A 55800-nucleotide genomic window follows, 5' to 3' on the forward strand; every position below is an offset into this window, starting at 1 on the left:
ATCCGCCTCGTTCTCGACAAAGGGCGGCCGAAAGGCGTGCGGTATGGTTCGCAGGTGAATGTGGTCATCTACACCGGGGACCATCCGGTCACCAACGCGCTCGGCAGCATCTGGATCCGAATTCTGTCGGTCCTCACCTATGTCAGCTGACGCACACCTTACGCACGAGGACGACATTAATGTAAAGCGCAAGGGTCTGCGCATAGCGCTTGCCGTTGCGGTCGGCTTTACCTGGTTGGTCTATTCGGGGGCTGTCATCCCGTTCCTTGGGCCATTGTTTGCGGCACAGTTTCTGATCTCCAGTTCCCGCCCCCTGCCGGTGCAAAAGGCGTTGGCAATAACTGTGCTAATTCTTGTCGTTGGAGCGCTTCTGCAATTCGTAACGGTATTGACTGGCGACCGGCCGCCGGTTCTGTTGCTGCTGCTCGGGTTGATTTACTTTGGATGTTTCTACCAGCAGGCGAACGGCAAGGGCGGCCCCACAATCTTTCTTGTCCTGGTCATTGCGGTTATGGTGCCGCTCCTCACAATCCTGAACGAGGATCTCGGCGACACCATTCTTATGATCCTGGTTCAAAGTGTGGTCACCGGAATGCTTTTGATGTGGGCGGCCCATGCCCTGATCCCAGACAGAGGTAGCCCCGCTCTTAAAGCCGCGACGGCGACGACGTATCCGCGTGCGGCAAGCTACGCTGCCGCCAACACCGCCATACTCCTGATCGCGGTCGTTGCCTGTCTGACACGTGAAGGGCTGGCCACAGCGATTGTTATTCCGATAACAGTCGTGTCGTTGCTCTCGCAATTCGACGTTGCAGCTAGCACGCGCGCGGCCATGGGGATCGTGATAACCAATATCACGGGAGGCGTGGCCGCGTCCGTCGCGTTCGGGCTGCTTCATGTACGGCCGTCGCTCAGTTTCCTCTTTCTATTGGTGCTGCTGGCCGGCCTGGTATTTGGCGGTCGTGCTGCCATGCATGCGCCGGCCGCCAAACTTTATGCAGGCGCCTTGACGATCTTCCTCCTCGTATTCGGAACAGGCGTGTCACCGCTTCCGGGGTCTGCCGCCGATTCCTTTTCCACCCGGGTGACTTACATCCTGGTGGCCGTCGCCTATGCGATCTTCATGACAACGTTGCTTTGGCCCCGACAGGAACGTGGCCTCGATTGAACGCTTCATCGCCTTGGCGCAGCGCTGAGAAAGGATGGCCACTTGTGGCGCGCTTTGCCGAGATTGCTCGTCGGCAGCGGTGCACACAGTCGGCGCATTGGCGATATAATACAAGGCTCCGTATCGTTAGCGGACACGTCCTGTTCCCCATCGAGGATTCAAGCCGACTGAGAAAGATGCTTTATCGAAAGTCCACGATCGACGAAATAACATCGCAATGCGTCCGGATCCTGCTGGTAGGCAGCAAGCGCAACATAGGTGTCGGGCCGCAGCAAATACATGGCGTTGCGGGCGAGGCCGGTTCCCAGGTAATCCTGTCGCCACGGGAAAATATTTAGCAAAAGACCATGTCGCATGCACCAGTTGCGAAGGTCTGCGCTGGCTGCACCATACACATGGACTTGCCAGCGGATCGCCTGCAAAGTCGCGAAATTATCGTCGCCCGGCATCGCTGCCCATGGAAGGCGATCGCCGCCGGTGACGTCACCGGCCCGACCCTGGCTGAGGGCACTGTCGTGGTAGGCGACGACGATCTGGGACACAGCACCGAACATGTAGTCGCGGGCCGCCTCAAATTTGAAGAGCGTTGGAACAACCAGAGGAACAATGCGGGTGCGGATAAAGTCCGCCACCCGTCCTTGAGCGGTTGCGAGGGTGAAACCTTTGTCGGTGGTCGCCACGAGCTTTCGGGCAAAGGTCCGGCGCTCGGTCTCGTAAGTATCGAGAAGGGCAGGTGACGCCTGATCCATCAGCACCGCCTTCAATTTCCACGCCAGATTAATGGCGTCCCCGATGCCGGTGTTCATGCCCTGGCCGCCGGCTGGACTGTGAATGTGCGCGGCGTCGCCCAGGAGAAAGATGCGGCCTTTGCGAAAACGTTCAGTGACGCGGTGATGAACGTGATACGTCGAGAACCAGTTGACCTTCCGGATTTGCACTTTCATGTGCTGGATGGCGCGATCGCTGATATCTTCAAACTTCAGGCTTTCGGAACGTGCCGCCCGTTCGTCACGGACGGTTCCTATCAGTCGTGCGCGACCTTTGCCTTTCAATGGGAAGACCGCAACGAAATCTGCCTCGTCGAGGTCAACGTGCAGTTCGCCGTCCAAAGTGGGACCGGCGGCATCGACGTCGGCGACGTAAAATACTTGTTGGTAGGTGCCGCCAGGAAACCCAGTGCCCAGTATCTGCCTTACAACCGAACGCGCGCCGTCGCAGCCGGCAAGGTAGCTTGCTTCGCACCGCGCTTGATTGCCGCCGGAAAGGCGCAGAGTTGCCGCAACCTGATCACCGGTGTCAATGAAATTGAGAAGCTCAGTGTTTCGCTCGACCTGCACCCCGAGCGCTTCGAGACGCATGATGAGCAAGCGCTCGTGTTGATCCTGCGGGTAGATAAACGGCCCGTAAGGGGTTAGTCCTTCAGCAATGGTTTCAAGGGCGACGCGCGTTGCCTTCCTGCCTTTGACCCATAAATTGATGCCAGCGACCCTGTGACCTGTCTTGAGAATTTCGCCGGTGAGGTCGAGCTGGCAATAAAGCTCGAGCGTGCGTGCTTGGACGGCGAGGGCCCGGGACGCCGTTCCCGGTCCATTCGCCTTGTCGATGATACGAACCCTCACGCCTTGTTTTGTCAGCCAGAGGGCAAGCACGAGACCTGTCGGACCAGCGCCGACGATCAGGACATCGCTGCGCTTCATTTCCATCCTCCATCAAGAGGGCTGCGGTGTTTCAGACATGGCAATTCAGTTCTTCTTGAGAAGTTTTCGAAAGTGGGCGGCTACTGACAGTCCACCAGCCGAACCTTTTCGGCCACGGATATGATGGCCTTAAATATTTCAGCTTTCCCGTCTGCATCAAAGGATTCTCCCGATGCAGCGGGTGGATTGAGTACGCTGCGTAGTGCCAGATGTCGGGCAGCAACTCGACAAAATAGTAGTTCGCGCCTGCTTCTCCAAGTGGCATTCATTGAGTGTGTTCCGGTCGCGCTCGCGAACCAACCATCTCGGCGAAACGCTGCGCGAGAAAGTCGACAAACAACCTCGCCCGTATCGGCACTTGCTGACCGAATGCATGCAGGCGGCTCACCTGCATGCTAGGCATCGGCAATTCCGGGAGCACGACGACCAGACGTTCCGCACTGATGTCGTCCTCCAATGCGATGCGCTGAAGATGGACTATTTACGCCAATTCGGCGCTGCGGCAATCGAACTTCGACCTCGAACTCACCAAGCGATCAATTGATACAGCCAAGCAAATGGAGCATGACCTGGGCGCACGCGTCTGGCTACACCACGATCTCGACAGTCAGCGGGAAATCGCTACAGCACCGCATTATTATGAGTAGAGGGCGCGTGATAATTCTCCGGAGTTGAGCTGTCGTTTGGGGTTGGTCGGGGTTTTTCAGTCCTTCAGGTCGGTTCGTGATAAATGCCTTTCCAGGGCACCGCTGAACACGGTAACTGCTGTTGTAAGTACGAGATAGAGCGTCGCTATCGTGACAAAAACGGGAATAGGACGGAAGCTCTCAGCCTGGACGCGGTTGCCGACGAGCGAAAGTTCGACCACGCCGATGACATAGGCGAGACTGGAATCCTTGAGCAGAGCCACCATGTTGTTGACTAAAGGTGGCAGGGAAATCCGCGTCGCTTGCGGCAGGATCACTTTGTACAACGTTGGCAACGGGCGCAAACCGAGTGCGCGCGACGCTTCCCACTGCCCGGACGGGATGGCCTGAATGCCAGCGCGGATAACTTCCGAATTATACACCCCGACATTGACGGTCAATGCCACCACTGCCGACCAAAAATCCGAAAGCTCGAGGCCCGGCAGAAGTGAAGGCAGAGCGAATAGACAAAAAGGATTTGCACAAGCAGCGGGGTGCCGCGAATGATCCACACAAACCCCAATGCTCCAGTCGTAAGCGTTCTTGATTTCGACATGCGGGCAAGGGCGATGAGAACCCCGAGAACGATGCCCGCAGATCCTGATGCCGTCGTAAGCAGCACTGTCATGCGCGCGCCTTCGCCGAATTGGACTGCCGCGGAACCGATCGGCGAAGGCAACGGCGATAACAGCAACGGCATTACCGACAATGTGACCCAAAGCCCAACGACGCAAAAGGCCATAATCATCGTGTCGGCATTTCGCCGTTGGCCGCCGTCAATCGTTGGGAAGCGCATCGCAAGTCCAACAAACAGTGACATTGACCCGTTCCTCGGAGCTGATTGTCAGTGGCAGCGTACATCTCTTTCGAAGTAGCTTTTGGAGATTTTGGCGTAGGTGCCATCGGTCAGCAGGGCCGAGAAAGCCTCATTCACCGCAGCGAGCAGCTCGCCATTGCCCTTGGCGATCGCCATGCCATACTGTTCGACGAACAGCATGTCGCCGATCTGAAGATTGGCAGCCTGGTTCTTGTTGGCGGCATCCAATGCGGTGATCTTGTCCGAAACCCAAGCATCGGTCCGCTTGTTGATGAGATTCTGCAAAGCGTCCGTGTCTTTGGGAAATGTCTTGATCTCACCCACGCCGTCCACTTTCCGAATGGCCGTCAGATAGGTCGTGCCCGTTTGTACGCCTACGGTCTTGTCCCTTAACTCGGCCTCAGTCGTCGGACCACCAGCGCGGGCGACGATCACCGCTCCGCTGCACAAGTAGGGTGTGCTGAAGTCGACGGCGGCGCTGCGTTCAGGCGTAATGCCGTGGCCGGCGATGACGAGGTCGAAACGGTCTTGTCCCAAGCCGACCAGCAGCGTGTCGAAGGACAATGCCTTCCATTCGGCCTTCACACCCATTTTTCCCGCCAGGGCCGTTCCGAGGTCGACGTCGAACCCCGTGAGTTTACCGTCCTTGAAGTAGTTGAACGGGGGAGTGGCTCCCTCGGTCGCGATCCTGATCGAGCCGTCTTTTCGAATGGAAGCCAGATCGCGGGCTTCGGCGGCGTGCGACAACGCAGCCATCCCAATGAAAATGCCGATGATCATTTTCATATGATGTTCCCTTTTCGTTTGTTCCGGCCAATTCGATCCAGGTGGCCTTCAGCCCGGTATATTCGTGCAGCGCGTGCAGCGACTTGTCCCGGCCGTTGCCCGATTGCTTGAAACCGCCCGACGGTACTGTGTAGTCAGCACCGTCATAATTGTTGATCCAGACCTGTCCGGCGTGCAGCACCCTGGCTGCGAGCAGGGCCCGATCTTTGTTCTTGCTTCCACACGGCTGCTCCCGAACGCTAGATCGTGTCGTCGGCATTCCGCACCGCGTCGTCAGGCTCCCTGCACGACATGACCGAAAGAGGAGACGGTCCTTCCCATCCTGATTGCGCTGATGCGTATTGTCGGTCGATAAAGCCTGGGTCCGCCGCACCGATGGCGCTGGATGAGAGGTGTTTGGGCGTCAAAATTCCTGATGTTTCGACCACTTCGTCAATGATTGTGCCGCACCTGTCGAGCTGCCTGGCAGCCGAAGGGGGCGTGAGATACGGCCGCCCATCGTGGCGCGCCGTTGCCAAGACGCGCGTCGTCACGGGCCAAACTGGCGATAGGGGCCAATCCTCGCTCATGCGACATCTCCGACGGCTTGCCTGTAACCGAGAAGCGGACGATCAATGCGGAATGGTTGAAGGCCGCCATCAAGCGTATCGCCTACGCACATTTCGGCCACGGCGCTCCCCAGCAACGGTCCGAACTTGAAGCCGTGTCCGGAGCAGGGTGAGGCAATCAGGATTTGCCGATGGCAAGGATGCCGGTCGATGACGAAATTGCTGTCGGGAGTCATTGTGTAGCGACAGGTCTCGGCACGCGACATGACCGCCAGATCGGGAAGGATCTGCTTGATCCGGCTTTGCAGTGCCCAAAGGTGCTCGAAGTCGAGCGACAGGTCGTCGGTTGTCGAGGGTGTGCGCGATTCGATCATGACCTTGACCCCCGCATCGCGAACGAGCGGGAAGCCTGAACCCAGCCGACCATTTCCGAAATGCATGATGAAGACCGGCAGGCGATCAGGACCGAAGAGTTGCGGCCTTGCCGGTTGGAAAAATGCGACATGTTCCTTTGAGACAGCCAGCCGCAACTCCAGATCAAGCTTCTTGAGCAGTTTCGGCATTTGCGGTCCGGCCGCCAGGACTGCATTTTGCGCCCGGTACACCTCACTGTCCGTGGCAATCGTCACGCCATTCGGCGTTGGCGTTATGCCCTTGACCTCCTGCCATTCGACGATATCGACGCCGCTGCGCCTCGCGAGCTTGACCATCGCCTCAAGGCAAAGATCGGCGTGCAGGATCGCCGTGTCCGGCTGATAGAAAGACACGGTGCCCTCGGGCACGTCGAATTGGGGCCAAGCGCGTTCGAGTTCCTGCCTGGACAGAACCTCACAGCTGACACCGCTCTTTTGCATAGCATCGAGGCTTTTTTGCCAGGAACCGACAGATTCAAAGGCGAGGTCGAGACCACCGACCTTACGCATCAGGTCCATTTCCACATCGGCTTCGACATCTTTCCAAACCTGAAAAGCGGCTCTTGCGAGCTTGATGTACTCGTCACTGTCATAGGCCAGTCTGATGATGCGGGATCGCCCGTGCGAACTCGCTGCGGCGTTTCCTATCGCGCTCCCTTCTATGAGAAGAGTTCTCACACCCTTGACGGCCAGGGCATATGCGCTCGAGCAGCCGATTATTCCACCGCCAACGACGATGACATCGTAAAGGCCGGTGGTCCTCATTTGTCGAATGCCTCGTAGTGTTCGGCATGCGGCACAAGCTCGACGAGAAAGTCCGGGTCGAAGTTGTAATACTTGGCCACGGCGGCATCCTCACCGGCAAAGGCCTTGATGGCATCGAGCGAACGCCAGAACGTCAGAGTGGTGAAGTGCGCCATTCCGCCTTCGTCGCGCCGCAGCACGAAGGCGCTTATGTTGCCTTCCGTCGCCAAATAGTCTGGAATCGCAATCTCGCGCATCAGCCGCTGGTATTCGTCGGCTTTATGAAGGGGGGTGGTGCCGTGCCACATGCGAGCGATCATGAGTTGTCCTCCCTACGAATTCCAGCACCCATTCCATTGCAAAGTTGCCGGATTTACAAACGGCGATTACTTATCGGCCGACATAAGCTATTCTTATGTTGGCCGATCGGGATCATGATGCATGTCCAGGAAAATACCTCCTTTGCAAACGCTGAGAGCCTTCGACGAAGCGTCGAAACGGTCGAGTTTCACGGCCGCCGGCGAGGCGTTGAGCATCAGCCAATCCGCCGTCAGCCAGCAGGTCGGGTTGCTTGAACACACGCTCGGAGTAAAGCTCTTCAAGCGGCGTCCTCATCCGCTCGTTCTGACCGAAGCAGGTTCGAAATTTGCGGCCGCTATAGGCCGTGCATTGGACTTGGTTGAGCAGGCAACGCTCGAATTGCAACAAGCCTCCCAGCGTTCACTGGTTCTGGCGGCCACGCCTTCGCTAGCCACAAGGTGGTTGACCCCGCGGCTATCGCGCTTTGGCAAACTTCACAATGACGTTGAAGTTACGCTCTACCCAGCATTCGAGCCCTCGCAGATGAGGCGGGCGGGCGCGGAAATCGGTATCCTTTACGGGACAGGCAATTGGCGCGGCTGGAACTCGGAGCTGTTAGCGCGGGAGAGTGTCTATCCCGTCTGCAGCCCCGGATTCATCGTTAATTACGGGCGTCCCACCCTGGAGAGTCTGTTCTCATATACATTATTGAGGGACGCTGACATCAGGCACGAATACTGGCCGACATGGCTCAGGGTCGCCGGTTCAAAAAGGCAGATCGTCGACCGGGGACCGAGATACGATAGCTTGACCGACATGATCGCAGCCGCTCTGGACGGACAAGGTATTGCTTTGACGCGCGGCCTTCTGGTTCTCGATGATCTAGCCACAGGACGGCTCGTGCGCTTGTTCGACGTCGAGGCGCGCTCACGCTACGCCTATTATCTCGTTTGGTCGGATCGAGCCGATCTCACACTGTACCAGATAATGCGAACCTGGCTTCGCGGCGAGTTCGCATTTCCGGATAACACCGCGAGGTAGAAGTGAGGCGCTGCTTTCGAAGCAGATCGTCTCCTATTGTGGTCGCGCAGACGCGTCCGATCTTTGATTTGCTTGGGTTGGCGCTTCTTCATTTGAGCGTGGTCCCGCATGCCAACGTGATTGGGAATCGATCCTCGGTTACCAAGGGTTGAATGCGCGACACCTGATCATGCGCCTGCACAGGTATCCCGGCGTGGAAAATGAGGTCCGGTGTTACCAACTAACAGCAACCTCGGGTCGAAGGTGGTGGTCGCTCGACGCGCTACTCTTTGCTGCACCGCAACAACTCTGCCAACAGTATTTCATCGCGGTCGCCAGGAGGGATTCAAGACGTTTACCATTCGTTCTATTGCCTTCGGCGTCAGAAAGCTCATCCTTTCAAATTGAACATTGGAGGAAATCGAATGCCGAATAATTTTCGAGAGGGAATCTATCGTGCCGAGTTTGATACACTCACGATGCAAGGCATTGGCTTGGTCGTTCTGCGCGACGGCCGCGTTTATGGCGGAGATACATTGATTTACTACGTCGGAACGTACTCGGTGTCAGAAAATGTCATGACTGCTCGCGTTAGGGCTCACCCTTATAAAGGAGCTCCTTCTGAGACTATTGGATCGGCGTTTGGACATGAAAGGAATACCCTTGAACTCGAGGGCAAGGTTAATGGTGATCACGTTCATCTCACAGCCAGAGCAAAAGAGGCGGCGGGCATCGGTATAAATATCAAACTCGACTTTCTTCACGAATGACCCACGTGCCCCATTCACAGCCAGTACGTGAAAGTTTTGCGGCGGCTGTTCCCGGTGATCCAGACGATTGAAAAGCCTTGTCCCTATGGTGGGTTGCGTCGGTTAAGCAAGTCATGGAACTGCTGGATTTAGTGGCGAACTCATGGGAAAGTTTCTAAACATGCGTCCTTGCTGAGGCAAAAGATCCGTGGTGAAGAGGAACGCTGAAGGCGATTGCCTTCGGCGTTCTCGGGTGTTCACTCGCTGCGACCAGTGAAGTATCGACGTTTGGCCAAATACGCTTTTGGGCGCTTCTTTCTTCTGCACCTCGATCCTGATTTCCTTATGGCCTTATGTCGCCAAATTCGCTTACAAACATGTGAAATACATCCAAGGGATCAATTCGATGCGGATCACGCCCGTCATTGTATCATTGTCGCTCCTGCCGACCATGCTAATTCCCTTTGCCGCCGGCGCAGACAAGCAGTTCGCAGATGCGGCCGAAACGAACGAAAAGCTAATGAAACTTTACGACGAAGCCGGCGAACTATGCCTCCATAACCCAAGTCGCGATGTTCAAGTCATTGTCGCTTGCAAGTCGATGACTATCTACGGCCTGGCGCTCAACGAACGAGGCTGGTGTTATGGCAAGCAGAACGAAGCGAATGCTTTCAAGGAGTGGCACGCGTGCCAGAAAAATTCTGTCCGATTTTCCAAAAACACCTTAACTCAGTTTTAGGGGAGGATCACCGTGGCCAAGAAAATCATCATTTTGATTATCTCGTTGGTCCTTCTCGTCCCGGTCTGCGTCTTGTCGGGATACCTTATAGGATATTTGATCGCGCCGTTTACATTCTCCGATCGACTGCATCCTGATTTCTATAAACATGACCGGGAGCTGTACGCAGGCATATACGGGATAATGTTTCTAGGCGGGTCGCTCTACCTGGTATCCTCGGCCGTGGTCATTTTCCGGTTCGTAAAGTCGGTGCGCGATTCATGACCTTGCCCTTACCCGGCGGGTTTTTGCGGGGCCAAACGAGATGGCCAACTCCACCCCGCATGGAACAAAAATTGATCGGCACAGTTTGCACGACAGTTAAACAATCAAGGAGCGCTCAAATGTCGGACGACAAGTCAAAGACAGACTATCGCGACCGCTCAAAGGCCTCGGTCAGCGAGGACTACGAAGTCCAATACATCATGTCGAGATACGATCTGACCCGAAACCGTGCGCTGGAGCTTATTGCCAAACACGGTGGTAACCGAAAGAAAATTGAACAAGAACTAGACGCGGTCAACATCTAGATCTTTGTGAGCCGACTCCTGTGGCGGGAATGCCCTTCCCACGCGCTGGCAAGTGCTCCCGTTGAGTGTCCGGGGCACCGCCGTTGTAGGGGATTCAGTTTGCGAGCCCTTCAGTTCTTGCGACAATTCTCTCATAGGCCTCCTGGATAGGATCGCGCATCTGAACAAACGGAGAAACCCCAAGGCGCAGTAGAGCCTTTAGGTTCGCCCTGCCACCCTCATAACCGACGATCGGCGCGAAAGGCGCCATGGTCAGAGTCTGTTCGGACGGATAAAGGCGGTTGTATTCGGCGAAGTTGGTGAAACATTCGTGGTTGCTTCCGCGCAGTAGAAGCGTCTCGGTAGGCGCCCCCTCCGCAAGAATCACATTATGGGTATCGAGTAGGACTTGGTAGTAATCTAGCTGCGCGCATCCCGCAAAATCAGCAGGGGCAATCGAAACGCCATTCACCAGCTCCTTCACGCGGACGAGAACGCCATCAATCAAGAGAGCGTGATTGGGAGAAAGATATAGGTCGCGATGCGGAGTCCACTCATCAAGGGCATAGCGACAAACGCGTATCGGCATTACACTTTCATGCCAAGCGGGGGCATTCTTCTTAAAGCGCTGGTGGCCAATCCATTTTACCGGCGCCGTTCTGCCGTGCATTGTCTCGACAAGATCACCAATCTTAAGGTCTTCGATGCGAGCCTCCCCCGTCGGGGTCATGATGGAGGTGCCGCGGAGAAAACAATTGCCACCGTCGCCTTTGGGGCCACGAACCGGCCCACCATCGCTGCCGTGCTTATCCCACCAATTGCTTCCCTTCGCCCGTGCTGGCAATGAGGCAAGCGTAACGGCTGCGGTTGCCGCCGCGACGATGCCGAGAAAATGACGGCGTGCCCTGTTGCGCGGCGTGTTCGGCCTTGTAGTTGATGACATTGGACTCTCCTCGTGCTTGTGCACATTGTTCTTTGTTTTTATATCGAGGATTACGGGGCCATTTTACCTCAACTTCTAACTGCAGAACCTTTGTATTTGTGCTTGCGCGATCCGCAAATGGGAGTAGGCGTCGCTTCAGATGAACGATGCCTCTACTCCTTTTGGTTGGGGAATGGGCGCTTCCATTGCAAGTCCCGTAAACGTCGGCACGAGCACGTTGGTTAGCCGCTTGGCGACGACGTCGAGAACAAGAAAACCTCTGCCTTGATTGGCTAAATTGGAATGGAACGCGGAACCGGTAGTGGCAGAGGTGATCGGCGATCTCTTACAGCGGCGTATCCCAGTTATTGGCAAGCGGATAGAAGGACCCCTCATGCCTGGGATTGATTGACTCAGGTTCGGCGTCGGATTAAATATGACTATTAGTATCAAGTTTAAATTGGACGGCATCGGGTTATTCCCTGTGCCGGCCAACAGGAGGCCCCACCATGTCGCGCCGCCAGATTCTCGACCTTCAGGTTCGGCTTCCCAATCGTGTTTCGCGGCCTGCCGCTCCTGCCCAGCTTTCGGCGCCGGGCTTTCGTGTCCTTGGCAGTGATGCCCTGTTCGATGGCAGCAAGGAGGTTGGGATCGAACATGCCGGTTCCCTGTATCGGCTGAAGATTACCCGGCAAGGCAAACTCATTCTCAACAAGTAGTGCATGAGCGCCGGAGCCGTTCCGGTGCGCTGTCCGGATTGAAGTCTTCATGCCATTGCGACACTTTATGCCGCGATCAGAGCCGACTTGTTGACATAAAGATATCTTTATGTGACTTTAACACCTCCTTAAAAGCATGGTTGTGAGGCATTTCGGGTCATGGATACTGCTATCGGAACAATTGGCGAGGCGCTGCTTGGCCCCGAAAATGCCCCCCGCGACGGTTCGGACGTGCTTGCGGCGCTCACGAAGGCGGCAAACGAGCGGATTCTCATCCTGGACGGCGCCATGGGAACGCAGATCCAGGGTCTCGGGTTGAAGGAGGAGAACTTTCGCGGTCAACGGTTCGCCGATTGTTCCTGCCATCTTCAGGGCAACAATGATCTTCTGATTCTCACCGAGCCCCAGGCGATTGAGGATATCCACTACGCCTATGCCATGGCAGGGGCAGACATTCTTGAGACCAATACCTTCTCCTCGACCGCCATTGCCCAAGCTGACTACGGGATGGAGCACGTCGTCTATGAGCTTAATCGCGATGGTGCACGGCTGGCGCGCCGCGCCGCGTTGAAAGCCGAACAGAAGGATGGCAAGCGCCGCTTCGTTGCCGGAGCGCTCGGCCCGACGAACCGCACAGCCTCGATCTCGCCTGACGTCAACAATCCGGGCTATCGCGCCGTGACTTTCGATGATCTTCGTGCGGCATATGCCGAACAGCTGCGTGGATTGATCGACGGCGGCGCCGACATCATCCTGATCGAGACGATCTTCGATACACTGAACGCAAAGGCTGCCATCTTTGCGACGCAGGAGATGTTTGCACAAAAGGCAATCACCCTGCCGGTCATGATCTCCGGCACCATTACCGACCTTTCCGGACGCACTTTGTCGGGACAGACGCCAACAGCCTTCTGGTACTCCGTACGCCACGCCAGGCCATTCACCATCGGTCTCAATTGCGCGCTTGGCGCCAATGCCATGCGTGACCACCTGGCCGAAATCGCCGCGGTCGCCGATACTTTCGTGTGCGCTTATCCGAACGCCGGACTTCCCAACGCGTTCGGGCAATATGACGAGAGCCCCGAAGCAATGGCAGCACAACTCGAAGCGTTCGCCAAGGAAGGCCTGCTCAACATCGTCGGTGGCTGTTGCGGCTCGACACCGGAACATATCAGAGCCATTGCCGAGGCCGTCGGAAAATACAGGCCGCGCACGGTTCCCGAGACCGAAACCCATATGCGGCTGTCCGGGCTCGAGCCATTCACGCTCACCAGGGACATCGCCTTCGTCAATGTCGGTGAGCGGACCAACATCACCGGCTCGGCGAAGTTTCGCAAACTCATCACGGCCGGCGATCTTCCCGCTGCTCTCGACGTGGCGCGCGACCAGGTCGCCAACGGCGCGCAGATCATCGACGTCAACATGGATGAGGGGTTGATCGACAGCGAAAGGGCCATGGTCGATTTCCTCAATCTGATCGCAGCCGAGCCCGATATCGCCCGTGTGCCGGTGATGATCGACTCGTCCAAATGGGATGTGATCGAGGCCGGCCTCAAATGCGTTCAGGGCAAGGCGCTGGTCAATTCGATCTCCATGAAAGAAGGCGAGGACGCCTTCGTGGCGCATGCCCGCAAGGTTCGCGCCTATGGTGCGGCCGTCGTGGTCATGGCGTTCGATACCGAGGGCCAGGCCGACACGCTCAAGCGCAAGGTCGAGATTTGCAAAAGAGCCTACGAACTCCTGACAAGTGAGGCGGGCTTCGCGCCTGAAGATATTGTCTTCGACCCGAACATATTCGCGGTCGCCACCGGCATCGAAGAGCATAATGGCTACGGGGTTGCCTTCATCGAGGCAACGCGGCAGATCACGCAGAGCCTGCCCCACGTACACATCTCCGGCGGCGTCTCCAATCTCTCATTTTCCTTCCGTGGCAACGAACCGGTACGTGAGGCGATGCACGCCGTTTTCCTCTACCACGCCATTCAGGCCGGCATGGACATGGGCATCGTCAATGCCGGACAGCTTGTGGTCTACGAATCGATCGATCCAGAATTGCGGCAAGCCTGCGAGGACGTGGTCCTCAACCGACGCGATGATGCGACCGAACGACTGCTTGACCTTGCCGAACGCTATAAGGGTTCGGCCGGCAGGGAGGCGCGCGAGCGCGATCTTGCCTGGCGCGAATGGAGCGTCGATAAGCGGCTCGAACATGCGCTCGTCAACGGCATAACGGAGTTCATCGAAGCAGACACCGAAGAGGCCCGCACCAGGGCCGAGCGACCACTCCACGTCATCGAGGGACCGCTGATGGCCGGCATGAATGTCGTTGGCGATCTCTTCGGTTCCGGCAAGATGTTCCTGCCGCAGGTGGTGAAATCCGCCCGGGTGATGAAGCAGGCTGTTGCTGTGCTCTTGCCCTATATGGAGGCGGAAAAGCGCGCCAATGGCGGGACAGGAAATCGGGAAAGCGCCGGCAAGGTGCTGATGGCGACAGTCAAGGGGGATGTTCACGATATCGGCAAGAACATTGTCGGCGTCGTGCTTGCCTGCAACAATTACGAAATCATCGATCTCGGTGTCATGGTGCCTGCGACGAAGATTCTGCAAACGGCGCGCGAGGAGAAGGTGGACATAATTGGCCTGTCCGGCCTCATTACGCCTTCACTTGACGAGATGGTGCATGTTGCTTCCGAACTCGAGCGCGAGGGCTTTGACGTTCCACTGCTTATCGGGGGCGCGACGACGAGCCGTGTCCACACCGCGGTCAAGATTAATCCACGGTATAGTAATGGCCAGACGGTCTACGTAACCGACGCAAGCCGTGCGGTCGGCGTTGTTTCCAACCTCCTGTCTGCGGATGCCAAGCCCGGCTATGTGGAGACCGTTCGGGCCGAATATGAGAAGGTTGCGGAGGCCCATGCGCGCAACGAGGCCGACAAGCAAAGGTTGAGCCTCGAGAAGGCGCGCGCCAACGCCCAGAAAATTGACTGGTCGTCCTATGTGCCGCCCAGACCGCAATTCACCGGCACGCGCGTTTTCGAGAACTACGACCTTGCAAAGATCGCGCGCTACATCGACTGGACGCCTTTCTTCCAGACCTGGGAATTGAAAGGCCGCTATCCGGCCATCCTGAAAGACGAAGCGCAAGGCGAAGCTGCGCGCCAGCTTTTTGCCGATGCGCAGGCGATGCTGACAAAGATCATCGACGAGAAATGGTTTAATCCAAAGGCAATCATAGGGTTTTGGCCCGCTGGTTCGGTAGGCGATGACATTCACCTGTTTACCGACGATGCACGCAAGCAACATCAGGCGACCTTCTTTACGCTACGCCAGCAATTGTCGAAACGCGACGGCAGGCCAAATGTCGCCCTGGCCGATTTCGTAGCACCTGCGACGAGCGGCGCGGCCGATTATGTCGGCGGTTTCGTCGTTACGGCAGGGATCGAGGAAATCGCCATAGCCGAGCGGTTCGAGCGTGCGAACGACGATTATTCCTCCATTCTGGTGAAAGCGCTTGCGGACCGTTTTGCCGAGGCGTTTGCCGAACTTATGCATGAACAGGTCCGTAAGGAGTTCTGGGGCTATGCTCCAGACGAAGCATTCGCCGCTGATGAGCTGATCAGCGAGCCCTATCGGGGTATCCGCCCGGCGCCCGGCTATCCGGCTCAGCCTGATCACACGGAGAAGGATACGCTTTTCCGCTTGCTCGATGCTGAAGCCAGGATCGGCGTGCGGCTGACCGAGAGCTATGCCATGTGGCCGGGCTCGTCGGTCTCGGGCCTCTACATTGCGCACCCCGACGCTTATTATTTCGGCGTCGCCAAGGTCGAGCGCGATCAGGTGGCGGACTATGCCGGCCGCAAGTCCATGCCCGTCGAAGAGGTGGAGCGGTGGCTCGGCCCGATCCTCAATTATGTGGCGGGGCCGCGGGTTCAGGCGGCTGAGTGAAGGTAGTTGCGCGGCGGTGCGCCGAGCATTCGTTTGAACATGGTTGTGAAAGCGGGCACGCTGTAGCCGAGATCGAGCGCAACGCTGGTCACCGGTTCACCCTCTGTCAGTCGTGGCAAGGCGGCGAGAAGACATGCCTGCTGGCGCCACGTCGAAAGACTCAATCCGGTTTCGCGGCGAAACATGCGGGTGAATGTTCGCCGGCTCATGCCAAGCCGGTTGGCCCAATTGTCGATATTGGTGTGGGGCGAGGGGTCTTTCAGGAAGCCGCGGCATAGGCTGGCAAGCCGCCTGTCTTGCGGAAACGGCAGACCGAGCGGACGTTCCTTAAGGTTGGGGATTTCGTGCAGCAAAAGGCCCATGACGAACATCGTGCGCTGATCCGGCTGCCTGTCGCCAGGAACGGCAACGGCTTCGCGAATGAGGTTGTCGACGAGCGGCGTCAGACCGACGACGTGAAGATGACCCTTCAAACCGTCGACGGCCTCAGGACGCACATAGATCGAATGCATCGAGACGTCGCCGAGCATGTCCACAGCATGTTCGATGCCGGCCGGCAGCCACAACGCATGGTGTGGCGGCACCATCCAGCGGCCGAATTTCGTCGTCACCATGGCAACGCCGGTGATTGCATGCAGCAATTGCGATTGGATGTGATGGTGATCAGGGATGTGGTAGCCCGACGGATAGAGCGTGGCGAGCGCGAAAACATCGCCCTCGGCTTGCTCCAGCCATTGCAGCCGCAGCCGGTGCAGTTGTTCGAGTTCCAGTCCGGCGGCGCTCGGGGCCGCAAAGGTCTGGTAGCGCATGTTTTGGCCCACTTGCGAAAGAATTGGACCAAACCACGAAAGCGGGTTGACTGCAACCGATATATCAGTTGATGAAAGAGGCGGCGCAATTTTTGCGACGACGCCTTTGTTTTCGATGGAACGCCTTGATGACCGATACCACCATGCCCGCACAGCGGACCTCCGCTGACACCACCGTCTTTGCCATCATATTTGCTGTCAGCTTCTGCCATTTTCTTAACGACACCATGCAGTCGCTGCTTGCCGCTATCTATCCGATGCTGAAGCAGAACTATGGTCTTGATTTCAAGCAGATCGGTTTTCTTACGCTCACGTTCCAGGTGACCGCATCGCTACTGCAGCCTGTCATCGGCACCTATACCGACAAACGGCCCATGCCCTATTCGCTTCCCGTCGGCATGGCGTTTTCGCTCGTCGGGCTTGGCCTCCTGTCGATTGCGACGCATTATGTGATGCTTCTTGCAGGCGCTGCCTTTATCGGCATCGGCTCATCGATCTTCCATCCTGAATCGTCACGCGTGGCGCGCCTCGCATCGGGCGGACGTCATGGCCTTGCCCAGTCCTTCTTTCAGGTGGGCGGAAATTTTGGCACGGCGATGGGGCCGCTGCTGGCCGCCTTTATCGTGTTGCCGCGCGGCCAACAGAGCATCGCCTGGTTTTCCGCTGCAGCGCTTTTGGGCATGATCGTCCTTTATCAGGTCGGCAACTGGTACCAGCGCTACCGCAAGGCAAATGCCAACAAGCCCGCGGCAAGCAAGCAATTGAAACTGCCGCGCGGCAAGGTTGCCATGTCGTTGCTGATCCTGGCCCTTCTTGTCTTCAGCAAGAACATTTATCTTGCAAGTATTTCCAGCTATTACACCTTCTACGTCATCCATAAGTTCGGCATCTCAGTGCAGCAATCGCAGATGATGCTCTTCCTGTTCCTCGGCGCCGCCGCAGTAGGAACCATTGTCGGCGGGCCGATCGGCGACAAGATCGGCACGAAGGCCGTGATCTGGTTTTCGATCCTCGGCGTCCTTCCGTTCACGCTGATCATGCCCTATGCCGACCTGTTCTGGACGGGCGTGCTCACGGTCCTCATCGGTCTCATCCTGTCGTCGGCTTTCCCAGCGATTGTCGTCTTCGCCCAGGAACTGGTGCCGGGCCGTGTCGGCATGATTGCCGGCATCTTTTTCGGCTTCGCCTTCGGCATGGCCGGAATTGCCGCTGCGGTGCTTGGCTTCGTCGCCGACAACAAGGGCATCGACTACGTTTATACGATCTGTTCGTTCCTGCCGTTCCTGGGGCTCCTAACCATCTTCCTGCCAAGCATGAAAGAGGTGCGCGGCGAGCAAGCGTAGAAAAGGCCCGGTTCGCCGGGCCTTTTGCTTGATCGGCCAAGTCTTGGAATCTGCTGACGCCAATTGTCAGGACGGGCGGTTTGAAAAACCCGGGCCAACCCCATATAAGGAACACCATTGCCCATCGCGTCCGACGCTAAAGGGTTTCGTTTCGCTCGCCGCATCCAAACCCAAGTTCCTCCCGGGTAGCTTCATGTCCTCAGCCATTTCCGTCTCCAGCCTGTACAAGACCTATGAATCCGGTTTTGAAGCGCTGAAGAATATCAATCTCGATATTCGCCACGGCGAAATTTTCGCCCTGCTCGGGCCAAATGGGGCAGGCAAGACAACGTTGATCAGCACCATCTGCGGTATCGTCAATCCGACATCGGGTTCGGTTCTTGCCGACGGCCACGACATCATCAAAGAATATCGGGCGGCGCGCTCCAAGATCGGCCTGGTACCGCAGGAATTGACCACGGACGCATTCGAGACCGTTTGGGCAACGGTCAGTTTCAGCCGGGGACTTTTTGGCAAGCCAGCCAATCCTGCCCACATCGAGAAGATCCTCAAGGAACTCTCGCTCTGGGAGAAGAAAGACAACAAGATCATGACGTTGTCGGGCGGCATGAAACGGCGCGTCATGATCGCCAAGGCACTGTCGCATGAGCCGGAAATTCTCTTCCTCGACGAGCCCACGGCGGGCGTTGACGTCGAATTGCGGCGCGACATGTGGAACGTCGTGCGCGCGCTGCGTGCATCGGGCGTCACCATTATTCTTACGACGCACTATATCGAGGAGGCCGAACAGATGGCCGATCGCATCGGCGTCATCAGCCACGGCGAGATCATTCTTGTCGAAGAGAAGGACGCATTGATGCGTTCGCTCGGCAAGAAAGAGCTGCGTCTTATCCTGCAAGAAAAGCGTGAAGACGTTCCCGAAGCTCTCGCGCCGTACGGGATCGAACTGTCGCCCGATGGCTGCGAACTGGTCTATCACTACGATACGCGCAAGGACCGCACAGGCATTACGGCGCTCCTGAAGGATCTCGACAAGGCAGGTGTGCGCTTCAGCGATATCCAGACGAAGGAAAGTTCCCTTGAGGAAATCTTTGTCAATCTTGTGAGGGAACGCAAATGAACCTTTACGCGATCAAGGCGATCTACCTGTTTGAGATGCACCGCACCTGGCGCACGCTCATGCAGAGCGTCATTTCGCCGGTGCTTTCGACCAGTCTCTACTTCGTCGTCTTCGGATCGGCGATCGGCGGCCGCATTCCCGAAATCAGCGGTGTCAGCTATGGCGCATTCATCGTACCCGGTCTCATTATGCTGTCGCTCCTGACGCAGAGCATCTCCAACGCATCCTTCGGCATCTATTTCCCGAAGTTCGTCGGTACTATCTACGAACTGCTTTCAGCGCCGGTATCCTACGTGGAAATCGTCATTGCCTATGTCGGGGCCGCGGCGACCAAGTCGATTATTCTAGGGGTGATTATACTTGCAACGGCCTCGCTGTTCGTGCCGCTGCGGATCGAACATCCTTTCGTGATGCTGCTCTTCCTCGTACTGACCGCGGTAACCTTCAGCATGTTCGGTTTCATCATCGGCATATGGGCTGACGGATTTGAGAAGCTGCAACTCGTGCCATTGATGATCATCACACCGCTTACATTTTTGGGCGGCAGTTTCTACTCAATCGACATGCTGCCTTCGTTCTGGCAGACGGTAACGCTGTTCAACCCGGTGGTCTATCTCATCAGTGGATTTCGCTGGAGCTTTTTTGGCCTGTCGGATGTCCATATCGGGACAAGCCTTGTCATGACAGCTGTATTTCTCGTTGCATGCATCCTGGTCCTGCGCTGGATATTCAAGACAGGCTATCGGCTGAAGAGCTAGAGTTTGCCTCCAATGACATGCAAACTCATGCGGCCGTTCTTCACTGCGTCCGTTACGAGGCGCCGGTCGAATGTTGCCAATTGTCCTTCATGCGCCTGCGCAAGGGCCAGAAGATAAGTATCCGTGACCTGACCCGCGCTCAATAGCCGTGATGTATCGATTGAAGCGTGCATCAAACTAATGTCATCAGGCCAGAAGACGTGGCCTGAAAGATTGCGCAATCCTGCCAAGAGCCCGACCACGGCTCCCGGCGTCCCCGGCGAGTTCGGGTAACGGGCGTTGCTGATAATTCGGATCACGCCATTCTCGGTCATTGGGCAAGTGGCCCATCGGGACGGACGAATATCGGTGAACCACTCATGCGCGGGATCGTGATGGACATGCACGGGATCAAACAAGGCGATCAGTAGGTTGACGTCCAGAAGAAATGTCGTCACGGCAATTCATCGCGCAGCTGGTTTACCAACTCCATAGTGACCGGCTTTGACTTGTCGGTCACGGCAAGCAATGGCACGCCATTGCGCTCGGCCCTGTTTGCGACCGAGGTCTGAAGCGATTTTCGAGCTAGCATTGAAATAATTTCTCCGACCGTCTTGTGGTGGCGCTCAGCCAATCCCTTTGCCGCTATCAGGACGTCGTCATCAATAGCCAGGGTCGTTCGCATCATCCGCTCCAATCATCATGCATCAATCATCATGCATCATATAACTCGCTTGTACGAGATCAAGATTACAGTGCTGCGCAATACCCCTCCAGTGCCGCGAGCCCCACCTTTAGCGCCGCCTCGTTGCTTGGCCCCAACTTCGCCAGCAGTTCGGCCTCGAAATCATGGGCGACTTTCACGAGCTCGATATAGGCTCTTCGCCCGGCCGCCGTGAGCGCGAGGTTCTCGACACGCCGGTCCGCGCCATCGCGCTTGCGCAGCAGCCAGCGCCGCATCTCTAATGCCAGTACCGCTCGCGACACCTTTGTCTTGTGCATTGATGAATGGGCCCCGATCGCCGTTGCGGTCATAGTGCCGAACTGGCCAAGCGTTGCCAGCGTGCGCCACTCCGGGCGCGTCAGTCCGTACTGATCGCGGTAAAGTCGGCCGAAACGCTGGCTCACGGTTTCTGCTACCTTATTGAGACGGTAGGGGATAAATGTCTCGAGCAGCAGGGACGGGTTGACCTCGATGTCGTTTTCCATTGTCGAAAATCCCGATTGCCGTTGATAGTCACAATATAAATCGGCCGAGTTGACAGGAGGTGCCAAGAAGCGACAGTAGGTGCTAAGTATCGGAAATTGTTGAGTATTCAACTGGGTCAGAAGGTGCTACAAAGGGTCAGAGGGCGACAAATCGACTTGCCCATGAGTTGCCCACGGCCAAAAAGGACCCCGAATCTTGACGAAGCCGACACCCGAAATTCTCCGCAACATCCCGATCCCCAACGAGGGCCATTATCCAGAGTTCCGCGACGACGACGAACCCGGCCTCGTCTTTCGCGTCACGCCTAAGGGGGCGAAGTCGTGGTCCGTGCGCTACGTCAATGCGGCAGACGAGCATCGCCGCAAGTCGCTCGGCGCATTTCCGTCCATCGGCCTTGAAGGCGAGGGAACTGGCGCGCAAGGTGAAGGGCGAGGTCGCCACCCGTATCGATCCGGTCGGGGCCGACAAGGCGGCTCGCAAGGAGGCGCGGCTGGCCCGTTTGAATACGCTCGACGGACTTGCGGCCGAATACTGGGAGGATGCGGCACGCGGCCTGCACCGCGCCAGCGGCAGGGCGAAGCGCGACAGCACCATTGCGATGCAGAAGTACGCCTACAACCGGCTGGTCAAGCCCACGCTGGGCGACATGCCGGTGGCCTCGATCACCCGCAGGGACATCCTCGATCTGGTCTCGCGGACCAGTCGCAAGGCGAAGTCCAACGGCCATTACATCAAGGCCGTGCTCGGCGGCTTGCTGGCCTATGCCGAACGCGAGGTGATCACGGTGTCGCCGGTCAGAAACATCCCCGTGGTCGGGATCAAGGCCGGGACGCGGCTCTTGTCCGATGCCGAGATCCGCGCGATCTGGAATGCGGCCGGGAAGGAGCGCTACGCCTCGACGCGGCTGTGCCTCCGGATGATGGCCGTGACCCTGCAGCGCGGCGGCGAGGTCGGTGGCATGCGCTGGTCCGAGATCGACCGCGAATCCAAGACGTGGACTATCCCTGCGGAACGGATGAAGAACGGCAGGGTGCATGTCGTGCCGCTGTCGGACATGGCCCTCGAACTGCTCGATGCCTCCGAGGCGGAGATCGGCCGCGAGATTTTCGTCTTCCCCAACATCCGCCATGACGACGAGCCGGTTCGGCGGGTCGGCATGACGCAAGCCTTCCAGCGGATCGTCACCGATCTCAAGATGCCGCGAGCCACGCCGCATGACTTGCGGCGGACAGGAACCACGAACCTCACCTCCGAGCGGGTCGGCGTGCCGCGATTCATCGCCAGCCAAGTCCTGAGCCACAGCAGCGATACGGGGGGTGCGGCGGTGGTGACCGGGGCGCACTACGATCTGCACGGCTACGTCTCGGAGAAGCGTAGGGCGCTCGATGCGTGGGCGCGGCTGCTGACCGATCATCACCGAGACCCCGACTGCGAACGTGGTGCGTCTGGCGGTCTGAGGCCGGTCTGGACAGGTTTCCGGCTTGGGTCGATATTGGGGAGCGTTGCCGCCTCCCACCGATGGATCACCGACATGACCGAACTGCAGCGCCCTTCGCCCGACCACCACGCGAAGGGAACGGCTGCAATCGGCGGCAGCGCCGTCTCGACCCTCGCCGTGCGCGGCCTGCTGGAGCCGCATCAAGTGCGCGCCGCAGTCCGGTTGGGCCACCTGTCGGCGGCGATGTCGGATTTGCATTCGGCCAGCTTCGACCGGCCCCTCGACCGCAATTGGACCGGCCACCGCACCCCCGGCGATTCCGGCCTTGCCGCCGCGATGCAGCTCACGGAAGTGAAGACATTGCTAGGCGAGCGCAACTACGCGATTGCGATTGCCGTCTGTGCGCATGGCCTCACCCTGCGTGACCTCGGCAAGACCAGAAGGGAACGCGACTTCGTTGTCGACACGCTCCGCGCCTGCCTCGACGATTGCGCGACACGGTGGGGATACGCGGCCAGAAATCGGGGTTACCGATGAGCGCGCGGGCTGTGGCCTTGGGTTCCATACGGGCGGAGGCCGATGCTACTCCATCCGGTCAGGAGGCCGCGTTCCATCCCTTCTTCTCCGCCATTGATTTCCGTGATCATGCTGAATTTAAAAGCCTTTTCAGCATTGATTGGATTTCGACTGGACCTTTGACAGCACCTCATTCCGTTTTGTTCTCAGGTACGCGTCCGCCCGCCAAAGCGGGGCGGACCGAACCTCAGTTAGATACAAGTAGCCCGCGTTTGTGCCCCCCGACATATCGCCTGGACTTCCTTGGCTGAAACGGAACGGTGATTGGCAGTGCCATTGGCATCGCATCGCAAATCTTTGGCGATTGCGGGCAAGCACGTTCCGCAAGGGTAATCAATCTGTCCAACCACTCTCCGGCCGTGACTTATCTCGGCACCGGGTATCTAAGGCCATACAGCGAAAGGGATCCAGCTATGCAGATCGGTGATCTAGAGAAGCGCGCCAAAGAAAAGGGCAAAGCAGCCTTCGCCGGTGTGATCGTGGAATATGTCCAGGAGCAATTCCGCTACTGGATTGAAAAAGGATGCCGTGAATCGTGACCACGCGCACCACTGGTTGACAGGATCGTGATGAGAAAGTTACTGATCGCATTGTCCATGTGCGCAGCGTTTGCTGCATCCCCCGGCCGCGGCCAATGATGGCCCTATTGGGTCGCGTAATATCGATCCTTATGCATTGTCCCAAGCATTGCACCGTGATGCAATCAGATTTGAGTCGTCGTCGACGGATTGATTCAATGGTCGCGCAAGGAGGCGCTGCCATGAGTGATCTGATGCTGTTGTCTGGGGCGCGGATGCGCCGCAATAAGACATACTTGGTGTGTTCAGTCGAATCTTAGCCGAACTCGCAACCATACGCGGCAAGCCGGAACAATTGATGATCGATGCTACCCATTTGAAAGCATATCGGACGGCAGCCAGCCTGTTGAAAAAGGGATGTTCTGTTGTTTTACCCGGCGAGGCAATTCTGTTTCTTTACCGACGGTTAGGCCCTTATGATGGCTTCCCCGCGGACTACGGTTAGACCGTCCTTGAGAACTACATTTAATTCGAGCGTTCCGGTGCCGTTCTCCATAGCAATTATCCGCGCTTTGCAGATGGGTTCGGAGTGAACCGGAGTCGTCGCCACGAAACGTGACTTGGACGACAGTAGGCGCTGTTGGGGCACTAAATCTGTCACAAGCCTTCCAAGATACGCCATCATCAGCATTCCGTGCGCGATGACGTCGTCACGACCTTTAGCGCAGGCTGCGTCAATGTCGATGTGGCTGGGTTGATGGTCACCTGACGCACCAGCGAAGAGAGCTAATGTCTTTCGAGATATTGGTTCGATGTGCAATTCGGGTAATTCCATGCCGACGTGAAACTGGTGAATCGTCATGCGGTTTCCTCCGGGTGACGCAATGCAATCGTAAACAGGATTTCGGCCAGTGGTTCGTCTCCACGCTTTACGTCGGTCTGTTTGACGACAAATTCCGGCGCCCCGCCTTTCTTTGTGTAAACGTCAACGATCTTGCGATAGATAACCAGGCTGTCCCCGGCATAGGCCATTGCGTGATAGGTAAACCCCTGTTCAGCATGCGTCGTCTTGGTCAGGTCCCCGCCGAGCTCTTACTCAATTTCCAACCGAGTCCGTCAATCAACTTTCAAAACAAAGCATTCCAGACCTGAATGCCCCAGTTGTCGCCAGCTATCGATACACCATCAGCTCTGTAGCAGCACTTTCTAAACAGTTAGGTGGGGCAGTTCTTATAGGCCATTCGCAAGGCGGGCCGTTTCCGGCGGAGGGCGCACTGCTGGAGCCGTCATTCGTCAAGGGGATCGTTGCAGTCGAGCCAAGGAGTTGTGCAAAATATGATCATGCGCAGGTCCAGATCCTTGCCAAAATCCCGATGCTGATCTTGTACGGTGACGAATTGGATACACCCATCAATCTTCCTACACGAGTCTGGCAAGACCGTGCAAACGATTGCAAAGCGCTAGTGGAGCGGCTGAAAATGGCAGGAGGAAACGCTAGTATAGTCCTCTTGGCGGCAGACCTTGGGATCAAAGGCAATTCGCACATGATGATGATGGACAAGAATAACCTAGAAATTGCTGACCTGTTTCTGAAATGGATCGATCAGCAAGTGAAAAACTAATCGAACCGCCATAAGCATCAGCGGTGCGGCCATCGCCGCCTCGTTCTTTCACGGGCTCTAAGGCAAACCGCCCGCATGCCAGCACCTATTCATTAGCCTGTCTTATCAACCTTATCGGACCTAGCTGTCTAATCAAAAAGTCTCCCTGCAAGTACAATCTACTCAACTTGAATAGGCAGAAGGGACCGATTGTGCGCGCCTGGAAGTATTTAACCACAACCCTATTTCTCTCCGCCAGCATCCTGACGTCCACCGCAGCCATGGCACAAGAGGCGCAGAAGCCAGAACCTCTTGTAATTCAGGAACAAGGCAGCTTCGCGGTCGGCGGCACGGTCGTCAGCACCCCGGGGACTTACAACAACAACGCGCCAACCGCCGAAGGACAAAGCTTCCACGGCGACCATCTCTACGCCTTCTATCAGGTGCCGCAGAACCCGAAGTCGCTTCCAATCGTCATGCTGCATGGCGCGTTTCAATCGGGACGGAGCTGGGAAACCACATCTGATGGCCGAGAGGGATTTCAGAATATTTTCCTGCGCCGCAACTTTTCGACCTATGTTGTCGATCAGCCCCGTCGTGGGCGGGCCGGCAACAGCACTGTCGCCACGACGATCGAACCCACTCCTAATGATCAGCTCTTTTTCGACCAGTTCCGGCTCGGCAAGTGGCCGAACTATTTCGATAACGTCCAGTTCGACCGCACACCTGAGACGCTGGACCAATTCTTTCGTTCCGTCACGCCGAATACCGGCCCATATGATGCCGGCGTGATTTCGGATGCCATGTCGGCACTGTTTGCAAAAACCGGTCCCGCGATCCTCTTCACGCATTCGCAGGGCGGTGGCCCAGGCTGGCTGACAGCGATCAAAAATCCCAACGTCAAGGCGATCGTCGCTTTCGAGCCGGGCAGCGGCTTCATTTTCCCAGAAGACGAACTGCCCCCGGCGATGCCAAGCGCAGCCGGCACTTTGTCGCCAGAAGCCGTACCGTTGGCAGATTTCGAGAAGCTCACCCGCATACCCATCATCATCTATTACGGCGATAACTTCCCAGTCGAGGCCACGACCGAGCGCGGGCAGGACAATTGGCGGGTAAGGCTCGCAATGGCAAAGCTGTGGGTCGAAGCCGTCAATAAGCACGGGGGAGATGCCAGGCTGGTGCATCTACCGGAGATCGGAATTCGCGGCAACACTCACTTCCTGATGTCCGACCTGAACAATCTCGAGATCGCCGATCAGGTCTCGCAGTTCCTTGCCGAGAAAAAACTGGATTGATCCGGCGACGCCGAGTTCGGCGCCGCGAGTATCACGCTTCCCCCGCGGATCGAGATTGGAGATCGAAATGCCCGACGAAGTCATCAACAAAAAAAGGCGCGAGTTTCTCGGAGCCTCCGCGCTCGTTTTATCAGGCGCCATGTTAGGAGTTCCAGCAATGACCAATTCCATCGCTGTCGCGGCCGACTACAAGCAAAATCCGTTTACACTGGTCTACAACGGCGCAATCAGAGAGAATGAGCCTGGCAAGGTCAATATCCACCCGGTCACCTACAAGCTGAATGGCCTCAATATCGTCGCCAACGTTTACACCCCGGCAAACTATGATCCCGGCCAGAAGTATCCTGCGATCGTTGTGGCGCACCCGAATGGTGGCGTTAAGGAACAGGTTGCCGGCCTGTATGCTCAGCACTTGGCGGAACAGGGCTATATCACGATCACGGCGGATGCCTCATACCAGGGCGGGAGTGGTGGCGAGCCGCGCAGCGTGGACAAACCCGCATTTCGCATCGAGGACATCCACCGAATGGCGGACTTCATCGCCAGCTATCCGGGTGTCGATGCAGCGCGTCTCGGGCTGTTCGGCATCTGTGGAGGCGGCGGCTATTCGTTGGCGGTGGCCAAAACCGATAAGCGCTTCAAGTCGATTGCGACGCTGAGCATGTTCAACTCCGGACGGGTCCGACGGAACGGCTATGTGGATTCGCAATTGGCGACCATCCAGGACCGCCTGCAGCAGGCTTCGAACGCCCGCGCACGGGAAATGGCTGGCGGAGAAATTCTCTATGCGGGAGATGCTAATCTGACAGATGCGCAAATCGCCGCACTACCGTTTAATCTGTACCGGCAGGGTTATGAATATTACTGGAAGACGCACGCGCATCCCGGCTCGACCTTCAAGTACACCATGAGCAGCTTGATGGACCTGATGCGCTGGGATGCCACAGATCAGATTGAGCTTATCAACAAGCCGCTGCTGATGATCGCTGGCAGCAAAGCTGACAGCCTTTACATGAGCGAAGATGCCTTCGCCAAGGCGACGGGCACAATGGACAAGGAATTGTTCAAAATCGACGGCGCAACGCATATCGAAACTTACTGGGTTCCCAAGTACGTGGATGCCGCAATGGGCAAACTGACACCGTTCTTCGAACGGACCCTTGTTGCCGACCGTGCATAACTTGCCCCAACTAAGGGCATCACCGATCTCCACCCGGACGCCGTCCCCAATCCCCGAGGAGTTACACTTGAAGAAGCTCACCAGAAATCTGTTCGTCATAGCAAGCCTGCTTGTATCCGGAGGAGTATCCACTATGGCCAATGCCCAAAGCGAGCCCTCCGCCGCTTCCGACGCCGCTCCTGCCCAGCAGTCGCGCGCGCAGCAGCTGATGGGCGCCACTGCGCCGAAGCTCGCTGAACTCACAGATGACGTCCTCTATGCCGACATCTGGGAACGACCACAGCTTTCCAAGCGCGACCGCAGCCTGGTCACGGTAACCGCCCTCATCGCCCTTAACCGCCCTGATCAGCTTCGCTCCCACCTCAACCTGGCGCGTCAGAACGGTGTAACCGAGGAGGAATTGATCGAGACCATCACCCACATGGCCTTCTATTCTGGCTGGCCGAGCGCCGTGTCGGCCGTCGCAACAGCCAAGGAAGTGTTCCAGAGTAAATGAAGCTTTTGAAACGGGCGATCAGCCGGAAGTTAGACAACCAGCACTCTGACAACCATTGAGGCAATATGAAATCTTATGTTTTGGCAGCAGCGGTATCCGTCATGACCATCCCAGCCTATTCAAACTCCGAAATTGTCGTTACCCGGGCGGGCTCCCAGCCGTCCAGCGCGGGGCCGGCCGAAAATTTCACCGGTTCGGTTCGAGTTGACTCCCGGTTTCAAGGAAGCGGACTTGCCCGGATCGGCGGCGGCACGGTTACCTTCGAGCCTGGCGCACGAACCGCCTGGCACAGCCATCCGCTCGGTCAAACGCTTATCGTCACAGCGGGTGTCGGCCGGGTGCAAGAATGGGACGGTCCCGTTCAGGAGATAAGGCCCGGTGATATCGCGTGGATCCCGCCGGGTGTGAAGCATTGGCACGGGGCGAGCATGACCAACGGCATGAGCCATATTGCCATCTCTGAATCGGTCGATGGCAGCTCCGTCAGCTGGATGGAACAGGTTTCGGAAGAGCAATACCGTAATTAGCGCGCTCGGGCCACCATGCGCGCGGACCCGGCTGATCTGTACGCGTGCAACCCAATGCTTCCAACCCCATGAGGCAGTTAATGAAAAGATTTGCGAAATCCATGGCGCTTGCTGGCGCATCGGCTGGCGCCGTCCTTCTGATCGGTTGGCAAGTGCATGCTGAGACGAACCGCGTCCGATTTCCCGACCTCGACCGGCTGGTTCACTACGCCACCGTCAAACGGGGAAATGTCACCGAGCACATCATGACCACTCCCGAAGCGATAGAGGCCGTCAAGGGCGGTCAGCCAGTGCCCGCGGGGACTCATTTCGTTCTGGTCGATCATCGCGATGGCGAACTCTATCGTTACTTCGTCATGGAAAAGGGCGGAAAATGGGGTGCGGACTATGACGAGAACCGTCGCACTGACGATTGGCAGTTCCAATGGTTCTGGCCCGACAAATCCGTCAACATGAATGAAAACACTGCTCGCTGTCAGTCCTGTCACCGGAGCCAGGCGGATAGTGAGTATCTTTATACAGGATACCGGATCCCGCGGTTTAGCGGCACCCCGGTCGAGTAGCGGAGGCTTGGCGTTTGAGCCCCATTTTCCTTTCCCGACTGGTATTTGACTTCATCGCAGCTGGCCTGCTGATTTTCGGTCTCTCGTACTGGTGGCTCGGTAATATCGTGCATGAGTTGGCTGGAACGGTCATGTTCTTGCTGGTGATTGTGCACAACGTTTTTAACCGGCGTTGGTATAGCTCGATTGCGAAATCGCAACGCGGCCCGCGCGGACTGTTCAATACAGGGGTGACGTTTCTACTGCTTTTCGCGATGCTTGCGTTGCTCGTAACCAGTGTGCTCATTTCCAACGCGCTTTCAGGTATCATGGCTGCGTACGGCGGTTTCACGGTGCGGCAGATTCACACGTTGGCAGGCTACTGGCTCCTCATCATCGTCGCGGTGCATCTTGGCTTACGCTGGCCACTGATCATGAGCGTGGCGCGCAGTCTCCCAGGCATCACAAAACCGAACACCGCTCGATCCCTTGCGTTGCGGGTGATCGCTGCCATGACAGCAGCGTATGGCATTTGGAGCTCGTTCAGACTAGGCATCGGCACGAAGCTTTCCATGCAGATGACGTTGGATTGGTGGAATTTTGACGAATCCGTGGTTGGCTTCTTCATTCACGCTCTGGCCATTGCCGGACTCTACACTGTCATCACCCATTATACGATCAGACTGCTGCAACTTCGCAGGAAGTCGAGTACTCCATTTCAGGCCGGGGAGCAAATTGTCCCCCTAAGGCAAGACTGATATCACCGCATGCCGGAGTTCCATCAGTTCCCACGGTAGCGGAGGATTTCAACGAGCAGAGCCAGGGCAGGGGAGGAGTGCCGACGGCTAGGATAGTAGAGGTGATATCCCGGAAAGTACGGGCACCAGTCTTCGAGAACGCGGATCAGATGTCCTGCTGCGATATGAGGGAGAACCTGGTCCTCGGGCACATAGGTGATGCCGAGGCCATCCAAAGCTGAATTTAGTCGCAGACCAAGATTGTTGAACACCAGCTGTCCGTCGCCGCGCACCTTCACTTCCCTCCCGTCCTTTTCAAGGCCCCAAGGGAATAACCCCCCATAAGTCGGCAATCGCATGTTGATGCACCTGTGTGCTGTAAGGTCCTGCGGATTTTGGGGAATGGGGTACTTTTCGAAATAGGACGGCGACCCTACGACTGCCATCCGCATTTCCGGACCGATGCGTACGGCGATCATGTCCTTGGCCACCTGTTCGCCCATGCGCACCCCCGCATCATAACCTTCAGCGACGATGTCGGTCAGCCCATAGTCGACGATGATTTCGACGTTCACGTCAGGGTGTTCAGGAAGGAACCGTTTGAGCGCTGGCTGGAGGACGGAAATCGCTGGGTGTTCGCCGGCAGTCACCCGGACGGTGCCAGCGGGCTTCTCCCGTAACTCGCTTAATGAGGCAAGTTGCGATTCGATCTCATCGAATCGCGGAGCTACTGTCTGCAGGAGACGTTCCCCCGCCTCTGTCGGGGACACACTACGCGTCGTACGCATGAGAAGCCTCAAGCCAATCCGCTCCTCCAGGGCCTTGATGGTCTGACTGAGAGCAGATTGAGATACGCCGATTTTCGCTGCAGCTCTCGTGAAGCTTCTCTCCTTGGCGACGATAGCAAAAGCAGCAAGATCGTTGAAATTTTCGTGGGGCATTCATTAATCCATCTAATATCCACATGCAGATTATAGCATCTAATCGCTGAGAACGAGGAAGATTACATTGGAGGCGAACGGCCAGCCATTGGCACAGCTTGATGCGAAGCCTCCAACGTGTTGAACCTCGCAGAATAATGCCGACACACAAGCCACTTTTTTTGAAGGCCACCTGATTATGCCCAAACATGTTCCACCGATTCCGGCGTCCAACAAGCCTGCGCTCTTGGCTATCATCCTCATCAGTTACGCAATGATCGTGCTAGACATTTCAGTGGTGCTGACCGGATTGCCGAAAATTCATCAGGAGCTCGGATTTTCCGAGGCCAATCTGGCCTGGGTACAAAGTGCCTATACACTCACCTTCGGCGGTTTCCTGCTGCTCGGTGCCCGCTGCGGTGACATCCTTGGCCGTCGCCAGATGTTAGTCACGGGTCTCGCCATTTTCACGGTCGCCTCCCTCGCAATTGGCACATCGCAGTCCGCAGGCTGGTTGCTCGCCTGGCGCGCCATTCAGGGCATCGGCGCAGCCGTGTTGGCGCCTTCGACGCTTGCTCTTCTGCAGACAAATTTCCCGGAGGGCAATGAGCGGACGCGCGCTGTGTCCTATTACAGCGCGGCAGCCGGCGTCTCGGCGACGGTCGGCCTTGTGCTGGGAGGTATCCTTGCAGACTGGGTGTCATGGCGCATGGGTTTCTTTATAAATCTGCCGATTGGCATCGGCCTGATTGCGGCTTCGCGCATCTACATTCAGGAGACGGCACGCCGGCCGGGCACAATTGATCTCCCCGGCGCGATCAGCTCGACGGTTGGTATGAGCGGCCTCGTGTACGGTTTTATCCGGTCGGCCCATTCAGGATGGACCGACCTCATCACCGTCGCGACGCTGGTGGCGGCAGTCGTCCTGTTGACTCTATTCGTGCTCATCGAACGGCGCGCCAGCCAGCCGATCCTGCCGCTGCGACTCTTCTTGAGCGGCGAGCGCTCTGGCGCCTACGCCGCCCGCGTCCTCTACCTCGGGGCGATGGTCGGCTTTTTCTTCTTCACCACGCTCTATCTGCAGGAGGTTGTCGGATACGGCCCAGCACTCACGGGACTGGCCTTCCTTCCGGCGACCATCTTGCATTTTCCGTTCGCCATGGCTGTGCCTCGGCTCGCGCGGCACTTCAGCCAGAATCAGCTTCTGGTCGTGGGCATGATCATCGGAATTGCAGGCAGGCGTGGCTCAGTCGTGCGTCCGGCGAGGCGGGCTATCTCCTTTCCGTTTCGCTACCCATGGTGTTGATCGGGATCAGCCAAGGTCTGACACTCAGCCCACTGACTTCCGCTGGGGTCGTCGGCGTCGCGCATGAAGATGCGGGAGCCGCTTCGGGTGCGGTCAACGTCGCACACCAACTCGGCAGTTCGGTCGGTCTCAGCGTGCTCGTCGCTGCCTCCTCTCTGGGGGCCGGAAGCCTCGTGGGCCGCAATCTCACTGCATACCGGGTCACGATGGCTTTCGATGCGGGCACTATAATGCTTGTGATCGCGCTCATCATTGCGCTCGCGGCGATCGTGTATCCCAGAAAGGACGGTTCCAGACTTGCGTTGACCGAAGCGGGAGCGGGGAAAACCATTGCCGACATCTCAGAGGAAACATCAGTACGTGCCGACGTACTGGTCTGATCCGCGGGCAAACAGCAACCTGGAGGTCTCGGAAGCGTTGACCAGAGCCCACCAGGCAGGCCGTCGACTCGTTACTGAAGCGCTTGGAAAGGAAAACAGATGACAACTTGGCTAATTACGGGATGCTCGACAGGTTTGGGAAAAAGCCTGGCGCAGGCTGTCCTTGATGCTGGATACAACGCCGTTGTCACGGCGCGCGACGTCGGCATGGTGCAGGAGCTATTATCCAAACATCCGGGCACCGCCTTGGCCGTAGCGCTAGATGTCACGAACAAAGGTGAGGTCGAGAATGCGGTAGCACTGGCGGAGGAGCGATTCGGTTCCGTGGACGTGCTCGTCAACAATGCTGGCTATGGTTACCGCGCGGCCGTTGAAGAAGGCGATGAGAAGGAGGTCTCAGACCTCTTCGCCACCAATTTTTTCGGAACCGTGTCGATGATCAAGGCGGTTCTCCCCGGCATGCGAGCACGCCGCAGCGGGACCATCCTGAACGTTTCCTCAATTGCGGGGAGGCTGGCTGCACCGGGGTCGGGCTATTACTCCGCCTCAAAATTCGCCATCGAAGGCATGTCCGATGCATTGCGCAAGGAAGTCGGCCCGCTTGGTATAAGGGTGATGATCGTAGAGCCCGGGGCCTTCAGGACGGACTTCGCCGGCCGTTCCCTGCATCAGACTAAGGCGGCCATTGCCGACTATGCCGGGACGGCGGGGCCGCGGCGCAAGGAAAACGACAGGACACACGGCACACAGCCGGGTGATCCGGCTCGCGCCGCGCTAGCACTCATTAGGGTCGTAGAAGGCGCGACGCTTCCTGCCCGCCTTCTGCTAGGAAGCGACGCCGTCAGGATCGTCGGTGGTGAACTAAACTCCCAGCGCCAGGAAATTGAGGGCTGGAAGGAAATAAGCATCAGCACCGATTTTCCGGCAGTTGACCAAAATTAAGGCGCTCTCTTGAAGAGGGAGGGGCCCCAGGGTCGGGTTAGCCGGTCACTCCGGTCAAAGATGGGTCGGGACATTAGACCCCTTCTGCGTGCTAAGATCCATATTGCTCAGCGAGTATGCGAGGGAAAATTGCGCCCGCATAAAAAACCAGGTTCAAACTCACCAACGGCGATCGATATCGCATTGGAGCAAGCCGAACGCAAAGGATTCGTCTTCGCGGTATTCGGGCGCGCGGTTGCGATTGGCATCATCGCGTTCTTCGCGCTCTGGGGATATTATTTTCCTATTAACATCGCTGTGTTTGCCGCAACACTTGCCGTCGCCCTCACCGGCCTCACAGCGCTTCTTCTCGTAGGCTCGCGTTGTGAAAAAGTTGCGCGGTTTGCGGTTTTTACCTTCGATCCGCTCCTGATCTCGGCACTTCTGATCTTCGCACCCCTAAGCAGTGGCGGTGATGTGCCACAAAATCTCGTCTTCCTGACGAGCCGTGTTCAAAACTACTATCTTGTCATTGCCGCTGCGGTGCTGACGCTTTCGCCGGTCCTCGTGATCTGGGCGGGCTTCTGGTCGATCGTCGGCCTAGCGTCGGCGACTCTGTATATCACTTTCGGGATGGGGGAATATCTAACGTTCAACGATTTGCCTCGCGGTCCGTCCCGCGAAGCTTTCATCAATGTAGTCCTTAATCCAAATTTTATCGGATTGTCCTCGCGCGCCCAGGAAACCCTCATAATTGGCGCCGTTACGGGTATCACAGCCTTCGCGGTTCACCGGGCAAAACTGGTTGTGCGGGCGCATGCGAGTGCCGAGGCGGGGAGAAGGCGGGTTCAAGGCCTATTCGGGCAATATGTGCCGGCGTCTGTGGTCGAGGAGCTGCTCGATGAAGGTCATCTCGCCCCGCAAACCAGACAGGCGACAGTGCTCTTCGCCGACATCGAAGGCTTTACCAGCATTGCGGAAAGTATGCCACCTTCGAAACTCGTACCGCTTCTTACCGAACTCTTCACAGCAATATCCGGCATCGTAGAACATCAGGGTGGGATCGTAATCAGCTATGTGGGCGATGCCGTCATCGCATCATTCAACGCTCCTGTTTCGCTTGATGATCACGCGGCCCGCGCCATCGAGGCCTCCCGGCTCGTTCTTGAGCAAGTGAATGGAAAGCAGTTCCACGGTGTGACGATCCATGTCCGAATTGGCATTGCTACCGGCCCTGTGGCGGGCGGCACAGTAGGGAGCCCGGGTCGCCAGACCTATACCGTTTACGGAGATGCCGTAAACTTGTCGCAGAGGCTGGAGGCTCTTAACAAAGAGACTGGCACCAGATGCCTGATCAGCGGAACCACAATTGAGAGCGCAAAAAGTTTACGCGGCATTGTCACGTCGCTGGGAACTGTGGCTATCCGAAATCGTAAGCAGCCTATGGAACTGTTCACGTTTAAGGATCCCGATTTTTTGGCTCAACTTAAAGGAACAACGCCTCGAAATTAATTAGTAGGCCTTATATGTCCATGCCGATTATAACGCCTAATCATCCTGTTTTGACGATCCTATAATTTCGACAACAGCAATCACCGAGTGCAGCACTCTGTTAGCGGGTCGGAGAATAACAATGAAACAACGTAACTTAGCAAATAATCTTGAGGTCTCAGCCCTTGGCCTCGGATGTATGGGCATGACGGCGGTCTATGGCCCCGGCGGCACGAAAAGTGAGATGATCCAGCTCATCCGGGAGGCACACGACCGCGGTGTCACGCTTTTCGACACTGCCGAAGCTTACGGACCGTTCGCCAATGAGGAGCTAGTCGGCGAGGCGCTTCAGCCCATCCGTAGCGAGATCGTCCTTGCCACCAAGTTCGGCTTCGACATCAATCTCGAGACTGGTGAGCGCTACGGCGGAACCAATAGTCGTCCAGCACGTATCAAGGCTGTGGCGGATGCCTGCCTTAAGCGCTTGCGAACTGATTGCATCGACCTGTTCTACCAGCATCGCGTCGATCTCAACGTGCCAATCGAAGATGTTGCCGGTGCCGTGAAGGATCTCATCGCCGCGGGTAAGGTCAAGCATTTCGGCCTGTCCGAGGCTGGCGTCCAAACAATCCGCAGGGCGCATTCCGTCCAGCCTGTCACGGCGGTCCAAAGTGAATACTCGCTGTTCTGGCGTGGACCGGAGGCGGAGCTTCTTGCCACTCTCGAAGAACTCGGCATCGGATTCGTTCCGTTCAGTCCGCTGGGTGCAGGGTTTCTGACAGGGAAAATTGATGAGAATACAAAATTTGACAAGGACGATTTCCGCAATTCGGTTCCTCGCTTCTCGGTGGAGGCCCGCAAGGCCAATATGAGGCTGGTGCGGATAATCAAGGCAGTCGCCGATCGCAACGGCGCGACGCCGGCGCAGGTGGCGCTTGCGTGGTTATTGGCCCAGAAACCCTGGATCGTTCCGATTCCGGGAACGACCAAGCTGCACCGCCTCGAGGAAAACCTCGGCGCAGTCGACCTGGAATTGTCTGCTGACGATTTTGCTGAGATCCAGGCCGAGTCCTCGAAGATCGAGGTACAGGGTGCGCGACTGCCCGAAGCCGTGTTGAAGATGACGGGGCACTAACGAACGTAGAGTCGATATTCGCGCGCGCAACTTCGACTGCATCGGCGCTTCGTGAACACCGACACATCCGCCAGTATTCCACCTCCGCTTGTCTTCAGCCCGGATAAGGCGGCAATCCATCTGGAGGGCGATCCATGGGTACCTTTTTACTTCACTCCATAAGTCTGGCAATGCTGCTCCTGATACCCTCCTGCGTGGAGACTGAGGAAAATGACAAGCTGTTGGGGGATCGCGCGCGCGGCGGAATCGCAGAAAACCAGCGAACCGACGGCCCGCAGGGTCGACTGGCCCCTGACAGCACTATAGGCCGTGTGCTGAACCATCCGGCCCTCGCTGGCTTTGGTCATCTGACATTGCCTTGGGATGATCGCGCATATGACGAAACTCTGCCCTTAAGCGCGATCGATTCGCTCCTGCCGTATCACACTAACGTCGATCCCGGTGTCGTCGTCAGCGGATTGAATCGAATGATCGATGACGTCACAAGCGGCAACCAGGTATTTTATAATATCTATGATAAGGCGCAAATGCGAGCGCGACCGGACAAAGAGAAAACCGGGCTGTTCTTCTTCCGCGGCAAGCCTGGCGCACCATTCGCCATCATCTCACCCGGTGGTGGCTTCTCCTATGTCGGTTCGGTTCACGAAGGTTTTCCCTATGCCGAGGAGATCAGCAGCAAAGGTTACAACGCCTTTGTGTTGAAGTATCGGGTCGGCATGGGCGGGAAGCTCGCGACGGAGGACCTTGCTGCCGCCGTCTCCTATGTTTTCCGAAATGCGGAAAGTCTGAGAGTTGGTACGGAAAACTATTCGCTGTGGGGTAGCTCAGCGGGTGCAAGAATGGCCGCCGCAATCGGCTCTCACGGTGTCGCAGCATTCGGAGGCGTCAGCCTCCCAAGGCCAGAGGTAGTCGTCATGGCTTATACCGCCCATTCTGATTTCTCGGATGACGAACCCAATACATACGCGGTTGTCGGAGAACGGGATGGTATCGCACCTCCGTCCGCTATGGAGCGCCGTGTTTCAGCCCTACGCAAGGGTGGGGCCGTGGTCGAATATCACGTCTATAACGGGCTGGGTCATGGCTTCGGATCCGGTGTCGGCACGAGCGCCGAGGGATGGATCGACGATGCCGTCCGCTTCTGGGGCACTTCAAAAAAATGAAGAATCACCGATGAGACGCGTTGATGGGCGAACCTGTTCGCAACGTCCCTGTAATCGGTGCGACTGGCAGCATTGTCCGTCACGTTATCAATCGGGCGCTTCGCCGTGGCCAAGCCCCGAGAAGTCTTAGCCGGCGCCCGGGGTCAATGTCGTCGTCGGTGACTTGCTGCGCTCTGCAATGCTGGCTGCTGCTGAAAGCGTCGACGCCATCGTCTTCACACACGGGACCTTTGGTAGTGTCAGGCGGAGCGGAGCCGTCGACTATGGCGGGGTCCGTAACGTGATCGCGGCATCGGCTGAAAGAAAGGTACGTGCTTCAAATCCCGAACGCAATTCATCCGGCCACCCGACGCGCCGTTATTTGGAGAATTTTTTCGGTGCTTGGCACGACTGTGTTGATAGTTACAAAATAGATCGTCACAATTGCAACTAAATTGGCAGGAGGATCGATCATGGCTCTTCATTATATGCCGGGCTTCGGCAATGACTTCGAGACGGAATCGCTTCCAGGCGCCTTGCCACAGGGACAGAATTCGCCGCAGCGTTGCGCCTATGGGCTCTATGCCGAGCAACTGTCGGGCTCCCCCTTTACGGCGCCGCGGGGCACAAACGAGAGATCGTGGCTTTATCGCATCCGCCCGTCGGTCAAACACAGTGGGCGTTTTTCACCGGTCAAACGCGAGCATTGGAAAACCGCACCCAATCTCGACGACCATGAACTGCCGATCGGGCAGTTGCGCTGGGATCCGGCGCCAATGCCGACCGAACCGGTGAATTTCATTGATGGCATCCGCACCATGACAACCGCAGGCGACGTCCACGGTCAGATTGGCATGGCAGCGCATATCTATGCCTTCAACCGCGACATGGAGGACGACTACTTCTTCAACGCCGATGGCGAGATGCTGCTGTTGCCCGAAAAGGGCAAGCTCAACATCTTCACCGAAATGGGCATTATCGAGATCGAGCCATCGGAAGTCTGTGTCATCCCCCGGGGCATGATGATCAAGGTCTCGGCCCCTGACGGCGAGGCGAGGGGGTACATTTGCGAGAATTATGGTGCGAAATTCGCCCTGCCGGATCGCGGTCCGATCGGGGCCAATTGCCTCGCCAATCCGCGCGATTTCAAAACGCCGGTTGCCGCCTTCGAGGACAAGGAAGTACCCTGCCGACTTCATGTGAAATGGTGCGGGAAGTTTTACCAAACCACTCTCGATCACTCACCGCTGGACGTTATCGCCTGGCACGGCAACTATGCGCCTTACAAGTACGATTTGCGCACATTTTCTCCGGTAGGCGCTATCTTGTTCGATCACCCCGATCCGTCGATTTTCACCGTGCTGACCGCCCCCTCAGGTGAGCAGGGGACCGCCAATGTCGATTTTGTCATCTTCCCACCGCGCTGGTTGGTCGCCGAACACAGTTTTCGCCCGCCCTGGTATCATCGCAACATCATGTCCGAATTCATGGGGCTGGTGTATGGTCAATATGACGCCAAGGAGGAGGGATTCGTGCCGGGCGGTGTGAGCCTGCACAACATGATGCTGCCGCATGGACCCGACACGAAGGGATTTAACAAGGCATCGACAACGGAACTCAAGCCACAGCGGCTGGAGAACACGCTGGCGTTCATGTTCGAGACGCGTTTTCCCCAGCACCTCACCCGCTTTGCAGCTGACGCGCCATACCTGCAGGAAAACTATGCCGACTGTTGGAGCGGCTTGCGCAAGCGGTTCGATGGGACCCCCGAGGGAGACTGGTCAGAGGAGGTAATGAAGTAAATGAAGGTCGCTTCTCTCAACGATGGTACGCGCGACGGCAAGCTCGTCATCGTGTCGAAGGATCTCACCCACTACACCGATGCCTCGTTCCTGGCGCCAACGCTTCAGTCCGCTCTTGATGACTGGTCTCGCATCGCGCCGCATCTGCAGGCGCTAGCATCCAGCCTGGAACTCGGCGCAGTTCCCGTTGAGCGCTTCCACGAACATGATGCATTGTCGCCCCTGCCAAGGGCCTACCAATGGGCGGACGGTTCAGCCTACGTCAATCATGTCGAACTGGTGCGCAAGGCGCGAAATGCGCCAATGCCGGAGAGCTTCTGGACCGATCCGTTGATCTATCAGGGCGGTTCGGACAGTTTCCTTGCGCCGCGCGAACCGATCCGCATGGCTGATGAGGCCTATGGTATCGACGTGGAGGGCGAGGTTGCGGTCATCGTCGACGATTTGCCGATGGGCGCTGGTGTGGCTGAAGCGTGCGATGCGATCCGCCTCATCATGCTGGTCAACGATGTCAGCCTGCGCAACCTTATTCCGGACGAACTCGCAAAGGGTTTTGGCTTCTATCAGTCAAAGCCGTCGTCGGCTTTCTCGCCCGTGGCAGTAACGCCAGATGAACTCGGCAAAGCGTGGGATGGCGGCAAGGTGCACCTTCCACTTTGGGTGGACCTCAACGGCAGGCCTTTTGGCCGCGCCAATGCCGGCATCGACATGACATTCGATTTTCCGACATTGATTGCCCATGCTGCCAAGACACGGCCGCTTTGCGCCGGAACAATCATCGGATCCGGCACGGTGTCGAACAAACTTGACGGTGGCCCGGGAAAACCCATCGAAGAGGATGGCGCCGGTTACTCCTGCATTGCCGAGATTCGCATGATCGAGACAATTGCCACCGGTACTCCGCAGACGCCGTTCATGCGCTTTGGTGACACCGTCCGCATCGAGATGAAGGATGCATATGGCCATTCGATCTTCGGCGCGATCGAGCAGCAGGTGACCCACTATGGGGGCTAAAGCTATCCTGTACGATTACTGGCGCTCGTCAGCGAGCTACCGGGTCCGCATTGCACTCAATCTGCTCGGGCTCGAATATGACACGGTGCCTGTCGACCTTCTGGCCCAGGAACATAAGGCTCTTGACCATCTCTGCCGCAATCCGCAGGGTCTGGTGCCAACGCTTGCGATCAACGGGCATATGATGACCCAGTCGCTGTCCATCATCGAGTATCTTGGCGAAAGCTACCCCCACGCGGGCTTTCTGCCACCCGATCCCATCGGCCGTCAGCGGGTTCGCGCCCTTTCCTATGCGATCGCCATGGAGATCCATCCCGTGTGCAACATGGGCGTCATAACGCATGTTGCACACCTCGTCGGTGGCGGGGACGAGACGCGCAGTGCATGGATGCGAAAGTTCATTGCCGAAGGTCTCGCCGCGTTCGAGGCCATGCTCGATCATCCGAATACTGGACTTTTTTGCCATGGTAATACGCCGTCGATGGCGGATTTCTGCCTTGTGCCACAAATCTATAATGCGAGGCGCTGGGGTGCTGCAATCGGGGAGCTCAGACGCGTAAACACGATTGCCGCACACTGCGAGGCGATCGATGCCTTTGCCGCGGCCCATCCAGACCGGGTGAAACCGCAGGCGTAGCCCGCCGAACTAGATCACCGCCACATCATACTGACCGAAAGCGATGTCGGACGTCACAATCGTAAGATTCTCGATCTGCGCTTGTGCGATGAGCAGGCGATCGAAGGGATCACGATGATGATCGCTGAGTAGCTGCGTACGTGCAGCATGGTGCTCGTTGACGGCCAGAAAAGGGATATTGTGGGCCTTCACCGTCTCAACGATGTCCCCATCGAGAACGAGTTTGCCCAAGGCGCGCTTAAAAGCAATCTCCCATATCGACACCGCGCTGACAATCAGGCCTGCTCCCTCCTGGATGATCACTCTTTGCTTTGCCGACAGTCGAGCGTCATCGGCGACAGCCAAGAGAAGTATATGCGTGTCAAGGAGATAGGTAGGGCGGGTCACGTGGTATATTCGTCCCATTCCGGACCAAGGTCATCGAAGTCATCCCGTATATGGACACGTCCCCTCAGCGAGCCGATGAGGCTTCCAGGTTTGACGTTACTGTTGGTCAGAGGTGAGATTGTAGCAACGGCTTTGCCGTGGCGCGTCAATACGATCTCCTCGCCCGATTGGGCGCGGGCGACGAGTTCAGAAAATTTGGCCTTGGCCTCTGCAATTGAAATGTTCGCGGTTACTCCTTATGACCAGAATTTAGGTCATAAGTGAGTTCATTGCAAAGGGCAGAGGAGCCGCTTCGTTATTCCGCCGCCTCGATCTTGATGACGCCGCGACGAATCTGGTCTTCCTCGATCGACTCGAACAAGGCACGGAAGTTGCCTTCCCCGAAGCCCTCGTCGCCCTTGCGTTGGATGAATTCGAAGAAGATGGGCCCGATCACGGTCTTCGAGAAGATTTGCAGGAGGATCTTCGTCGTGCCCCCGTCGACCACACCTTCGCCATCGATGAGAATGCCATGCATTTTCATGCGGTCGATTGGCTCGTCATGTCCCTGCACGCGCTCATGCGATTTCTCATAATAGGTTTCGGGCGGGCCAGGCATGAACTTGAGGCCGTTCAAGGCAAGCTTGTCGGTGGCATCATAGATCGCCTCGGTGCCGACCGCGATGTGCTGGATGCCTTCGCCTTTATACTTGCGCAGATATTCCTCGATCTGGCTCTTGTCGTCCGTCGACTCATTGAGCGGGATGCGGATTTTTCCGCAGGGCGAGGTGATCGCGCGGGAAACGAGGCCCGTCAGTTTGCCGGCGATATCAAAGAAGTGGATTTGCTTGAATCCGAAGAGTTCGCGGTAGAACGCCCACCACTTATCCATGTTGCCGCGATAGACATTGTGGGTCAGATGGTCGAGATAATAAAAACCAACGCCTTCGGGCTTCGGATCGCGCTCGCCAAGCCATTCGAATTCGGCGTCGTAGGCCGAACCGCGCTCACCATAGGTCTCGATAAAATACAGCAATGAGCCGCCAATCCCGACAACGGCGGGTACATCAAGCGCCTTGTCCTTGCCCTCATAGGGCGTTGCGCCTTTTGCAACCGCATGGTTGAAGGCGTGCTTGGCATCCACAACACGCCAAGCCATGGAAGGTGCGCAAGGGCCGTGCATTTCGACAAATTTCGTCGCGTGAGAGTCTGGCTCTGCATTGAGGATGTAGTTGATATCGCCCTGCCGCCAAACGGAAATGTTCTTCGTCACGTGGCGAGCTACGGGAACATACCCCATTCGCGCGAACAGTTCCTCAAGCTTCTCCGGCTCTGGATGAGAAAATTCAACGAACTCGAAACCGTCGGTGCCGGCGGGATTTGCCTTGCTGATCTCTGCCTTCGGTGCATCGTGCGGAAACGGTCCCATACTATCCTCCATGAGTTGATACATTATCGCGCAAATTTGCTGCACAGTGCTTGCATTTCAATGCCAGCCTCCCTTACATTTTGCACGTTTCATGCATTTGACTCGTGGAGTGCGCATAAATGGAGCAAATTGACGCCTTTGATCGCAAGATACTGGTCAGCCTCCAGGAAGATGGGCGGCTGACCAACAACGAACTTTCGGAGAAGATCAATCTTTCGCCCTCGCAATGTTCGCGGCGCCGGTCGCGGCTGGAGGCAGAAGGATATATTCGCGGCTATCGCGCGGAGATCGACCGCGAAAAACTTGGTCTCGGCATCGTCAACATCATCTCGGTAACGCTAGCGACGCACAACCGCGACAATGCGCGACGCTTTTCCGAGCTGATTTCGAAATTGCCCCAGGTGATGGAGGCCCATGCCCTGACGGGCGAGATGGACTATTTCATCAAGGTAGTGACGCCTGATTTGCGAGCGCTGTCGGCCTTCGTCAACGAGGTTCTGCTACCGCATGAATCGGTGCAGAATGTCAAAACCGCCATCGTGCTCGACACGCTCAAGGAAGATGGGCGGCTGCCGATTTGAGTTTTTGATCAAAGATAAAGCGCCTTGCCCACCATCGCGTAGACCCGGGCATGGCCGAGCATATAGGCGGTCATGGCATGGGTATCAAAGAGGCCGTGGAAGGCACGGCTCAATATGTTCATTCCGCCCGTATAGGCGCCGAATGCCGGCATGATCAGTCGCGAATGATCGCTGACGAAGCAGCGCCGCTGCACCGACTGGCCGCGGCGCACCACCTTTGCGGCGGGGTGCAGGTGCCCGGCGATTTCGCCGCGGCAGGCAAATTTCGAGGGTTCGTGCCGGAAAACGAGATTGGCGAACGCAAGCTCGGTGAAGGTTTCGCCCGGCAGGTCGGCCGGATGCTCAGGATCATGGTTGCCGGTGATCCAGATCCATTCGCGGCCCGCCATCAGCGCGCCGAGCTGCGCCGCATAGATCGCCGGCAGGCGCCCCGCCGCCTGGCCATCATGGAAACTGTCACCGAGGCTGATGACGCAGGCAGGGTCATAGCGCGCGATCACCTTGGCGAGCGCCGCCAGCGTCGAGGCCGTATCATAAGGCGGCAGCATCATGCCGCGACGCGCAAACGATGATCCTTTCTCGAAGTGCAGATCCGAGACGATCAGGATGCGATCATCTTCAAGGTAAAGCGCGCCCGATGGATCGCCAATGGCGGCGTGTCCTGCAACCACAATCTGGGCCGAGCCATGCAGTGCCGTCTTCGTTGTCTTTAATGCCAGGTTCACTTGCGTTCCATCTCGCGGCTGAGCTCGTCGGCAATCTCTTCGAGGAGCCTTTCATGCGCCTCGCCCGGCACGCGTTCCTTGCCGATTTCCATCATGACGGGAACGGCCAGGGGCGAGATTCGATCAAGGTCCTTATGGATGATATTGCCTTTGATTCGCCCCAGCATATCCGCAAGACGGGATATGTCGAGAAGACCGGTGGCCGCATCAGCCCGTGTCGCCTGGATCAGGATGTGATCCGGTTCGTGTTCGCGCAGGACATCGTAGATTAGATCGGTCGAGACCGTCACCTGCCGCCCGGTCTTCTCCTGACCGGGGTGACGCTTCTCGACGAGCCCTGAAATCAGCGCGCAGTTGCGGAAAGTCCGCTTCAGCATCCAGCTTTCCGCGAGCCAGGCTTCAAGATCGTCTCCCAGCATGTCCTCGTCGAAGAGCTCGGACAGAGGCAATTCGCCCTTTCTGAACATGCGGCCCATGTCGCGCAGCCCCCAGACGGTGAGCGCATAGTCCGTCGCGACAAAGCCGAGCGGGCGCGCCTTGGCACGTTCGAGACGGCGGGTCAGCAACATGCCGAGCGTCTGATGCGCCAGTCTGCCTTCGAAGGGATAGGTCACGAGATAGGAGCGATCGCCGCGCGGGAACGTCTCGACGAGCAGGCTGCCAGGTTGCGGAATGATCGATCGGTCCTTCTGGATGCGCAGCCAGTCGCTTACCTGATCCGGCAGTGCACCCCAGCGCTTCGGGTCGGCCAGCATTGCCCGCACCTGATCGGCAAGATAGGTGGTAAGGGGAAACTTTCCGCCGGCGTAAGCGGGGATTTTCGCATCGAAACCATCGGCCTTCGAGACGAGACACTCATTCTCGCGAATGCCCTCGAAGCGCAGCACGCGCCCGGAAAAGAAGAACGTATCGCCCGGCGCCAGAGCTTCAATGAAATATTCCTCCACCTTGCCAAGAACCGGCCCGCCACGAACGGCGAGACCCTTACCCCGCTGCCGGATGAGCCTGACGTTAAGCGACGGAGCTTCGATGATCGTGCCGACATTGAGCCGGTATTGCTGGGCAAAACGCGGATGCGTGACGCGCCATGTGCCGTCGATGGTCTGCCTGATTTTGGCGAAGCGCTCGTAACTCTTCAGCGCATAGCCGCCCGTCGCGACAAATTCGACGATCCGGTCGAATGTCAGGCGCGGCAGGTTTGCATAGGGCAGGGCCGTGATCACCTCGGCATAAAGATCGTCGGCGCGAAACGGCTTGGCGCAGGCCATGCCGAGGACGTGCTGCGCCAGCACGTCGAGCGAACCATCACCGAGCGGCGGGGTATCCTGCGCTCCGATATAATTGGCATCGAGCGCAGCCTGGCATTCCATGACCTCAAATCGGTTGGCAGGGACGAGGATGGCGCGCGACGGCTCGTCCATGCGGTGGTTCGAGCGCCCGATGCGCTGGGCAAGGCGGCTTGCGCCCTTCGGGGCGCCAACATGAATGACGAGATCGACATCGCCCCAGTCGATGCCGAGGTCGAGGGTCGAGGTGGCAACCACGGCCCTCAGGGCATTGGCGGCCATTGCCTGCTCGACCTTGCGGCGCTTGCTGACGTCGAGCGAGCCATGATGCAGGGCGATGGGCATGTTGTCCTCGTTCGCCATCCAAAGATCATGGAACAGCCGCTCGGCCTGGCTGCGGGTATTGACAAAGATCAGCGTTGTCCCGTGCGCCTTGATCGCGTCATAGATGCCGGCAATGGCGTAGATTGCCGAATGTCCGGCCCAGGGCACATGGTCTTCGGTGTCGAGGATGGTGATATGCGGTTTTGCGCCACCCTCGACCGTCACGAGGCTTGCCATGGGCGCGCGTTCTGTCTGTGGCAACAGCCAGCGCCGCAGTGCGTCAGGATCAGCGACGGTCGCGGAAAGCCCGATCGTTTGCAGGCCCGGCTGCAGTAGGCGTAAGCGCGCCAAGCCAAGCGAAAGCAGATGACCGCGTTTCGAGGTTACCAGCGAGTGAAGCTCGTCGAAGATAACGTAACGCAGATCCTCGAAAAACCGTGCGGCGTCCCCGTTGGCTATGAGCAGCGCCAATTGTTCCGGCGTCGTCAAAAGTATGTCGGGCGGCGCCAGTTTTTGCCTCTGACGCTTATAAGCAGGCGTATCGCCGGTGCGGGTCTCCAGCGAGATACCTAGGTCGATCTCTTCGATCGGCTTTTCAAGATTGCGGTGGATATCGACGGCAAGTGCCTTGAGCGGCGAAATATAGAGCGTATGAACGCCTCTTTTTTTCGCATTGTGCTTGCCGCGAGCGCAAAGGTCGACAAGCGCTGGCAGGAAACCTGCAAGCGTCTTGCCGGCGCCGGTCGGGGCAATGAGGAGGGTGGAGTTGCCTGCCTGCGCCTCCTGCAGGAGTTCAAGCTGATGGGCGCGTGGTGACCACCCCTTCGACTGGAACCAGTGCAGGAAGGCGGGCGGCAATAGCGGTGCGCCGATTGCGGCGATGGGGGCGTTGCGGGTGCTCACTGCGGCAAATGTAGTGGCATGGGTTCAATGCGCCAAGTTCTCTTTGTCAGCATTGCGCGGAGCCAAATGCGCCCTATGTTCGTTGTCGCAGTGACTTAAACCAAATCGAATGGAATCGATGGTATATTCACCCCCTCGGAGCAGATATCGATGCTAGCTCGCCCGGAAGCGCTCCTGTGTTCGACGCCTCTTGGCCTTTATTCGCCGGCCGGTGATTTCTACATCGATCCGGTGCGTCCGGTCGAGCGTGCACTGATTACCCACGGGCATGCGGACCACGCCCGTTCAGGACATGCAAAGGTCATGGCGACCCGGCAGACACTCGATATCATGGGGCTTCGCTACGGCGCGGGTTTTGCCGGCGCAACGCAGGCGGCGGAACCTTGCACCACCACTCATATCGGGGGGGTGGCGGTCAGCTTCCACCCGGCGGGCCATGTGCTCGGTTCTGCCCAGATCGCTGTTGAAAAGGACGGGATGCGCATCGTCGCCTCGGGCGACTACAAACGGCGCCCGGACCCGACCTGCCTTGGTTTCGAACCCATCGCCTGCGATGTCTTCATTACCGAGGCCACCTTCGCCCTGCCGGTCTTTCGCCATCCAGACAGCCGCGATGAGATCGCCAAGCTTCTGAAATCCGTCGAACAGTTTCCGGAGCGCTCGCACCTCGTCGGCGCCTATGCCCTCGGCAAGGCGCAGCGCGTCATTCGCATGATGCGCGAGGCCGGTTACGACCGGACCATCTACATTCACGGTGCACTGGCAAAGCTGTGCGATTACTATCAGTCACAGGGCATCGACCTCGGCAAGCTTGCTCCCGCAACGGTCGAAGACAATACGACCGATTTTGCCGGCAGCATCATTGTCGGTCCGCCATCGGCGTTTCTCGACCGCTGGGCGCGGCGCTTTCCCGACCCCGTCTCGTGCTTTGCCTCGGGCTGGATGCGCATTCGCCAGCGGGCGCGCCAACAGGGTATCGAACTGCCGCTCATTCTGTCGGACCATTGCGACTGGGACGAGCTCACCCAGACCATTACTGAACTCGGGCCGCAACAGGTCTGGGTCACCCACGGCCGCGAGGAGGCCCTGGTGCGCTGGTGCGAGCTTACCAACATCGCCGCGCGGCCCTTGCATCTCGTCGGCTATGAGGACGAGGGTGACTGATGGAAGAGTTTGCGGCACTCCTTGACCGGCTTGTCCTGACCCCGGCACGCAATGGCAAGATCACGCTGCTCGTCGACTATTTCCGCGTGACGCCTGATCCGCATCGCGGTCTGGCGCTCGCGGCCATCACCGGCGACCTCGATATCGCCAACGTCAAGCCTGCCATGCTGCGCGCCCTTGTCACCGAGCGCATCGATGCGCAACTCTTTGCCTATTCTTACGACTATGTTGGTGACCTCGCCGAGACCATTTCGCTGGTCTGGTCGGCTGATGAGCCAGTGCGCGCCAATGCAGCGCCCTCGCTCGGCGATGTCGTTCAATCCCTGGCGCTGGCTTCACGCAGCGACGCCCTGCGCCTGGTCGAGCGCTGGCTCGACCAGCTTGATGCTTCGGCACGCTACGCCCTGATCAAGCTTGCCACAGGCGGACTGCGCATGGGCGTGTCGGCGCGCCTTGCCAAGCAGGCGCTGGCACAGTTTGGCGATGTGGACGTGGTGGAAATCGAAGAGCTTTGGCACGGCTTGAAGCCGCCCTATGAGGCCCTGTTTGCCTGGCTCGAAAATGCAGCCGACAAGCCGCAAAGCCTCGCCGCGGCGCCCTTCCGCCCGGTCATGCTCTCAACCCCTCTCGAGGTGGCCGATTATGGAAGGATCAATGCTGAAGACTATGCCGCCGAGTGGAAGTGGGACGGGATCCGGGTGCAACTTGCCGCGCAAGGCGGGCAACGACGGATCTATTCGCGCACTGGCGATGACATTTCAAACGCCTTCCCCGATATTGCCGACGCCATGACCTTCGAAGGCGCGCTCGACGGTGAACTGCTTGTCGGTCGCAGTGCTGCAAGTGGCATCGAGATCGGCGCCTTCGGCGACCTTCAGCAAAGGCTGAACCGCAAGACCGTTTCGGCGAAGCAATTGGCGAGCCACCCAGCTTTCGTACGGGTATATGACATTCTTTTCGATGGCGTTGACGACGTGCGCGCCTTGCCGTTTGCCGAGCGGCGCGGGCGGCTTGAAGCGTTCGTGAAGACGCTCGAGCCGACCCGCTTCGATCTGTCGCCCATCATTGCCTATGGCACATTTGAGGACCTCGTCGAGCTGCGCCGCAACCCGCCGCATCCGGTGATCGAGGGCCTGATGCTCAAGCAGCGCTCATCCGCTTATGTGCCGGGCCGGCCAAAGGGACCATGGTTCAAGTGGAAACGCGATCCGTTCACCATCGATGCCGTGCTCGTCTACGCCCAGCGCGGCCATGGCAAGCGATCGAGCTATTACTCGGATTATACGTTCGCCGTATGGACGGGGCCGGAGACGGAGCCGCACCTCGTTCCGGTCGGCAAGGCCTATTTCGGTTTCACGGACGATGAATTGAAGCAGCTTGATGCCTATGTGCGCAACAACACAACCGAGCGTTTCGGCCCGGTGCGGTCAGTGCGCGCCGAGCCCGAACATGGTCTTGTCCTCGAGGTCGCCTTCGAAGGGCTCAATCGTTCGAAACGCCACAAGTCCGGGGTAGCAATGCGCTTTCCCCGCATTTCGCGCCTGCGCTGGGACAAGCCGCCGATCGAGGCAGACCGGCTCGAAACACTTGAAGCGCTGCTACGGGATTTTGAACCGGTCGACTGATTGACCTTATCGCGGCGGCCGCGGGAAGAAGGTGCTGGTGCGCCGCTGATACTGGCGAAAGGCATTGCCGCGCGTTGTCAGCATGTGTTCCTCAAGCGGCGGCACGCCGGAAATGTGCCGCAGAAGCACATACATCAACACCGGCGCGACCAGTGTCAGCCAGCCATGGGTGTAGTCACCATCGAAATCGGCGCCGATGAAAACATAGGACGTCCAGCAGAGCCACTCGAAAAAATAGTTGGGGTGACGCGACCACGACCACAGACCGACATCACAAATCTTGCCGTGGTTGGCAGGGTCCTTGCCAAAGCGCTTGAGCTGCCAATCGGCAATACCTTCGCCTGTGAGCGCAACGAGCATGATCAACGCGCCAAGGTAGTCCGGAAATTCGAGCTCAGCGTCGGGGCGAGCAGCTGCGATATAGACGCAGATCACGAGCATCGCACCGGCGAAAGCCTGGCTTTGCAGGAAGAAGAACATGCGCGAGGCGGCAAGCGGCCCCCATTCCATCCGCAGCCTGGCATAGCGCGGGTCGTTGCTGCTGTTCAGCGTCCTGCACAAAAGGTGTGCGCCGAGCCGCAGCGACCAGAGAGCAAGAAGGATCACGACCAGGAATTGGCGGGCAGGGGAGGCCATAGCGCTCGACGCGAGCACGGCAAGAGCGCCAACCGCGCCGACCCCGAACGACCAGAAGACGTCCGCCCACCCGTCATGCGCGCTTGCCCGCTGCACGAGCCAGGCCAGCGCCATGAGTGCGGACATGGCAAGTGTCGCAACGATGAGAATGACAACTGCCGACATGTAATCCCAACCTCTTTCCAGCTTGTGCGCCGGGTATCGCTCAAGGGGAGCGAACGACTCACGAGCCAAGAGTATACGTCACACCGGACAATTCAGACCAACGGAAGGTAGCGCCGGCGCCGGCATTGCCCGGCCCGCGGAGGTCAGCTGACCTTTTGCTTCTTCTTTGTCGTTCTCGATGCGCAATTCGCGGGCGGCGAAAGTCGCATCGAAGCGCGCCTGAAGAGCCCTTGCCCCCGGATTGGAGAGCCGAACCACGGTTTTTCCACACAATCGATGCTTGTTTTGCCCTGGCCAGAATTTGCCGCATTTGCGGGGAAAAACGCCGCCAAATGGCCATCTGGTCCATATGGTGCAACAATTTTTTGACGTGTTCGTAAGCCCGATGCGGCGAAAATATTACAACGAAAGCATTATACCCTCCTTGCGTTTGGGAAAATTTTGTCATTTGTTCATGCCTTCGCAATTCTCTCAGAGGGGAAGGAAAAGAAAAATGACCTTTATGAAATTCAACATCCGCGCGGCCGTGCTGCTTGGATCGCTCATGCTGGCGGCTAGCCCCGCGCTTGCCGAAGCAGTGCTGCATCGTGGCAACAGCGGTGAGCCGCAGACCCTCGATCAGTCGCAGACTTCCATCGACATCGAAGCCTTCATCTTAAAGGATCTCTACGAAGGCCTGACAATCTACGACGCCAACGGCAAGATTGTCCCGGGCGTTGCCGAGAGCTGGACCGTATCCGATGATGGCCTGGTCTATACGTTCAAGCTGCGTGAGAACGCCAAGTGGTCCGATGGCTCGCCGGTCGTTGCACAAGACTTCATCTTCTCGATGCAGCGCGAGGAAGACCCGAAAACGGCTGCCGGCTATGCCAACATCCTTTATCCCATCAAGAACGCCGAAGCGATCAACAAGGGCAAAATGCCGGTTGACCAGCTCGGCATGAAGGCGGTGAACGACAAGACGCTCGAAATCACGCTGGAGCGGCCGACGCCATTCTTCATCGAACTCCTGTCACACCAGTCGGCGCTGCCGGTCAACAAGGCAAGCTTCGACAAGAACGGCGTCGATTTCGTCAAGCCGGGCAAGCTCGTCGGCAACGGTGCGTTCAAGCTCGTGGAGCACGTTCCAAACGATCACCTGACGGTCGTCAAGAACGAGCACTACTGGGATGCGGCGAACGTCAAGCTCGACAAGGTCATCTTCTACCCGCTCGAGGATCAGGCCGCGGGCCTGCGCCGCTACGAGGCCGGTGAACTCGATCTGGTCTACAATTTCTCGTCGGATCAGATCAAACGCCTGCGTGACGCCAATCCGAAGCAGGTCCATGTGACGCCTGCTGCCGCGACCTACTACTATCCATTCGATACGCGCACGGAACCCTTCAACGATGTGCGCGTGCGCCGCGCATTGTCGATGGCTGTCGACCGAGACTTCCTTGCCAAGGATATTTACGACGGCACCAAGATTCCGGTCTATTCGCTGGTCCCTCCGGGCCTCGAGAATTACGGCGAGCCCTCCAAGGCCGACTTTGCCGACCTTTCGCAGCTTGACCGCGAGGACAAGGCCATCGAGCTGATGAAGGAAGCCGGTTACGGCGAGGGCGGCAAGCCGCTCAATATTGAGATCCGCTACAACACGAACCCGAACCACCAGAAGGTTGCCACCGCTGTCGCCGACATGTGGAAGAAGACCTTCGGTGCCAATGTAACGCTGATGAATCTCGATATTTCGTCGCATTACGCCTATCTGCAGGAAGGCGGCAAGTTCAATGTCGCGCGTGCCGGCTGGACCGCGGACTATGCCGACGCCGAAAACTTCCTCAACCTCAACGTCAGCACCAACAAGACCTTCAATTACGGGCACTATGAGAACCCGGACTTTGATGCGTTGATGAAGAAGTCATATGAGGAGCGCGATCCCGCAGCCCGCTCCAAGATCCTGCACGAGGCCGAAGCGCTGATCATGCGCGATCAGCCAGTCGCACCTTTGATGAACGACGCCAACCTCTGGCTCGTCGCCAACAAGGTGAAAGGTTGGGGTGACAACGCCAACAATGAACATCTGAGCAAGTATCTGAGCGTCGAATAGCATCACGCGCGCAGCCCGGCCTGCCGGGTTGCGCGCCGTTCGTTTGCTCGGCTCGCAATGCGCCACGTTCCGACAGCAACCATCAGTTCTAAGCTTTTAAACCGGTGATTCCAAAGGGTCGGCGGAGCAGAACCATTTGCGCCGTGCAACGGGATGATGCAGTCTTCAAGTTGAGAGAAACACAAGCTCATTCTTGAAACTGTTCCGACAAGAAGAAGAGACTTACTCGATGTTTCATTTCGTCCTTCGCCGACTGGCGAGTGCCGTGCCGACACTGTTCATTGTCGTCACGATTTCGTTTTTCCTCATGCGCTTTGCGCCCGGCGGACCGTTCAACCTTGAACGACCCTTGCCGCCGGCGACGATGGAAAACCTGATGCGGGCCTACCATCTCGACCAGCCGCTGTGGAACCAGTACCTCCAGTACCTGAAGAATGCAGTGACTGGCGATTTTGGACCAAGCTACATCTACAAGGACAACACCATTGCTGAACTCATCGGCAAGGGACTTCCCTATTCGGTCCAGCTTGGTACCTACGCCCTGCTCTTTGCGCTGATCGGCGGTGTGCTGATCGGAACGCTCGCCGCCTTGCGGCAGAACAGCTTTATAGATTTCCTCGTTATGTCCGTCGCCACGACCGGCGTCACGGTGCCAAACTTCGTGGTCGGCCCGATCATGACCCTGATCTTCGCGCTGATGCTCGCCTGGGTGCCCGCCGGCGGCTGGGGTGACGGTTCGCTGAAATTCCTCATACTCCCCGTGATCACGCTTGGCCTGCCGCAGCTTGCCGTCTTTGCACGCCTCACACGCGGGTCGATGATCGAGGCATTGCACGCCGATCACATCCGGACCGCGCGCGCTTACGGCCTGCCGGCAAAGGTTGTGGTCGTAACGCACGCCATGCGCGGCGCGCTGCTGCCCGTGGTCTCCTATCTTGCGCCCTGCGCCGCGGCATTGCTGACTGGTTCGGCCGTCGTCGAGTCGATCTTCACGATCCCGGGGGTCGGCCGCTACTTCGTCCTCGGGGCGATCAATCGCGACTATACACTGGTGATGGGAACAGTGGTGCTCGTTGCCATTTTCGTCATTGTTTTCAATCTTGTGGTCGACATTCTCTACGGCCTTCTTGATCCGAGGGTTCGTCATGACTGATTTGACCGACATCCCCACGACCGTCATACCGCCAGAGGAATCCAAGGGACGTAGCCTGTTCCAGCTCGCGGTCATGCGCTTTCGCCGCAACTATGCAGCAATGGCTGGTTGCGTGATGCTCGCGCTCATCACCATTTTTTCCTTCCTCGGCCCCTATTTCCTCAGCCACACCTATGACCAGGTATTTCCGTCCTACGTCAATATGGGTCCAAGTCTCGAGCCTTACCCCAAGGCAGATACGCTCAATGACGTGATGAAGGGCGTCGCGAGCCGGGCGCGTGTTGAACTTGCCGAGTTTGCCGTCGACGGCAACAATTTCACAGCGACCATCCATTCCGAACAGATAATCGATCCCCGCGTGACACGTTATTTCGACCGCGCCAACGAGTTCGACAATACGAAGGTCAGGGCAACGGAGGATGACGGCAAGACCCTGAAGCTTTCGGGCGAGGTCAAGCGCGAATACTTTCTTTTCGGCACTGACGACAATGGCCGCGATCTCATGGCGCGCGTCATGCTGGGCGGTCAAATCTCGCTTGCCGTCGGTCTCCTCGCCAGCCTCGTTTCACTGGTGGTCGGTGTCGTCTATGGCGCGATCTCCGGTTATATCGGCGGGCGCGTCGACAATGTCATGATGCGCCTCGTCGAGATCCTCTATTCCTTACCCTTTGTCTTTCTCGTCGTGGTGCTCGTCGTTTTCTTCGGCCGCAGCTTCATCCTCATCTTCCTGGTGATCGGCGCGGTGGAATGGCTCGACATGGCGCGCATCGTGCGGGGTCAGACGCTGGCACTCAAGCGGCGCGAGTTCATTGGTGCAGCGCAGGCACTCGGCCTTACCGATTGGCAGATCATCCGCCGCCATATCATTCCCAATACAATCGGGCCCGTCATCGTCTTCGTCACCGTGGTGGTACCAAAGGTTATCCTGCTCGAAAGCTTCCTGTCCTTCCTCGGATTGGGTGTGCAGGAGCCGTTGACAAGTTGGGGTGCGTTGATCTCGGCCGGCGCGAACAAGATGCAGTCCTCGCCGTGGTTCCTGATCTTTCCCGCCATCTTCTTTGTCCTGACGCTGTTCTCGCTCAACTTCATCGGCGACGGACTGCGCGATGCTCTCGATCCCAAGGACCGCTGATATGACGGACACCAATGTGAATATTTTGTCTGTGCGCGGACTGAAGGTCGACTTCACCACACCCGACGGCGACGTCAATGCCGTTAAGGGCATCGATCTTGATGTAAAGCCAGGCGAAACCCTGGCGGTCGTCGGTGAATCCGGCTCCGGAAAAAGCCAGACCATGATGGGCATCATGGGGTTGCTTGCCAACAATGGCAGCGTCACCGGCTCGGCGAAGTATCGCGGCAAGGAGCTGATCGGCCTGCCGCTGAAACGCCTCAACGAGGTGCGCGGTTCAAAGATCACCATGATCTTTCAGGAACCAATGACATCGCTTGATCCGCTCTATACGATCGGCCGCCAGATCGCCGAGCCCCTGGTGCATCACAAGGGGATGTCGTTCAAACAGGCGAAGGTGCGCGTCCTGGAACTGCTGAAGCTCGTCGGCATTCCCGAACCCGAGCGGCGCATCAACAGCTATCCGCATGAAATGTCCGGCGGCCAGCGCCAGCGCGTCATGATCGCCATGGCGCTTGCCAACGAACCGGACCTTCTCATCGCCGACGAACCGACGACCGCTCTTGACGTGACAATCCAGGCGCAGATCCTCGATCTGTTGCGATCGCTGCAGCAGCGTTTCGGCATGGCCATCGTCCTCATTACCCACGATCTCGGCATCGTCAAGCATTTCGCAGACCGGGTCGTCGTCATGCGCCGCGGTGACGTCGTGGAACGCGGCAGCATCAAGGATATCTTCGAAAACCCCAAGGAAGATTATACGAAAATGCTGCTTGCTGCCGAACCGAGCGGCAACAAGGAAGCGCCAGCGGACAACGCTCCGATCATTCTTGAGGGAAGGAATGTCGCCGTTGATTTCGCCATTGGCGGCGGGTTCTTTACCAGCGCCAAGACGCTGTTTCGCGCCGTCGACGGGGTGACCGTCAGGCTGAAAAAGGGCCAGACCATCGGTATCGTTGGCGAATCGGGATCGGGCAAATCGACGCTCGGACGGGCGCTGCTCAGGCTTCTGCCCAGCAGCGGTCAATATCATTTCGGCTCCAAGAATATCTCCAACTTCGACCGTTCGGCCATGCGCCCGCTGCGGCGCGAATTGCAGCTCGTGTTCCAGGACCCTTATGGATCACTGTCGCCGCGTCAGACCGTCGGCGAGATCATCACCGAGGGTCTGTTCATTCACGAGCCGCAGCTCTCGCGCGCCGAGCGCGACAGGCGGGCCATCGCAGCGTTGAAGGAGGTCGGACTTGATCCGGCGGCGCGCAATCGCTACCCGCACGAGTTCTCTGGCGGCCAGCGCCAACGCATCGCCATTGCCCGCGCCATGATCCTGAAGCCGAAAGTGGTCATTCTTGACGAGCCGACATCAGCGCTCGATCGTTCCGTGCAGGGGCAGGTCATTGACCTTCTGCGCGACCTGCAGGACAAGCACGACCTCTCCTATATCTTCATCAGCCACGACCTAGCCGTCATCAAGGCGATGTCCGACTACGTCATCGTCATGAAAAACGGCAAGATCGTCGAGGAGGGCGCGACGGAGGACA

57 protein-coding genes (2 of these 57 running past the window's edge) are annotated in these 55800 nt (G+C 57.8%); 36 read left to right on the forward strand and 21 right to left on the reverse strand.

The window, feature by feature from the left end; all coding sequences use genetic code 11:
• Both AAAB35_RS05230 and AAAB35_RS05235 read left to right on the forward strand, forming a co-directional pair.
• Window positions 1-150 carry the 3' end of an HlyD family secretion protein gene (locus AAAB35_RS05230; protein ID WP_340667158.1) on the forward strand. 975 nt of this gene lie to the left of the window's left edge, so the window shows 150 of its 1125 coding nt (coding positions 976-1125); its start codon lies off the left edge, out of view; its stop codon occupies window positions 148-150.
• The gene (locus AAAB35_RS05235; protein WP_340667159.1) at window positions 140-1168 is read left to right on the forward strand and encodes a hypothetical protein; all 1029 of its coding nucleotides are present in this window, start codon (window positions 140-142) and stop codon (window positions 1166-1168) included. Before AAAB35_RS05230 ends, AAAB35_RS05235 begins: the two co-directional genes overlap by 11 nt.
• Window positions 1169-1326: 158 nt before the next feature.
• On the opposite strand, the gene AAAB35_RS05240 is transcribed toward AAAB35_RS05235, so the two are convergent.
• The 7 genes from AAAB35_RS05240 to AAAB35_RS05270 form a co-directional block, all read right to left on the reverse strand.
• Window positions 1327-2865: an FAD-dependent monooxygenase gene (locus AAAB35_RS05240; RefSeq protein ID WP_340667160.1), complete on the reverse strand. Its 1539-nt coding sequence runs from the start codon at window positions 2863-2865 to the stop codon at window positions 1327-1329.
• A 703-nt stretch (window positions 2866-3568) separates the two neighbouring features.
• Window positions 3569-3952, reverse strand: coding sequence for an amino acid ABC transporter permease (locus AAAB35_RS05245; protein WP_340667161.1), 384 nt, complete (start codon window positions 3950-3952; stop codon window positions 3569-3571).
• Window positions 3949-4371, reverse strand: a complete 423-nt coding sequence (locus tag AAAB35_RS05250; RefSeq protein WP_340667162.1) for an ABC transporter permease subunit — start codon at window positions 4369-4371, stop codon at window positions 3949-3951. The genes AAAB35_RS05245 and AAAB35_RS05250 overlap by 4 nt, the downstream gene beginning before the upstream one ends.
• Before the next feature lie 24 nt (window positions 4372-4395).
• On the reverse strand, window positions 4396-5154 hold the full coding sequence (locus tag AAAB35_RS05255; protein ID WP_340667163.1) for an ABC transporter substrate-binding protein: 759 nt from the start codon (window positions 5152-5154) through the stop codon (window positions 4396-4398).
• 239 nt (window positions 5155-5393) lie between these two features.
• Entirely contained in the window at window positions 5394-5723 is a 330-nt protein-coding gene (locus AAAB35_RS05260) for a hypothetical protein (protein ID WP_340667164.1), read from the reverse strand.
• Entirely contained in the window at window positions 5720-6880 is a 1161-nt protein-coding gene (gene solA / locus AAAB35_RS05265; protein WP_340667165.1) for an N-methyl-L-tryptophan oxidase, read from the reverse strand. The genes AAAB35_RS05260 and solA overlap by 4 nt, the downstream gene beginning before the upstream one ends.
• A complete protein-coding gene (locus tag AAAB35_RS05270) occupies window positions 6877-7179 on the reverse strand; it encodes a hypothetical protein (RefSeq protein WP_340667166.1) in 303 nt (100 codons plus the stop codon). The genes solA and AAAB35_RS05270 overlap by 4 nt, the downstream gene beginning before the upstream one ends.
• A 142-nt stretch (window positions 7180-7321) precedes the next feature.
• On the opposite strand from AAAB35_RS05270, the gene AAAB35_RS05275 reads away from it, so the two are divergent.
• From AAAB35_RS05275 to AAAB35_RS05290, 4 genes are all read left to right on the forward strand, one after another.
• Window positions 7322-8200 carry a LysR substrate-binding domain-containing protein gene (locus tag AAAB35_RS05275; protein WP_340667167.1) on the forward strand — a complete coding sequence of 293 codons (879 nt, stop codon included), beginning with the start codon at window positions 7322-7324 and terminating at the stop codon, window positions 8198-8200.
• A gap of 404 nt (window positions 8201-8604) precedes the next feature.
• Window positions 8605-8949, forward strand: a complete 345-nt coding sequence (locus tag AAAB35_RS05280) for a GrlR family regulatory protein (protein WP_340667168.1) — start codon at window positions 8605-8607, stop codon at window positions 8947-8949.
• Between the two features lie 385 nt (window positions 8950-9334).
• Window positions 9335-9667: a hypothetical protein gene (locus tag AAAB35_RS05285; RefSeq protein WP_340667169.1), complete on the forward strand. Its 333-nt coding sequence runs from the start codon at window positions 9335-9337 to the stop codon at window positions 9665-9667.
• Window positions 9668-10050: 383 nt separating this feature from the next.
• Complete coding sequence (locus tag AAAB35_RS05290) at window positions 10051-10236, forward strand: DUF3606 domain-containing protein (RefSeq protein WP_340667170.1); 186 nt, start codon at window positions 10051-10053, stop codon at window positions 10234-10236.
• 94 nt (window positions 10237-10330) lie between these two features.
• Here AAAB35_RS05290 and AAAB35_RS05295 read toward each other — a convergent pair whose 3' ends face one another.
• Window positions 10331-11158, reverse strand: coding sequence for a Hint domain-containing protein (locus AAAB35_RS05295; RefSeq protein WP_340667171.1), 828 nt, complete (start codon window positions 11156-11158; stop codon window positions 10331-10333).
• 488 nt (window positions 11159-11646) lie between these two features.
• Here AAAB35_RS05295 and AAAB35_RS05300 point away from each other — a divergent pair, with 488 nt between their 5' ends.
• Together AAAB35_RS05300 and metH are read left to right on the forward strand one after the other, a co-directional pair.
• On the forward strand, window positions 11647-11856 hold the full coding sequence (locus tag AAAB35_RS05300) for a hemin uptake protein HemP (protein WP_340667172.1): 210 nt from the start codon (window positions 11647-11649) through the stop codon (window positions 11854-11856).
• 159 nt (window positions 11857-12015) lie between these two features.
• Window positions 12016-15804: a methionine synthase gene (gene metH, locus AAAB35_RS05305; protein ID WP_340667173.1), complete on the forward strand. Its 3789-nt coding sequence runs from the start codon at window positions 12016-12018 to the stop codon at window positions 15802-15804.
• Here metH and AAAB35_RS05310 read toward each other — a convergent pair.
• Complete coding sequence (locus tag AAAB35_RS05310; protein WP_340667174.1) at window positions 15789-16613, reverse strand: helix-turn-helix transcriptional regulator; 825 nt, start codon at window positions 16611-16613, stop codon at window positions 15789-15791. The genes metH and AAAB35_RS05310 overlap by 16 nt on opposite strands.
• A 128-nt stretch (window positions 16614-16741) precedes the next feature.
• On the opposite strand from AAAB35_RS05310, the gene AAAB35_RS05315 reads away from it, so the two are divergent.
• The 3 genes from AAAB35_RS05315 to AAAB35_RS05325 all read left to right on the forward strand — a co-directional run bounded on the left by AAAB35_RS05315 (window position 16742) and on the right by AAAB35_RS05325 (window position 19834).
• Window positions 16742-17956 carry an MFS transporter gene (locus AAAB35_RS05315; RefSeq protein ID WP_340667175.1) on the forward strand — a complete coding sequence of 405 codons (1215 nt, stop codon included), beginning with the start codon at window positions 16742-16744 and terminating at the stop codon, window positions 17954-17956.
• A gap of 193 nt (window positions 17957-18149) precedes the next feature.
• Window positions 18150-19076, forward strand: a complete 927-nt coding sequence (locus AAAB35_RS05320) for an ABC transporter ATP-binding protein (protein WP_340667176.1) — start codon at window positions 18150-18152, stop codon at window positions 19074-19076.
• Window positions 19073-19834, forward strand: a complete 762-nt coding sequence (locus tag AAAB35_RS05325) for an ABC transporter permease (protein ID WP_340667177.1) — start codon at window positions 19073-19075, stop codon at window positions 19832-19834. Before AAAB35_RS05320 ends, AAAB35_RS05325 begins: the two co-directional genes overlap by 4 nt.
• Here AAAB35_RS05325 and AAAB35_RS05330 read toward each other — a convergent pair.
• The 3 genes from AAAB35_RS05330 to AAAB35_RS05340 all read right to left on the reverse strand — a co-directional run bounded on the left by AAAB35_RS05330 (window position 19831) and on the right by AAAB35_RS05340 (window position 21022).
• The gene (locus AAAB35_RS05330) at window positions 19831-20271 is read right to left on the reverse strand and encodes a TA system VapC family ribonuclease toxin (protein ID WP_340667178.1); all 441 of its coding nucleotides are present in this window, start codon (window positions 20269-20271) and stop codon (window positions 19831-19833) included. The two genes, AAAB35_RS05325 and AAAB35_RS05330, sit on opposite strands and share 4 nt — an antisense overlap.
• Complete coding sequence (locus tag AAAB35_RS05335; protein ID WP_340667217.1) at window positions 20268-20498, reverse strand: CopG family transcriptional regulator; 231 nt, start codon at window positions 20496-20498, stop codon at window positions 20268-20270. Before AAAB35_RS05335 ends, AAAB35_RS05330 begins: the two co-directional genes overlap by 4 nt.
• A gap of 65 nt (window positions 20499-20563) precedes the next feature.
• A complete protein-coding gene (locus AAAB35_RS05340) occupies window positions 20564-21022 on the reverse strand; it encodes a MarR family winged helix-turn-helix transcriptional regulator (protein WP_340667179.1) in 459 nt (152 codons plus the stop codon).
• 341 nt (window positions 21023-21363) lie between these two features.
• Between AAAB35_RS05340 and AAAB35_RS05345 the strand changes: the two genes are divergently transcribed.
• Window positions 21364-22998, forward strand: coding sequence for a tyrosine-type recombinase/integrase (locus AAAB35_RS05345; protein ID WP_340667180.1), 1635 nt, complete (start codon window positions 21364-21366; stop codon window positions 22996-22998).
• Between the two features lie 299 nt (window positions 22999-23297).
• A complete protein-coding gene (locus AAAB35_RS05350) occupies window positions 23298-23576 on the forward strand; it encodes a hypothetical protein (RefSeq protein ID WP_340667181.1) in 279 nt (92 codons plus the stop codon).
• Between the two features lie 445 nt (window positions 23577-24021).
• Here AAAB35_RS05350 and AAAB35_RS05355 read toward each other — a convergent pair whose 3' ends face one another.
• Both AAAB35_RS05355 and AAAB35_RS05360 read right to left on the reverse strand, forming a co-directional pair.
• Entirely contained in the window at window positions 24022-24417 is a 396-nt protein-coding gene (locus AAAB35_RS05355; RefSeq protein ID WP_340667182.1) for a MaoC/PaaZ C-terminal domain-containing protein, read from the reverse strand.
• Entirely contained in the window at window positions 24414-24632 is a 219-nt protein-coding gene (locus AAAB35_RS05360) for a MaoC family dehydratase N-terminal domain-containing protein (RefSeq protein WP_340667218.1), read from the reverse strand. The genes AAAB35_RS05355 and AAAB35_RS05360 overlap by 4 nt, the downstream gene beginning before the upstream one ends.
• A gap of 320 nt (window positions 24633-24952) precedes the next feature.
• Between AAAB35_RS05360 and AAAB35_RS05365 the strand changes: the two genes are divergently transcribed.
• The 7 genes from AAAB35_RS05365 (at window position 24953) to AAAB35_RS05395 (ending at window position 29954) form a co-directional block, all read left to right on the forward strand.
• Window positions 24953-25177 carry a hypothetical protein gene (locus AAAB35_RS05365; protein WP_340667183.1) on the forward strand — a complete coding sequence of 75 codons (225 nt, stop codon included), beginning with the start codon at window positions 24953-24955 and terminating at the stop codon, window positions 25175-25177.
• Window positions 25178-25437: 260 nt separating this feature from the next.
• A complete protein-coding gene (locus AAAB35_RS05370) occupies window positions 25438-26451 on the forward strand; it encodes an alpha/beta fold hydrolase (protein WP_340667219.1) in 1014 nt (337 codons plus the stop codon).
• Between the two features lie 157 nt (window positions 26452-26608).
• Complete coding sequence (locus AAAB35_RS05375) at window positions 26609-27631, forward strand: alpha/beta hydrolase (protein ID WP_340667220.1); 1023 nt, start codon at window positions 26609-26611, stop codon at window positions 27629-27631.
• 67 nt (window positions 27632-27698) lie between these two features.
• Window positions 27699-28127, forward strand: a complete 429-nt coding sequence (locus tag AAAB35_RS05380; protein WP_340667184.1) for a carboxymuconolactone decarboxylase family protein — start codon at window positions 27699-27701, stop codon at window positions 28125-28127.
• A 65-nt stretch (window positions 28128-28192) separates the two neighbouring features.
• Complete coding sequence (locus AAAB35_RS05385; protein WP_340667185.1) at window positions 28193-28654, forward strand: cupin domain-containing protein; 462 nt, start codon at window positions 28193-28195, stop codon at window positions 28652-28654.
• Between the two features lie 68 nt (window positions 28655-28722).
• Window positions 28723-29217 carry a cytochrome P460 family protein gene (locus AAAB35_RS05390; RefSeq protein WP_340667186.1) on the forward strand — a complete coding sequence of 165 codons (495 nt, stop codon included), beginning with the start codon at window positions 28723-28725 and terminating at the stop codon, window positions 29215-29217.
• Window positions 29218-29348: 131 nt separating this feature from the next.
• A complete protein-coding gene (locus tag AAAB35_RS05395) occupies window positions 29349-29954 on the forward strand; it encodes a DUF4405 domain-containing protein (protein WP_340667187.1) in 606 nt (201 codons plus the stop codon).
• A gap of 23 nt (window positions 29955-29977) precedes the next feature.
• Here the strand turns inward: AAAB35_RS05395 and AAAB35_RS05400 are convergent, their stop codons facing one another.
• Window positions 29978-30874 carry a LysR family transcriptional regulator gene (locus tag AAAB35_RS05400; RefSeq protein ID WP_340667188.1) on the reverse strand — a complete coding sequence of 299 codons (897 nt, stop codon included), beginning with the start codon at window positions 30872-30874 and terminating at the stop codon, window positions 29978-29980.
• Between the two features lie 178 nt (window positions 30875-31052).
• Here AAAB35_RS05400 and AAAB35_RS05405 point away from each other — a divergent pair, with 178 nt between their 5' ends.
• The 9 genes from AAAB35_RS05405 to maiA all read left to right on the forward strand — a co-directional run bounded on the left by AAAB35_RS05405 (window position 31053) and on the right by maiA (window position 40681).
• The gene (locus AAAB35_RS05405; protein WP_340667189.1) at window positions 31053-32159 is read left to right on the forward strand and encodes an MFS transporter; all 1107 of its coding nucleotides are present in this window, start codon (window positions 31053-31055) and stop codon (window positions 32157-32159) included.
• The gene (locus AAAB35_RS05410) at window positions 32150-32539 is read left to right on the forward strand and encodes a hypothetical protein (protein WP_340667190.1); all 390 of its coding nucleotides are present in this window, start codon (window positions 32150-32152) and stop codon (window positions 32537-32539) included. Before AAAB35_RS05405 ends, AAAB35_RS05410 begins: the two co-directional genes overlap by 10 nt.
• A 99-nt stretch (window positions 32540-32638) precedes the next feature.
• A complete protein-coding gene (locus AAAB35_RS05415; RefSeq protein WP_340667191.1) occupies window positions 32639-33481 on the forward strand; it encodes an oxidoreductase in 843 nt (280 codons plus the stop codon).
• 183 nt (window positions 33482-33664) lie between these two features.
• Window positions 33665-34972 (forward strand): adenylate/guanylate cyclase domain-containing protein, encoded by a 1308-nt coding sequence (locus tag AAAB35_RS05420; RefSeq protein WP_340667192.1) that lies wholly within the window; start codon window positions 33665-33667, stop codon window positions 34970-34972.
• 121 nt (window positions 34973-35093) lie between these two features.
• The gene (locus AAAB35_RS05425) at window positions 35094-36086 is read left to right on the forward strand and encodes an aldo/keto reductase (RefSeq protein ID WP_340667193.1); all 993 of its coding nucleotides are present in this window, start codon (window positions 35094-35096) and stop codon (window positions 36084-36086) included.
• Between the two features lie 134 nt (window positions 36087-36220).
• Window positions 36221-37249 carry an alpha/beta hydrolase gene (locus AAAB35_RS05430; RefSeq protein WP_340667194.1) on the forward strand — a complete coding sequence of 343 codons (1029 nt, stop codon included), beginning with the start codon at window positions 36221-36223 and terminating at the stop codon, window positions 37247-37249.
• Window positions 37250-37701: 452 nt separating this feature from the next.
• Window positions 37702-39030 (forward strand): homogentisate 1,2-dioxygenase, encoded by a 1329-nt coding sequence (gene hmgA, locus AAAB35_RS05435; protein ID WP_340667195.1) that lies wholly within the window; start codon window positions 37702-37704, stop codon window positions 39028-39030.
• Window positions 39031-40044: a fumarylacetoacetate hydrolase family protein gene (locus AAAB35_RS05440; protein ID WP_340667196.1), complete on the forward strand. Its 1014-nt coding sequence runs from the start codon at window positions 39031-39033 to the stop codon at window positions 40042-40044.
• Window positions 40034-40681, forward strand: a complete 648-nt coding sequence (maiA, locus tag AAAB35_RS05445) for a maleylacetoacetate isomerase (protein ID WP_340667197.1) — start codon at window positions 40034-40036, stop codon at window positions 40679-40681. Before AAAB35_RS05440 ends, maiA begins: the two co-directional genes overlap by 11 nt.
• Window positions 40682-40690: 9 nt before the next feature.
• On the opposite strand, the gene AAAB35_RS05450 is transcribed toward maiA, so the two are convergent.
• The 3 genes from AAAB35_RS05450 to hppD all read right to left on the reverse strand — a co-directional run bounded on the left by AAAB35_RS05450 (window position 40691) and on the right by hppD (window position 42476).
• The gene (locus tag AAAB35_RS05450) at window positions 40691-41068 is read right to left on the reverse strand and encodes a type II toxin-antitoxin system VapC family toxin (RefSeq protein WP_340667198.1); all 378 of its coding nucleotides are present in this window, start codon (window positions 41066-41068) and stop codon (window positions 40691-40693) included.
• Window positions 41065-41289 carry a type II toxin-antitoxin system Phd/YefM family antitoxin gene (locus AAAB35_RS05455; RefSeq protein ID WP_340667221.1) on the reverse strand — a complete coding sequence of 75 codons (225 nt, stop codon included), beginning with the start codon at window positions 41287-41289 and terminating at the stop codon, window positions 41065-41067. The genes AAAB35_RS05450 and AAAB35_RS05455 overlap by 4 nt, the downstream gene beginning before the upstream one ends.
• A 74-nt stretch (window positions 41290-41363) precedes the next feature.
• Entirely contained in the window at window positions 41364-42476 is a 1113-nt protein-coding gene (gene hppD / locus AAAB35_RS05460; protein ID WP_340667199.1) for a 4-hydroxyphenylpyruvate dioxygenase, read from the reverse strand.
• Between the two features lie 119 nt (window positions 42477-42595).
• On the opposite strand from hppD, the gene AAAB35_RS05465 reads away from it, so the two are divergent.
• The gene (locus AAAB35_RS05465) at window positions 42596-43057 is read left to right on the forward strand and encodes an Lrp/AsnC family transcriptional regulator (RefSeq protein ID WP_340667200.1); all 462 of its coding nucleotides are present in this window, start codon (window positions 42596-42598) and stop codon (window positions 43055-43057) included.
• 8 nt (window positions 43058-43065) lie between these two features.
• Here AAAB35_RS05465 and pdeM read toward each other — a convergent pair whose 3' ends face one another.
• Both pdeM and AAAB35_RS05475 read right to left on the reverse strand, forming a co-directional pair.
• Window positions 43066-43749, reverse strand: a complete 684-nt coding sequence (pdeM, locus tag AAAB35_RS05470) for a ligase-associated DNA damage response endonuclease PdeM (protein WP_340667222.1) — start codon at window positions 43747-43749, stop codon at window positions 43066-43068.
• A gap of 29 nt (window positions 43750-43778) precedes the next feature.
• Complete coding sequence (locus AAAB35_RS05475) at window positions 43779-46295, reverse strand: ligase-associated DNA damage response DEXH box helicase (protein WP_340667201.1); 2517 nt, start codon at window positions 46293-46295, stop codon at window positions 43779-43781.
• A gap of 150 nt (window positions 46296-46445) precedes the next feature.
• Between AAAB35_RS05475 and AAAB35_RS05480 the strand changes: the two genes are divergently transcribed.
• Entirely contained in the window at window positions 46446-47459 is a 1014-nt protein-coding gene (locus AAAB35_RS05480; protein WP_340667202.1) for a ligase-associated DNA damage response exonuclease, read from the forward strand.
• Window positions 47459-49084 (forward strand): cisplatin damage response ATP-dependent DNA ligase, encoded by a 1626-nt coding sequence (locus tag AAAB35_RS05485; RefSeq protein ID WP_340667203.1) that lies wholly within the window; start codon window positions 47459-47461, stop codon window positions 49082-49084. The genes AAAB35_RS05480 and AAAB35_RS05485 overlap by 1 nt, the downstream gene beginning before the upstream one ends.
• A gap of 6 nt (window positions 49085-49090) precedes the next feature.
• On the opposite strand, the gene AAAB35_RS05490 is transcribed toward AAAB35_RS05485, so the two are convergent.
• Window positions 49091-49885 (reverse strand): DUF1295 domain-containing protein, encoded by a 795-nt coding sequence (locus AAAB35_RS05490; RefSeq protein WP_340667204.1) that lies wholly within the window; start codon window positions 49883-49885, stop codon window positions 49091-49093.
• Between the two features lie 493 nt (window positions 49886-50378).
• Here AAAB35_RS05490 and AAAB35_RS05495 point away from each other — a divergent pair, with 493 nt between their 5' ends.
• The 4 genes from AAAB35_RS05495 to AAAB35_RS05510 all read left to right on the forward strand — a co-directional run.
• Complete coding sequence (locus tag AAAB35_RS05495) at window positions 50379-51974, forward strand: peptide ABC transporter substrate-binding protein (RefSeq protein WP_340667205.1); 1596 nt, start codon at window positions 50379-50381, stop codon at window positions 51972-51974.
• A gap of 229 nt (window positions 51975-52203) precedes the next feature.
• The gene (gene oppB, locus AAAB35_RS05500) at window positions 52204-53127 is read left to right on the forward strand and encodes an oligopeptide ABC transporter permease OppB (protein ID WP_340667206.1); all 924 of its coding nucleotides are present in this window, start codon (window positions 52204-52206) and stop codon (window positions 53125-53127) included.
• Entirely contained in the window at window positions 53120-54259 is a 1140-nt protein-coding gene (locus AAAB35_RS05505) for an ABC transporter permease subunit (RefSeq protein WP_340667207.1), read from the forward strand. Before oppB ends, AAAB35_RS05505 begins: the two co-directional genes overlap by 8 nt.
• A 1-nt stretch (window position 54260) precedes the next feature.
• Window positions 54261-55800: the 5' portion of an ABC transporter ATP-binding protein gene (locus AAAB35_RS05510; protein ID WP_340667208.1), read on the forward strand. It continues 65 nt past the right edge of the window; the window shows 1540 of its 1605 coding nt (coding positions 1-1540); the start codon lies at window positions 54261-54263; the stop codon falls past the right edge of the window.

Source organism: Phyllobacterium sp., assembly GCF_037994425.1.
Lineage (GTDB): Bacteria > Pseudomonadota > Alphaproteobacteria > Rhizobiales > Rhizobiaceae > Phyllobacterium.

What these genes read in the sequence shown, in the direction of transcription:
- AAAB35_RS05235 (WP_340667159.1), top strand. Translation starts at nt 140, where the DNA reads ATGTCAGCTGACGCACACCTTACGCACGAGGACGACATTAATGTAAAG.
- AAAB35_RS05240 (WP_340667160.1), bottom strand. Translation starts at nt 2,865, where the DNA reads ATGAAGCGCAGCGATGTCCTGATCGTCGGCGCTGGTCCGACAGGTCTC.
- AAAB35_RS05250 (WP_340667162.1), bottom strand. Translation starts at nt 4,371, where the DNA reads ATGTCACTGTTTGTTGGACTTGCGATGCGCTTCCCAACGATTGACGGC.
- AAAB35_RS05255 (WP_340667163.1), bottom strand. Translation starts at nt 5,154, where the DNA reads ATGAAAATGATCATCGGCATTTTCATTGGGATGGCTGCGTTGTCGCAC.
- AAAB35_RS05260 (WP_340667164.1), bottom strand. Translation starts at nt 5,723, where the DNA reads ATGAGCGAGGATTGGCCCCTATCGCCAGTTTGGCCCGTGACGACGCGC.
- solA (WP_340667165.1), bottom strand. Translation starts at nt 6,880, where the DNA reads ATGAGGACCACCGGCCTTTACGATGTCATCGTCGTTGGCGGTGGAATA.
- AAAB35_RS05270 (WP_340667166.1), bottom strand. Translation starts at nt 7,179, where the DNA reads ATGATCGCTCGCATGTGGCACGGCACCACCCCCCTTCATAAAGCCGAC.
- AAAB35_RS05280 (WP_340667168.1), top strand. Translation starts at nt 8,605, where the DNA reads ATGCCGAATAATTTTCGAGAGGGAATCTATCGTGCCGAGTTTGATACA.
- AAAB35_RS05285 (WP_340667169.1), top strand. Translation starts at nt 9,335, where the DNA reads ATGCGGATCACGCCCGTCATTGTATCATTGTCGCTCCTGCCGACCATG.
- AAAB35_RS05290 (WP_340667170.1), top strand. Translation starts at nt 10,051, where the DNA reads ATGTCGGACGACAAGTCAAAGACAGACTATCGCGACCGCTCAAAGGCC.
- AAAB35_RS05295 (WP_340667171.1), bottom strand. Translation starts at nt 11,158, where the DNA reads ATGTCATCAACTACAAGGCCGAACACGCCGCGCAACAGGGCACGCCGT.
- AAAB35_RS05300 (WP_340667172.1), top strand. Translation starts at nt 11,647, where the DNA reads ATGTCGCGCCGCCAGATTCTCGACCTTCAGGTTCGGCTTCCCAATCGT.
- metH (WP_340667173.1), top strand. Translation starts at nt 12,016, where the DNA reads ATGGATACTGCTATCGGAACAATTGGCGAGGCGCTGCTTGGCCCCGAA.
- AAAB35_RS05310 (WP_340667174.1), bottom strand. Translation starts at nt 16,613, where the DNA reads ATGCGCTACCAGACCTTTGCGGCCCCGAGCGCCGCCGGACTGGAACTC.
- AAAB35_RS05315 (WP_340667175.1), top strand. Translation starts at nt 16,742, where the DNA reads ATGACCGATACCACCATGCCCGCACAGCGGACCTCCGCTGACACCACC.
- AAAB35_RS05320 (WP_340667176.1), top strand. Translation starts at nt 18,150, where the DNA reads ATGTCCTCAGCCATTTCCGTCTCCAGCCTGTACAAGACCTATGAATCC.
- AAAB35_RS05325 (WP_340667177.1), top strand. Translation starts at nt 19,073, where the DNA reads ATGAACCTTTACGCGATCAAGGCGATCTACCTGTTTGAGATGCACCGC.
- AAAB35_RS05335 (WP_340667217.1), bottom strand. Translation starts at nt 20,498, where the DNA reads ATGCGAACGACCCTGGCTATTGATGACGACGTCCTGATAGCGGCAAAG.
- AAAB35_RS05340 (WP_340667179.1), bottom strand. Translation starts at nt 21,022, where the DNA reads ATGGAAAACGACATCGAGGTCAACCCGTCCCTGCTGCTCGAGACATTT.
- AAAB35_RS05345 (WP_340667180.1), top strand. Translation starts at nt 21,364, where the DNA reads ATGCGGCAGACGAGCATCGCCGCAAGTCGCTCGGCGCATTTCCGTCCA.
- AAAB35_RS05355 (WP_340667182.1), bottom strand. Translation starts at nt 24,417, where the DNA reads ATGACGATTCACCAGTTTCACGTCGGCATGGAATTACCCGAATTGCAC.
- AAAB35_RS05370 (WP_340667219.1), top strand. Translation starts at nt 25,438, where the DNA reads ATGGCACAAGAGGCGCAGAAGCCAGAACCTCTTGTAATTCAGGAACAA.
- AAAB35_RS05375 (WP_340667220.1), top strand. Translation starts at nt 26,609, where the DNA reads ATGACCAATTCCATCGCTGTCGCGGCCGACTACAAGCAAAATCCGTTT.
- AAAB35_RS05385 (WP_340667185.1), top strand. Translation starts at nt 28,193, where the DNA reads ATGAAATCTTATGTTTTGGCAGCAGCGGTATCCGTCATGACCATCCCA.
- AAAB35_RS05390 (WP_340667186.1), top strand. Translation starts at nt 28,723, where the DNA reads ATGAGGCAGTTAATGAAAAGATTTGCGAAATCCATGGCGCTTGCTGGC.
- AAAB35_RS05395 (WP_340667187.1), top strand. Translation starts at nt 29,349, where the DNA reads ATGTTCTTGCTGGTGATTGTGCACAACGTTTTTAACCGGCGTTGGTAT.
- AAAB35_RS05400 (WP_340667188.1), bottom strand. Translation starts at nt 30,874, where the DNA reads ATGCCCCACGAAAATTTCAACGATCTTGCTGCTTTTGCTATCGTCGCC.
- AAAB35_RS05405 (WP_340667189.1), top strand. Translation starts at nt 31,053, where the DNA reads ATGCCCAAACATGTTCCACCGATTCCGGCGTCCAACAAGCCTGCGCTC.
- AAAB35_RS05410 (WP_340667190.1), top strand. Translation starts at nt 32,150, where the DNA reads ATGGTGTTGATCGGGATCAGCCAAGGTCTGACACTCAGCCCACTGACT.
- AAAB35_RS05415 (WP_340667191.1), top strand. Translation starts at nt 32,639, where the DNA reads ATGACAACTTGGCTAATTACGGGATGCTCGACAGGTTTGGGAAAAAGC.
- AAAB35_RS05425 (WP_340667193.1), top strand. Translation starts at nt 35,094, where the DNA reads ATGAAACAACGTAACTTAGCAAATAATCTTGAGGTCTCAGCCCTTGGC.
- AAAB35_RS05430 (WP_340667194.1), top strand. Translation starts at nt 36,221, where the DNA reads ATGGGTACCTTTTTACTTCACTCCATAAGTCTGGCAATGCTGCTCCTG.
- hmgA (WP_340667195.1), top strand. Translation starts at nt 37,702, where the DNA reads ATGGCTCTTCATTATATGCCGGGCTTCGGCAATGACTTCGAGACGGAA.
- AAAB35_RS05440 (WP_340667196.1), top strand. Translation starts at nt 39,031, where the DNA reads ATGAAGGTCGCTTCTCTCAACGATGGTACGCGCGACGGCAAGCTCGTC.
- maiA (WP_340667197.1), top strand. Translation starts at nt 40,034, where the DNA reads ATGGGGGCTAAAGCTATCCTGTACGATTACTGGCGCTCGTCAGCGAGC.
- hppD (WP_340667199.1), bottom strand. Translation starts at nt 42,476, where the DNA reads ATGGGACCGTTTCCGCACGATGCACCGAAGGCAGAGATCAGCAAGGCA.
- AAAB35_RS05465 (WP_340667200.1), top strand. Translation starts at nt 42,596, where the DNA reads ATGGAGCAAATTGACGCCTTTGATCGCAAGATACTGGTCAGCCTCCAG.
- AAAB35_RS05480 (WP_340667202.1), top strand. Translation starts at nt 46,446, where the DNA reads ATGCTAGCTCGCCCGGAAGCGCTCCTGTGTTCGACGCCTCTTGGCCTT.
- AAAB35_RS05485 (WP_340667203.1), top strand. Translation starts at nt 47,459, where the DNA reads ATGGAAGAGTTTGCGGCACTCCTTGACCGGCTTGTCCTGACCCCGGCA.
- AAAB35_RS05490 (WP_340667204.1), bottom strand. Translation starts at nt 49,885, where the DNA reads ATGTCGGCAGTTGTCATTCTCATCGTTGCGACACTTGCCATGTCCGCA.
- AAAB35_RS05495 (WP_340667205.1), top strand. Translation starts at nt 50,379, where the DNA reads ATGACCTTTATGAAATTCAACATCCGCGCGGCCGTGCTGCTTGGATCG.
- oppB (WP_340667206.1), top strand. Translation starts at nt 52,204, where the DNA reads ATGTTTCATTTCGTCCTTCGCCGACTGGCGAGTGCCGTGCCGACACTG.
- AAAB35_RS05505 (WP_340667207.1), top strand. Translation starts at nt 53,120, where the DNA reads ATGACTGATTTGACCGACATCCCCACGACCGTCATACCGCCAGAGGAA.